This window comes from Microbacterium sp. HD4P20, assembly GCF_019449275.2.
GTDB lineage: Bacteria > Actinomycetota > Actinomycetes > Actinomycetales > Microbacteriaceae > Microbacterium.
On record NZ_JAHZQZ020000008.1, the window covers coordinates 1 to 57,671 of the forward strand.

The following is a 57,671-nucleotide window of genomic DNA, read 5'->3' on the forward strand; positions in this document are numbered from 1 at the left end:
CCGGCTGATGGGTCGAATGTCGATGAGGGTGGCACGATCGAGTACACCGTGACGGTGTCGCAGGTGGGTGAGGCCGAGTACGAGGGTGCGTCGCTGGTCGATGACCTGAGCGATGTGCTGGATGATGCCACCTGGGACGACGAGCTGACCGCGTCGGCTGGCACGGTCGGTTTCGATGCGGCCACGCAGGTGTTGTCGTGGTCGGGTGATCTGGCGGTGGACGAGGTCGTGACGATCACGTACTCCGTCACGGTCACGGGTGAGGGTGACACCCACCTGCACAATGTCGTAACCAGTGATGGCTGTGCGTCGGTGGAGGTGTGTGAGACCGAGCATTACACGGCCTCCTACACGACGGTGAAGACGTCGGATCCGGCGTCGGGTTCCGATGTGCAGGTTGGTGATGTGATCGAGTACACGGTGACGGTGACGCAGTCGGGTCAGGGTCGTGTGGTGGCGCAGTTCTTCAACGACGACCTCACCGGGGTGTTGGATGATGCGACGTTCAACGATGACATCGTCGCCTCGGACGGGACGTTCACGTATGTCGATGGGGTGATCTCGTGGACGGGTGATCTGGGTCCGGGTGATGTGGCGACGGTGACGTATTCGGTGACGGTGACCGCTGCTGGTGACACGTTGATCGGGAACACGGTGCAGTCTCCGGGTTGTGAGGCGGCTGCTGATTGTGAGACCGAGCATCAGACCGGTCGTTACGAGACGGTGAAGACCTCTGACCCCGCCTCGGGCAGCGATGTGCAGGTCGGGGAGGTCATCGAGTACACCGTGACGGTGTCGCAGATCGGTGCGGGGCCGGTGGAGGATGCGTCGTTCGCCGATGACCTGACGGCGGTGCTGGATGACGCGACCTGGAACGATGACCTGGCCGAAAGTGGCGGGTCGGCGGATTACGCGGAGCCGACGGTGTCGTGGTCGGGTGATCTGGCGGTGGATGCCGTGGTGACGGTGACGTATTCGGTCACGGTGACCGGTGCGGGTGATATGAGCCTGGCCAACGTGGTCACCAGCGACGGCTGCCTCGACGAGGCGGGTTGCACCACGACCCACCTGACCGGTGACTACACGGTGGCCAAGACCTCGGTCGCCGCACCCGGCAGCGATGTCGCGGTGGGTGAGACCATCACCTACACCGTGACGGTCGCGCAGCGTGGTCCGGGGGCGGTGACGGATGCGTCGTTCGATGATGATCTGTCGGCGGTGCTGGATGATGCGACCTGGGACGACACCCTGGTCGCCAGTGCGGGCGAGGCCTCGTTCGACGCGGATGCTGAGACCATCGAATGGTCCGGTGATCTTGCGGTGGGTGCGGCGGTGACGGTCACCTACACGGTGACGGTGACCGGTGAGGGTGACATGACACTGACCAACGTGGTGTTGCCGGGTGAGGACGGTGAGTGTGTGCCGGCGGCGGACGGGAACCCGGAGTGCACGACCACGCATGAGACGGGCCGGTTCACCTACGCGAAGATGGCCGACCCGATCCACAACAGTGACGTGCAGGCCGGTGACACCATCACCTACACGGTCACCGTCACGCAGGTCGGTCCCGCCGGGGTCGCGGCATCCGTGGTGGATGACCTGACGGACGTCCTGGATGACGCGTCCTACAACGGGGATGTCGCGGCCACTGCCGGTACGGCGACCGTCGAGGGACCGACGCTGTCGTGGGCCGGTGACCTGGCGCCGGGTGATGAGGTGACGATCACCTATTCGGTGACGGTGACCGGGGCTGGTAACACCACCCTCGCCAATGTCGTGACCACGCCGTCCGAAGCCGGCGATTGTGTGACGGCGGAGGATGGCACCGAGGAGTGCCGCACCATCCACAAGACCGGCGGGTATGTCTACGCCAAGACCGCGGACCCGGCATCCGGGGCCACCGTGCGTGCCGGTGACACGGTGACGTACACGGTCACCGTCACCCAGCGTGGTGAGGGTGCGGTCACCGACGCGGTGGTCACCGACGACCTGTCGGGGGTGCTGGATGATGCGACCTGGAACGGTGACGCGGCCGCCAGCAGCGGCACCGTGGCCCGGGCGGGGAACACCCTGACCTGGACGGGTGATCTCGCGGTGGGGCAGACTGCCACGATCACCTACTCGGTGGATGTGACCGCCGCCGGCCCGGCGCAGTTGCGCAACGTGGTGACCAGTCCCGACGAACGGGCGATCTGTGACCCCGAGGGCGTGTGCACCACCCAGCACGACGTGCCCGCACCGCCACCACCCCTGGCCGTCACCGGCGGCACCCTGTCCGCGTCGATCGTGCTCAGCAGCATCTTCCTCCTGCTCGCGGGTGGAGCGGCGCTCGTGATCAGCCGTCGACGTCGGTCGATCACGGTGGCGGGGGAGAACCGGGACCACACGATGTAACCAGGAGACCAGCTCCGCCCCCGACACCCAGGAGTCTCTCCTCGGACACACTCGCAGCGCCCCGCCGGAATCCAGCCGGCGGGGCGCTGCGGGGTCGGCGCCCGCCCGTTGGCGGACGACGCTCGCCGCGGTGTGCGCAGAGGAATGAACGGTGTGCCCCGGTGGTTCCATGAGCCGGAGGCACACATGGATTACGGACACCCACTCGAGTTCGGTGCGTTCATCACGCCGGCCGCCGCCGACCCGCAGACTCCGGTCGAGCTGGCGCAGCTGGCCGAGGCATCCGGTCTCGATCTCGTCACCTTCCAGGACCATCCCTACCAGCCGGCGTTCCTCGACACGTGGACGCTCATGTCGTTCGTCGCGGCCCGGACCGATCGCATCCGCATCGCGCCGAACGTGCTCAACGTGCCGCTGCGCCCGCCGGCCGTCGTGGCGCGAGCCGCAGCCAGCCTCGACCTTCTCTCGGGCGGTCGCTTCGATCTCGGCCTCGGCGCTGGCGGCTTCTGGGACGCGATCGAGGCGATGGGCGGCACGCGCCTGACCCCGGGTCAGGCGGTGAACGCGCTCGAGGAGGCCATCGACCTCATCCGCGAGTTGTGGCGCACCGACCAGCGCGGCGGCGTCTTCACCGACGGCCGCTACCACCGGGTGCACGGCGCCAAGCGCGGACCGCGCCCGGCCCACGACATCCCGCTCCTGATCGGTGCCTACAAACCGCGCATGCTCGCCCTGACGGGGCGCAAGGGCGACGGTTGGCTGCCGTCGCTCGGCTACCTGCAGCCCGGTGATCTGCAGAAGGGCAATGCCGCGATCGACGAGGCCGCGGCGTCCGTCGGGCGCGACCCGCGTGAGATCCGCCGGCTGCTCAACATCGGTCAGCTTTCCGCCGATCCGGCGGAGTTCGCCGAGCACCTCGCACGACTGGCCAGCGAGGACGGCATCGGCACGTTCATCATCGCCGCCGATGACCCGCGGCTGCTGCGGTTCTTCGGCGAGGAGGTGGCCCCCGCCACGCGCGAGCTCGTCGCGAAGGAGCGCGGCGCTCGCGGCACGCAGCAGGCACCACAGCGTTCGTCGGCGGCGCTGTCGGCACGACGCGCGGGCATCGCGTACGACGACGTGCCCGCGGGCCTCCGCGCGATCGAGCCCGGCGACTTCGAGTACGGCGACGTGCGCGCGACCTACATGCGCGGTGGAGCGCCGGGCGTCGTGCTGCAGCCCGAGACGACCGCGCAGGTGGCCGAAGCGGTCGCGTTCGCGCGCCGGCATCCCGACATTCCGCTCTCGGTGCGCAGCGGCGGGCACGGGATCAGCGGCCGCAGCACGAACGACGGCGGCATCGTGATCGACCTGCGGCGGCTCAACGCGATCGAGGTGCTCGACGAGGAGCGACGGCTGGTGCGCATCGGCCCCGGCGCGCGGTGGGCCGAAGTCGCCGCGGTGCTCGGCGAACGCGGCTGGGCGCTCACGTCGGGCGACTACGGCGGGGTCGGCGTCGGCGGGCTCGCGACGGCCGGGGGCATCGGGTTCCTCGCGCGCGAGCACGGCCTGACGATCGACCACCTGCGGGCGGCCGAGGTCGTACTCGCCGACGGCTCGATCGTGAGGACGGATGCCTCGACCCGCGCCGATCTGTTCTGGGCGATCCGCGGCGCCGGCGCCAACGTCGGCATCGTGACGTCGTTCGAGTTCGAGGTGGACGAGGTCGGTCAGGTCGGGTGGGCGCAGCTCGCGTTCCAGGTCGACGACATGGCGGCCTTCCTCGAGGGGTACGGCAGGGTCGTCGAGTCCGCGCCGCGCGATCTCACGGTGTTCCTCCTCGCGGGCGGTCCGCGGCCGGGGCAGCCGCAGGTCGTCCAGCTGTACGGCCTCGTCGACTCCGATGATCCCGACACGATCATCTCGCGCCTGCAGCCCTTCGCCGAGCTCGCGCCGCTCGTCCAGCAGTCCGTGCAGCTCACCGCGTACGCGCAGGTCATGGCGAACGCCGATCTCGGTCCGCAGCACGGCTCGGGCGAGCCGCATTCCCGGTCGGGCCTGATCGAGCACGTCACGCCCGCCTTCGCTGCGGCGGCGGCCGGGATGCTGGCATCCGGCGCCATCCCCTTCTTCCAGCTGCGCGCCGTCGGCGGCGCGGTGTCGGATGTCGCCGAGGATGCCACCGCCTACGCTCATCGGTCGGCGAACTTCTCCGTCGTCGCGCTCGGCTCGGATGCCGAACGTCTGGACGCGCAGTGGCGGGCCCTGGCCGAGCACACGGCGGGCATGTACCTGAGCTTCGACTCGTCGCTGCGGCCCGAGCGCATCGCCGAGGCGTTCCCACCGGCGACGCTGCAGCGGCTGCGCGCGATCAAGGCGGCGTACGATCCGACCTGCGTCTTCCGAGACAACTTCGCGATCGAGCCGGCCGAGGCCGCCGACGCCGCCTGAGCCGAGGGGGCATCGAGCAGAATTCAGGAAGCGGGATGTCCGCATCACGCGGCAGACTGATGCGCATGCCTGAGCCTCACATCGCCGACACCCACTCCGTCATCCGGGTGGTCGGAGCACGCGAGAACAACCTGAAGAACGTCTCGGTCGAGATCCCCAAGCGTCGCCTGAGCGTCTTCACCGGCGTCAGTGGCTCGGGCAAGTCGTCGCTCGTCTTCGCCACGATCGCCAACGAGTCGCAGCGGCTCATCAACGAGACGTACCCGACGTTCGTGCAGCAGTTCATGGGGCAGCTCAACCGCCCCGAGGTCGACGGCCTCGAGAATGTCAGCCCGGCGATCATCGTCGACCAGGAGCGCATGGGCTCCAACTCGCGTTCGACGGTCGGCACGGCGACCGATGCGCACGCGATGCTGCGGATGCTGTTCAGCCGCATCGGCGTGCCGCATGTCGGCTCGCCCCAGGCGTTCTCGTTCAACATCCCGTCGGTCAAGGGCAGCGGCGCGATCACGGTGGAGCGCGGCGCCGAGAAGGGCAAGCCCGAGCACCGCACGTTCGAGATCACCGGCGGCATGTGCCCGCACTGCGAGGGCCTCGGCGAGGTCAGCGACATCGACCTGGACGAGCTCTACGACAAGACCAAGTCGCTGGCGGATGGCGCGCTGACGATCCCGGGCTACAACGTCGACGGCTGGATGGTGAAGGGATTCACCGAGTCGGGCTTCGTCGACCCGCACAAGCCCATCCAGGACTACACCGAGCAGGAGCGCGCGGACTTCCTCTACAAGGAGCCGACCAAGGTCAAGATGGCCGGCATCAACATGACCTACGAAGGTCTCGTGCCCAAGATCACGAAGGGGATGCTGCAGAAGGACCGCGACTCGCTGCAGCCCCACATCCGGGCGTTCGTCGAGCGGGCCGTCAAGTTCATGCCGTGCCCAGACTGTGGCGGCACACGCCTGAACGAGGGCGCGCGGTCGTCCAAGATCGACGGCGTGAGCATCGCGGATGCCGCGGCCATGCAGATCACCGATCTCGCGGAGTGGCTCGCCACGGTCGACGACCCCGCGGTGGCGCCGCTGATGGCGGGCCTGCGCAAGACGATCGGATCATTCATCGACATCGGGCTCGGCTACCTTTCGCTGGACCGCGCCGCCGGCACCCTCTCGGGCGGCGAGGCGCAGCGCACCAAGATGATCCGGCACCTGGGGTCGGCGCTCACCGACGTCACCTACGTGTTCGACGAACCGACGGCGGGCCTGCACCCGCACGACATCCAGCGCATGAACGACCTGCTGCAGCAGCTGCGCGACAAGGGCAACACGGTGCTCGTCGTCGAGCACAAGCCCGAGGTCATCGAGATCGCCGACTACATCGTCGACCTGGGGCCGGGCGCGGGACGCGCCGGAGGTGAGATCCAGTACACCGGTGACGTGGCGGGCCTGCGGACCTCGGGCACGATCACGGGGCGGCACCTCGACGACCGCGCACGGATCAAGCCCTCGACGCGCTCGCCCAAGGGGGCGCTCGAGATCCGCGGTGCGACGCAGCACAACCTGCGCGACGTCGACGTCGACATCCCCCTCGGCATCCTCACGGTCGTCACGGGCGTCGCCGGCTCGGGCAAGTCCTCGCTCATCCACGGCAACGTGCCCGCCTTCGACGATGTGGTCGTGGTCGACCAGGCGCCGATCAAGGGCTCGCGACGGTCGAGTCCGGCGACCTACACCGGCCTGCTCGACACGATCCGCTCGGCGTTCGCGAAGGCCAACGGCGTCAAGCCGGGCCTGTTCAGCGCCAACTCCGACGGGGCGTGCATCGCCTGCAAGGGACTCGGCGTCATCATCACGAACCTCGGCTTCACGCAGAGCGTCGAGACGCTGTGCGAGGTGTGCGACGGCACCGGCTTCAGTGACGAGGTGCTCGAATACCGGCTCGAGGGCAAGAACATCGCCGAGGTGCTGGCGATGTCGGCGGACGAGGCATCCGTCTTCTTCACGAAGGGTCCCGCGCACACGACGCTCGCGCGCATGATCGACGTCGGCATCGGCTACATCACGCTCGGCCAGGCGCTCAACACCCTCTCGGGCGGCGAGCGGCAGCGGCTCAAGCTCGCGATCTCGATGGCGAAGAAGGGTGCGATCTACGTGCTCGACGAGCCGACGACCGGCCTGCATCTCGCCGACGTCGAGAACATGCTCGGGATGCTGGACCGCCTGGTGGAGGCGGGCAACAGCGTCATCGTGATCGAGCATCATCAGGCGGTCATGGCGCACGCCGACTGGATCATCGACCTCGGGCCCGGCGCCGGGCACGACGGCGGCGAGATCGTCTTCCAGGGGACGCCGGCCGACCTCATCGCGGACGGAGAGACCCTGACCGCGCACCACCTGCGGGAGTACGTCGCGGGCTGAGCCGCGGCGCCGATCGGCGGAGTCGCCCGATGCCCATGGGGGAATGTCCCCATGGGCATCGCGCCTGCTGAGCGCATACCATCTCCCTGGCGGTCCTCCTCGCCTGGCGCGCGCAGTCGGTCGGGTTAGGCTGGAGCGCTCCCCTTCTCTTGTGCGTGCCTGAGGCCTCAGGCGCCGCCGCCCTGACGACGAACGACGACGCCCCAGGAGGTCGAGGTCCATGAGGTCTTTCGCGTGGCTTCGTGCTCGGCCACGCACCCTCGCGTCCGCCGGTGCGGTGACGGCGGCGGCCGTGACGATCACGACGCTGGCGTTCGTCTATCAGGGCCTCCCCACGACCGAAGTCGACCTGCACGACGGCGGCGTGTGGGTGACGAAGAAGTCGGCCCTCCTGGTGGGCCACTTCAACCACGAGTCGCAGGTGCTCGACGGCGGGCTCCGCGCCGCGAGTGACGAGTACGACATCCTCCAATCGGGTGAGAACGTGCTGGTCGTCGATGAGGCGGGCTCGAGCGTCGCGGTCGTCGACCCCGCGATGGTGTCGCTGGCCGAAGCCGCGAACGTCCCCGGCGGCGCGAAGGTCGAGCTGGGAGGCTCGACGGTGGCCATCCTCGACCAGGACTCCGGCGACCTGTGGGTCGTTGAGGCTGCCGGCGTCGGATCCTTCCAGATCGAGGGCACCGATCCCGCCGCGAATGTCGGCGAAGGATCGGATGTCGCGGTCGGCCTCGACGGCGTGGTTCACGCGGTGTCGGCCGAGACGAGCGAGGTCGTCACCGTGCGGCTGCAGGAGGACGGCGCCCCGGGTGAACCGGTGCGAACAGGGCTCGGAGATCTTCCCGGCGACGCGGAGCTGTCGATCACCGCCGTCGGCGATCGCCCCGTCGTGCTCGACGCGTCCACCGGAACGGCCTACGCGGACGGCCGGTCGTTCACCGTCGACGGCGCGCGCAGCGGTGTCCTTCAGCAGCCGTCGGCCGCGGCGGAGGGCTTCACCATTGCGACCGACGGGGCGCTCGTTCGGGTGCCCTTCGACGGCGCCGACCCCAAGGTCATCGACGCGGGATCCGAAGGCTCGCCGGCCGCGCCGGTGTGGCTGGAGGGGTGCGCCTACGGTGCCTGGAGCGGATCGGCGCGCTTCGTGCGCGATTGCCTGGGCGACGACGATGACCTGACGAGCGACATCGACGGCGTGGACGCTACTTCGGTGCTGAAGTTCCGCGTCAACCGTGACGTCATCGTGCTCAACGACATCGTCGGCGGTGCGACCTGGCTGGCCTCGGAGAGCCTGCAGCGCGTGGACAACTGGGAGGAGATCACTCCGCCCGAAGAAGCCACAGAAGAGAACGAGGAGACCACCGAGGAGACGGTCGAGACGACCACCCCCGAACGCTCCGAGATCAACACCCCTCCCATCGCCACCGACGACGACCTGGGAGTGCGTCCAGGGCGGACCACGATCCTGCCGCTCCTCGACAACGACAGCGACCCCGACGGCGATGTGCTCACGGCGCAGGTCGTGAACGAGGGCCCCTCGATCGGCGACGTGCAGTCGATCGACAACGGCCGTGCGCTGCAGATCGCCATCCCGGAGGATGCCTCGGGCGCGACATCCTTCACCTACGAGATCTCGGACGGCCGCGGCGGCACCGATACGGCGACCGCGTCACTGACCGTCCGTGGCTGGGACGCGAACGCGCCGCCGACGCAGAAGCGCGTCACGACGGTCACCGTCGAATCGGGCGGCACGGTCACCTACAACGTGCTGCCCGACTGGATCGACCCCGACGGCGACGACGTATTCCTGAGCGGGGTCGTGCCTGCCGAGGGCGACGAGGCCGACTTCACGTCGGACGGACGCATCACCTACCGTGCGGTGGGCGGCGTGCAGGGGCGCAAAGACGTCGAGATCGTCGTGTCGGACGGCATGGAAGCGTCCACGGGGACCGTACGCTTCGACGTGCGGCCGGTGGGTTCGACCGTTCCCATCACGAACGCCGACTACGTGGCGGTGCGCGTCGGCCAGACCGCAACGGTCTCGCCCCTCGCCAACGACACCAGCTCGGGCCGCGAGCCGCTGCGCCTGACCCGCGTCGACCCGGTGCCGGGCGCGGAACTGGCCCCGGACTACGCCAACAAGACGTTCACGTTCACGTCGCCGACGCCGGGCACCTACTACGTCCAGTACCTGGTTGCGGCCGGCGCCAACGCCGTCCCCGGGATCGTGCGGGTGGACGTGCTCGCCGAGGGCGAGACGAACATCCCGCCGGTGGCGGTGCGCGACGTCGCGCTCCTGCCGAGCGGCGGCGAAGTGCTCGTCAATGCCTTGACGAACGACTCCGACCCCTCGGGCGGCATCCTCGTCATCCAGTCAGTGACCGTCGAGCCCAACTCCGGCATCGCTGTGGCCGTCCTCAATCACGAGACGCTGCGCATCAGCGACCAGGCGGCACTGTCGGAGCAGGTGCGCATCTCGTACCGCATCTCGAACGGCTCGCACTCGGCCGAGGGCGACGTGATCGTCATCCCCATCCCCGCGCCGTCGCAGCTTCGCCCACCGGTGGCCAACGACGATCAGGTCGTGGTGCGCGCGGGCGACGTCGTGAACATCCCGGTGCTCGACAACGACTACCACCCGAACAACGATGCGATCCATGTCGCTCCCGAGCTCGTGGATCCGCTGCCCGAGCTCGAGAAGGGCGAGATCTTCGTATCGCAGGACACGGTGCGCTTCCGCGCGTCGGAGGAACCGGGGACCGTGTACGCGACATACGAGGTCGTCGACAGCACGGGTCAGAAGGACGCCGGCTACATCACGATCCAGGTGCTCCCGGTCAACGCCGAGACGAACGCGGCGCCGCGCCCTCGTGACCTCACCTCGCGCGTCCTCGGTGGCAGCCGGGTACGCATCACCGTGCCGTTGGACGGAATCGACGCCGACGGCGACTCGGTGCGGCTCGTGGGCATCGCCTCGTCGCCCGAGAAGGGCCGGATCGTCGAGACCGGCTCGGACTACATGATCTACGAGGCATTCGACGACACCGCCGGAGTGGATGCTTTCACCTATCGCGTGCGCGATCGTCTGGGCGCCGAGGCGACAGCGTCCATCCGCGTGGGCATCGCGCCCGCCGAAGGCATCAACCAGGCGCCGTACGCCGTCAAGGACGCCGTCGTGATGCGACCCGATCGCCGCGTCGCAGTCCCGGTGCTCGAGAACGATTCCGATCCCGACGGCGACGAGTACTGGGTGCTCAAGAACGGCCTCATCCTGCCCGACGTCGAGGGGCTGTCGGCGAAGGTCGACGGCAACCGGGTCACCGTGACCTCGCCGTCCGAGCCGACCGAGACGTCGCTGCAGTACACGATCCGCGATGCCCGAGGCGCCCAGGCGAAAGCGGTCGTGCAGATCACCGTGTCGGAGGATGTGCCGTTGCTGGCACCGATCGCACGCGATGACTACGTGCGCGCGCAGGATGTCGAGGAAGACACCGTCGAGCTCGAGGTCCTCGCCAACGACGAGGATCCGGACGGCACGCTCGAGGACCTCGACGTGACGGTCTCCGACGCGGGTGCGCGCGTGCGCGCCGACGGCACGGTCAGCATCACCCTGGGTGACGCGGACCGGCTGATCACGTACACGATCACCGATCAGGACGGGAACGCGGCATCCGCGTTCATCCACGTCCCGGCGCTGTCGTCGCTGCCGCCCAGCCTCGTCTCCACCGACCCGGTCGAGGTCGCCAGCGGCGAGACCGTCGAGATCGCGCTGGCCGACCACGTCCGCGCCGTCGGCGACGCCAAGGTCGTCGTCACCGAGGCCGCGAAGGTGACCGCAGCGCACAGCGACGGCGCATCGCTCGTGAAGGACCAGACCACGCTGGTCTACACGTCGGCGCAGGGATACTTCGGCCCCGACGCCATCACGTTCGAGGTCACCGACGGCACGGGGCCCGATGATCCCGAGGGCCGCAAGGCGACGCTCACGCTGCCTATCACCGTGCTGCCGCCCGAGAACCAGCAGCCCACGTTCACCGGCGGGCAGATGGACGTCGCTCCGGGCGAGGACCCCGCTGTCCTCGATCTGCTCGGCCTCACGACCGATCCCGATCCCGAAGACCTGGAAGACATGCGTTACGAGATCGTCGGCGGCTCGCCGGACGGCATGTCGGCCTCGGTCGACGGCCAGGAGCTGCGTGTGAGCGCGGACGCCGGTACGCCGAAGGGATCGGCGGCCACCATCCGGCTGCGCATCGACGACGGCACGACCGAACCGGTCGAGGGCGTCGTGAACGTGCGCGTGACGGCGTCGACGCGCGAGCTGCCGACGGCGAACGACGACATCGTCGAAGAGGCTCCGCAGGGCAGGACGGTGACCGTGCCGGTGCTCGCCAACGACGTCAACCCGTTCCCCGAGACACCGCTCGAGATCACGACGGCCCTCGTCGAGACCGGGCAGGGCGACGTGGACGTGGCGGGCAGTGAGGTGCGGGTCACGCCGAGCGAGACGTTCTTCGGGACCATGGTCGTGCGCTATCGCGTGCAGGATGCCACGAACGACCCCGATCGCGAGGTCGAGGGCCGCATCCGCCTGACCGTGCAGGGCAAGCCCGATGCTCCCGGAACCCCGACCGTGTCGAGCGTGCAGGACCGCACCGTCGTGCTGTCGTGGAGCCCGCCGGCGAACAACGGCGCCGAGATCGAGCGCTACCTCGTGACCTCGACGGCGGGCGGCTACGAGAAGGTCTGTCTCGCGACGACGTGCACGCTCGACGGCCTGACGAACAACGTCGAGTACAACTTCACGGTCGTCGCCGAGAACCGGGTCGGTCCGTCCGAGCCGTCGGCACCGTCCGAGACGGCGCGTCCGGACGCGCGTCCTGACACACCGCAGCCGCCGACACTCGTCTTCGGCGACCGCAGCCTGCAGGTCGCGTGGGTGACTCCGACGACCCCCGGCTCGCCCGTCGAGACGTTCACTCTCGAGATCTCGCCGGCCCCGCCGTCCGGCATCGCGCAGAAGACCGCGATCACAGGCAACGCGCTCGTGTGGGACGGGCTCGAGAACGGCACCGCCTACCAGGTCCGCGTGCAGGCCCACAACCGCGCGCCCGAGCCGTCGAGCTGGAGCGGCTGGTCGGCGAGCGAGATTCCGGCACGCGCACCGGATGCCGCGGCCGCACCGTCCGTCGAAAGGCTCGACCCGGTCGGATCGCAGGCGCAGATGCGCGTGTCGTGGGGCGCTCCGGCGAACAACGGCGATGCGATCGCCGAGTACCGCCTCAACGTGATCCGCGGCGGATCCGTCTTGGACACGATCACCGGGATCCCCGGCGGTCAGACCTCGCAGGCGCTCGCGATCGACGCGTCGACCACCGACTACACGTTCACCGTCGCCGCGCGCAACAAGGCCGGCTGGGGCGCCGACAGCGCGCCGTCGTCGCCCCGCCGCGCCTTCGTCGCGCCGGGCGCGCCGACGAACGTGCAGGCTTCTACCCCGAGCGGAAACAGCGCGATCGTGGTCAGCTACAACGCCGCGCCCGGCAACGGGGCGAACGCCGAGGAGCTGCGCTACGAGTTCTCGCTCAACGGCGCCCAGTGGCAGGCGCTCCCGGGCAACAACACCATCGGCGGGCTCAACAACGGACAGACCTACACGGTGCGGCTGCGGGCTTACACCGCCATGGACGGCGTGCGGTACAACGGCGCCGAGTCGGCGCCCTCGAACCAGGCGATCCCGTACGGGCCGGTGCGCACCCCCGGCGCCAATGCGCGCGCGAGCGGCACGTCGATCGTGTACTCGTGGTCTGCGCCGGCGGACAACGGCCGCGGCATCCAGGTCATGCAGATCAACATCAACGGCAACGGCTGGCAGAACGTCGGGCGTGAGGGCAGCCGCACCATCGACCACGGGTACAACTTCACGGGAACGATCCAGGTGCGTGCGTACGACACCGAGGACCAGGTTTCCGAGGTCGCGAGAGCTTCCGACCGCACGGCCGCGCCGCCCCAACCCAGAGTCTGGGTCAGTCGAGGACAGTCTGCCCAGGGCCAGCCGAACTGCACGTCGGCGGCGTGCGCGTACTTCGTGGTGAACACGCAGAACTTCCCGGCGGGCGACTACCGCGTCCACTGCAACGCGACCGGCCCATACGGTGGCACGCCATTCGCGGGCGGGTCGGTGCGTTCGCTCAAGGCCAACGGTCAGACGCAGATCGGCTGCTACTTCGGTGACCCCGGCGCCGAGGTCTGGGTCACGATCGACGGCTGGGGCACGTCCGAGCGACGCACCTGGTAACGACGACAACCACATCGAGAGAACGAGAACGAGAACGACATGACGATGACCCCTGAACAGGCCGCCTGGTTCCAGGGCACCTTCACGCGATTGGTCGACAACGTCGATCACGCTCTGATGGGCAAGCGAGAGGTCGTCGCCCTCGTGCTGTCGGCGATGCTGGCCGAAGGGCACGTGCTCCTCGAGGACGCACCGGGGACGGGCAAGACCAGCCTCGCGAAGGCGCTCGCGGCCACCGTGCAGGGCACGAGCAGCCGCATCCAGTTCACGCCCGACCTGCTGCCCTCGGACGTCACGGGCGTCACGATCTACGACCAGGTCTCGCACAAGTTCGAGTTTCACCGCGGACCGGTTTTCGCCTCGATCGTGCTCGCCGACGAGATCAACCGCGCGTCGCCCAAGACCCAGTCGGCGCTCCTGGAGGTCATGGAGGAGTCGCGCGTGACGGTCGACGGCGTGCCCCACGAGGTGGGCCGGCCGTTCCTCGTGATCGCCACCCAGAACCCGATCGAGCAGGCCGGGACCTACAAGCTGCCCGAGGCGCAGCTGGACCGCTTCCTCATCAAGTCGTCGATCGGCTATCCCGACCTCGCGGTGGCCGAGCGCATCCTGGCCGGTGCCGCCGACCGCAATCCTTCGGCGCACCTCACCGCCATCATCACGACCGGCGCCGTGGCCGACATGGCCGACCTCGCAGGCACGGTGCACGTGGACCCGGCCGTCCTGCGCTACACGGCGCAGCTGTCCGAGGCGACCCGTCAGGATGCGGCGACCCGCGTGGGCGTCTCGGTGCGCGGCTCGCTCGCGATGATTCGCATCGCGAAGGTCTTCGCGGCGGCGCAGGGTCGTCACTTCGTGCTCCCCGACGACATCAAGACGCTCGCGGGTCCGGTGTGGACGCACCGCCTCGTGCTCGATCCCGAAGCCGAGTTCGCCGGCACCAGCGCCGAGACCGTCATCGCACGCGTGCTCGAGGCGGTGGCCGCACCGCAGGCGAGGTCCGCAGCCTGATGACCTCGCACGCACTCGGGACGACGGACGCCGCGCAGCAGCGCGGCGTCGCCGTCGGCGCGGCGGCGCATCTCGCGTCGATCGCGCTGCGCTGGCTGCGCGGCGTCGTCGCCGTCGTGCGGCCGGTGGCCTGGGTGCTCATCGCCGCCGCCCTCGTGCTGTGGGTCTTCGGCCAGGTGCTCGGGTGGTGGGAACTCACGGTCGCAGCCGTCGTCGTCACCAGTGTCCTGGCGCTGTGCCTGCTCTTCCTCATCGGCCGCACCGCCTACGAGGTGTCTCTCGATCTCAACCGCACGCGAGTCGTCGTGGGCGAGCGAGCCGTCGGCGCGCTGACACTCGCCAACGCGGGCAGCCGCGCGATCCTGCCCTCGCGGGTGCTGCTGCCGGTGGGCTCCGGGCGCGGCGTCTTCGAAGTCGGCCGCCTCGCCCCGGGCCATACCGCCGAGGAGCTGTTCGCGATTCCGACCACGCGTCGTGCGGTGGTCAAGGTCGGTCCGGTGAGTGTCGTCCGGGGCGATCCTCTGGGTCTGTTCGAGCGCGTGCACCGTCGGGACGAGCCGGTCGACCTGTTCGTCCACCCGCGCACGGTGCTGTTCGACGGGCAGTCGCTCGGCTTCCTCCGCGACCTGGAGGGGCTTCCGGCGACCGATCTGTCGCGCGATGACGTGTCGTTCCATGCGCTGCGTGAGTACCAGCCCGGCGATGACCTCCGCCACGTGCACTGGAAGTCGACCGCGCGCACCGGCGACCTCATGGTGCGTCAGTACGAAGAGACGCGCCGGTCCCACTTCGTGATCGGGCTGTCGACGAGTCCTGCCGACTACCGGGACGACGAGGAGTTCGAGCTGGCGATCTCGGCGGCCGGTTCGCTCGGGCTTCGCGCGCTGCGCGACTCCCAGCGCGTCGAGGTCCGCGTGCAGGAGCGGGGTCTTCCCGCCGGCACGGGCAAGCAATTCCTCGACGCCCTGTCGGGCCTGACCCACTCCAAGCCGCGGGCGGGAAGCATCGTCGAGCTCTCCGGCTCGGTCGCGGCGACTCTGGCCCTCGCCAGCGTCGTGGTGCTGGTGTGCGGCAGCACGGTCGATGCCAACGACCTGCGCACCGCGTGCAGTCGCCTGCCCTTCGGTGCGCGCGTGCTCGCCGTCGTCGCGCACTCGGGCGCGACACCGTCGCTGCGCCGCATCGGCGAGGCCGACGTCGTGACGATCGGCGCGCTCGAGCAGCTCTCCGGAGCCCTGCGGAAGGTGCTGGCATGACGGCCCCCACTGTGCCCGCGACCTCGCTGCCGGTCCGCCGATGGCTGCTCGATCTCGGGGCCATCCTGGCCCTCCTCACGATTCCGGTCGTCGGCTTCTGGTCGACCTTCGACGGCCCGCGCTACCTTGTCGCCGCTCTCGGCGGCCTTCTGCTCGGCATGAGCCTCGGGGTCCTGGGCGCCGTCCTGCGCTGGGGCATCCTGCTGCTGTCGGGGGCCACGGTCGCGGCGTACTTCCTTTTCGGCGGCGCGCTGGCCCTGCCTCACACGACCGTCGCTGGTGTGATCCCGACCCTCGAGACGCTCCGCCTGCTCGCGGAGGGGACCGTCACGTCGTGGAAGCAGCTGCTGACGACCGTCGCACCGGTCGCCGCCGGCGACGGGCACCTCGTCGTTCCGTTCCTGCTCGCGCTCGTCGCGGCGGTGCTGACCACGTCTCTGGCAGTGCGCGCGCCCGCTGCGGCGTGGGCGCTGATCCCCGCGGCGGCGTATCTCGCCGTCGAGATCGCGCTCGGCACCTCACAGCCCGTCGTGCCAGTGGTCCAGGGCATGGTGTTCGGCCTGGTCGCCGTGGTGTGGCTGGCGATCCGTCAGGCCTGGCAGCCGCAGGCCGCAGCGGTCTCGGTCGGCGAGGGCTCTTCCGGTGCGCGCGGCGCCGCTCTGCGCCGCGCCGTGATGGGCGTGGGCGTCATTGCGCTGGCGGCGGTCATCGGCGTCACCACGAGCGCGTTCGCGGCGCCCGCCTCGCCGCGCTATGTGCTGCGTGACGTCGTGATCCCGCCGTTCGACATCCGAGAATTTCCGAGCCCGCTGCAGTCCTTCCGGGCGTACGTCCGCGACTTCCCCGATGAGACGCTGTTCACGGTCAGTGGCCTGCCCGAAGACGCGCGGGTGCGTCTGGCGACCATGGACGCCTACAACGGCACCGTCTACAACGTCTCGGATGAGGGTGCCGGCTCCTCCAGCGCCTTCTCGCCGGTCCGCACCAACATGTCGGCCGATGCCGAGGGCACGCCGGCTAAGGTGCACGTCGAGATCGCTGCCCTCGAGGGCGTGTGGATGCCGGACGCCGGCGCCGTGCGGAGCATCACGTTCGACGGCGAACGGGCCGAAGACCTGCGCCGTACCGCCCACTACAACGAGTCGACGTCCACGGGCGTCGTGACCGCCCGCTTGCAGCAGGGCGACGCGTACACGATCGACAGCGTCATCCCCGAGATCCCGAGCGACGAGGCTCTGGCCGATACGCCCTTCGCGCCCGTGTCACTTCCCGAGCAGGAGGGCGTGCCGCAGGATCTGGCGGATGTCGCCTCCAACGCCGTGGCCGACGCGGTGACGCCGATCGAGCAGGCGCGCGCGCTCGAGAGCCTGCTCTCGGAGGGCGGCTTCTTCAGTCACGGGCTGGCCGGAGAGGTGATCTCGCGCGCCGGTCACGGGGCCGAGCGCATCACGACGCTGCTGGGTGCCGAGCAGATGGTCGGCGACGACGAGCAGTACGCCACGGCGATGGCGCTCCTGGCGCGCGAGGTCGGGATCCCAGCCCGCGTAGTGATGGGCTTCTACCCCGACGAGGACCAGGCAGGACAGGCCGTCTTCGAAGCGACCGGCGACTCGCTGCACGCGTGGGTCGAGATCGCGTTCGAGGGCGCCGGCTGGGTGCCGTTCGACCCCACGCCGCCCGAGGACCAGGTCCCCAACGACCAGACCACCAAACCCAAGGCCGATCCCAAGCCGCAGGTGCTGCAGCCGCCGCCTCCGCCGCAGGAGCCGGTGGACCTGCCGCCGACGGTCACCGACGACGGCGGTTCGGAGGACGAGAACGCGCTCGATCTGACCCTGCTGTGGACCATCGTGGGCATCGGCGCAGGCACCCTCGGCATCCTCTTCGTGCTGCTTGCGCCCTTCGTGGTCATCGGGGTCCTCAAAGCCACGCGTCGCCGACGGCGCCGCGAAGCCGAGCGCCCCGCGGATCGCATCAGCGGGGGCTGGGACGAGCTGGTCGACCGCGCGTCGGACCACGGCGCACCGGTGCGCACCGGCGGCACGCGTCTCGAAGAGGCCGGTGTGCTCAGCACCGCCTTCGCCGAGCCGCGCGTGGCCACGCTCGCCTCGCGCGCCGACCTCGAGGTGTTCGGACCCTCTGAGCCGAGCCCTCACGACGTCGAGGTGTTCTGGACCCAGGTCGACGAGATCGTCGGGGGCATGGCGAGCAGCCGATCGTGGTGGCAGCGCATGAAGGCGCGGCTCAGCATCCGTTCCCTCCTCGCGGGCACCCGTTTCGCCCTGCCCGCGCGGGCGATCGCCATTCCGACCGACCCGCGAGTCCGTCCCGAGCGCGCGAAGAAGCGTGCCAAGGCGGGCGCCGCATCCGAGAGCGCGCCCGAGCGCTCCGGATCAGATCCGCAGGAGAACGCATGACCGCACGTCAGCCCTTCGTCGCGAGCCCCGCGTCCCTCGGACGCCGAGCCGGTGCTTTCGCGGTCGATCTCGCAATCTCGTCTGGGCTCGCGTTCGTCCTCTTCGTCCTCCTGGCCATCGTCGTGATGGGCAGCAGTGCGAGGCGCGATTACGGCCTCGTCGCGGTCGTCGCCATCACTTCGTACGCGGTGCTGGCCGCGTGCCTGGTGGCGTGGCTGCTGGTGTACTCGGCCATGCAGGGCGGGCGCGGCTCCATCGGCCAGCGCGCATTCGGCGTGCGTCTGCAGGACGAGGTGACGGGCGCGCCCATCGGGTTCTGGCGCGCGATCCTGCGCAACCTCGTGTGGGGCCTCGCCGGCTCGATCGTGGTCGGCTACTTCACCCCCCTGTTCGACTCGAGCCCGCGGCGCCAGGGCTGGCACGACATGGCCGCGAAGGCCGTCGTGGTCGACAAGCGGGGGACGGATGCCGCGACGACGGCCGCCGCGTACGCCGGGCCGGCCGCGAACCCGTACCTCGCTCAGCCGCACGCCGCCGAGGCTCCCGCGTATGCGGGCGCGCCCGCGTACGCGTCTGCCGCGCCCGCATACGCGGCGGCGCCGGTCTACGCCCCGGCGGCGCCAGGGTACGCCCCGGCCGCGCCCGCGTACGCGGCTGCGGGCCCGGCGTACGCGCCTGCGACCGTCCCGGCCTCCGCCGCGGCCGCCACGCATGCCCCGGACCCGCAAGACCCGTTCGGCGAGGCGACCGCCGTGGTGCGCCGACGCGTCGCTGCGCCGGTCGGCGTCATCGCGGGCGTGCCCGGCACGGCCCCTGCCGCGCTCGGTGACTTCCCCGGGCTGACCATGCCCTTCCCGGCGGCGACCACGACGGAGCCCCTGGCCGCCACGGCCACGGCCACGGCCGATGCCGACCTCGACGACACTCGCCTGAGTGGGGTGGGCGTGGGGGCCGTGCCGCCGCCGGCCCAGCGGGCCGCGCTGTACGAGGACGCCCCGGTCCTCACCGTCCTCACGTGGGACGACGGCACCCGCATGGCCGTCTACGGGCGCACGCTGTACGGGCGCAACCCCGCGATGGAGACCGGCGCCGTGGCCATCGCCGTCCGCGACGAGACGCTGTCGCTGTCGAAGACCCACTTCGAGATCGGCGGTGACGCGAGCGGCCCCTGGATCGTCGATCGTCATTCCACCAACGGCACCGTGCTGGTTCGCGACGGCGGCCGGATCCCGCTCGCGCCAGGACTGCAGACGAGCCTGCGCGCGGGGGACCGCCTCGAGTTCGGCGACCGCACGGCCGCTGTCGGCGGCGCGTGATGGCACGAGAATCGGCGCCCATCACCGTCGTCTTCGGCGCCGCGACCGACCCGGGGCTGCGGCGGCGGGTGAACGAGGACGCGTACATCGCCCAGACTCCGATGTTCCTGGTGGCCGACGGGATGGGCGGGCATCAGGCGGGTGAGATCGCCAGCGCGGCGGTAGTGGACGAGTTCGCACGTCTGGCCGGTCGCGACAGCCTCACGATCGACGACGTCCACACCACCGTCGCGGCCGCCCGACGCCGAGTGGGTGCCCTTCCCGCCGGACGCGGCGCCGGTGCCGGTACCACCCTCGCGGGCGTGGTGATCGCCGATGTCGACGGCGAGGGCTACTGGCTCACGGTCAATCTCGGCGACTCGCGTACGTATCGTCTGAGTGCCGGTGTGTTCGAGCAGGTCAGCGTCGACCACTCGGTCGTGCAGGAGCTCGTCGACAGCGGTCAGCTCGCGGCCGAAGCCGCCCAGCGCGACACACGGCGCAATGTGATCACTCGCGCGATCGGCGCGGGCAGCGACGGCGAGCCCGACTACTGGCTCATCCCCGCCGAGAGCGGAGATCGCATCCTGGTGTGCTCGGACGGACTGTCGAGCGAGCTCGATCAGGACGCGATCCACGGCATCCTCCTGGCCGAGACCGACCCCCAGGCGGCCGCGACGCGCCTCGTCCACGAGGCGATGGTGCGGGGCGGACGCGACAACATCACCGCGCTCGTCATCGACGCCACGATGGTGCGCACGCGGCGCGACGGATCGTGCGAGAGTGATACGGTTCCCGCGGGCGCGCCCGTCGATGACATCGACGGCGACACGCTTCCCCGCGCGATCGCCTCAGGAGGATTCTGATGCCGACGCTGTACGCACCCGGGTCGACCCCGGTCGCCGTCACGCCGCACGGGTTCGTCGTCCTCGGGCCCGAGACGCCGCACACGCTCGCGGCGCGGATCCGCTCACTCGTGGCCGAGGGTCGCGGGCTGGGCGGGGTGATCGAGGCCCTCACCGGCGCGTACGGCACGTCGCTGACGGCGATCCCGCCGTTCGGCGTCGCCCTGGCCGAGGGTGCCGCGGTGCGGATCGCCGTCCGTGGAGACATCGCCTTCGACGTCGAAGCCACGCAATCCGAGCGCGTGTCGGGTGCCGGCGTCACGACCTGGACCGAGCGGCTCGTCTCGGGTGTGATCAGGGTCGTGTTCTCGCCGGACGGCTCCCTCCCGGCCGAGCTTCCGGTCAACGACGCCGTCGTCCTGGCGTCGGTCGTGACGTGGGATGCACCGGCACCGGCACCGACCCAGGCACCAGCACCGGCGTCGGCCGCGGTCGGCGCTACGTCCGTGTCGGGCGCTCAACCCGCTCCCGAGCCCGATCCTGCCGCCCGGCCCGAGGCAGTCGCAGCCGCCGCGAAGGCGGAGCCCGGGGCGGAGCCGGAGCCCGGGCTGGAACCCGATCCCGAGCCCGAGCCCGATCCCGAGTCGGCCGCGCCTGCCGCCTCACCGGAGCCGGTCTCGCCGGGCCTTTCGTCGAACCCGCTCGCCGTGCCCGCGCCCATGCCGCCGTCGTCGGGCCCGCCCGCGAAACCTCAGCCTGCGCGACCTGAGACCGGCGAGCAGCCGGTGGCTCCCGCATCCGCTCCGGTGCCCTCGGGGCTCATCGACTCACGCGCCGTGCTGTCGCTCACCGAGACGCTGATCCCCGCCGACTCGACGGTGCACACCGACCGCGGTCCCCAACGCGACGAATCGGGCGATGCGCCGGCCGACGCGCAGCCGGTGAAGGCCGATGAGGAGGCCTTCGCGGCGACGGTCGTCCGTCACCCCGGGGATGCCGCTCCGCTGCCTGACGCACTGCCCGGCGACCACGACGGCGAGACGATCTCGCTCGCACAGGCCCGGGCGCTGAAGGCGGCGGCGGGCGAGTCGCCGTCGGCGGCAGTGCCGGTGTCTCCGTTCACATCGCCGCTCGCCCCGCCGCGCCCGCCGGCTCCGGGGCAGGTGCGGCTTTCGACGGGCCAGGTGGTGATGCTCGATCGCACGGTCGTGATCGGACGCCGTCCGCGCTCGACGCGTGTGAGCGGAACCGACCTGCCGCACCTGGTCGCGGTGGACAGTCCCCAGCAGGACATCTCGCGCAGTCACGTCGAGCTTCGTGTCGAAGGCGAGAGCATCGTGGCGACCGACCTGCGCACCACGAACGGCACGACACTGCTGCGTGCGGGGAGCGAGCCGATGCGTCTGCACCCCGGAGAAGGCTCGGTGGTGGTTCCCGGTGACGTCCTCGATCTCGGAGACGGCATCACCGTCGCCATCGAGGCGGTGTCGTGAGCGCGAAGCGCGCGCCCATGGCGCCGCCCGACCTTCCGGGCTTCACCTACGTCGACCTGCTCGGATCGGGCGGTTTCGCCGACGTCTACCTGTACGAGCAGCAGCTGCCCAAGCGCCGCGTCGCGGTGAAGGTGCTGCTCACGGACCGCATGTCGAGCGGATCCGTCGAGGAGTTCACTGCCGAGGCCAACGTCATGGCCATGCTCTCGACGCATCCGGCCATCGTCACGATCTACCAGGCAGGCGTCGCGCGCGACGGTCGCCCGTATCTGGTGATGGAGTACTGCCCCAAGCCGAATCTGCAGGTGCGTTACCGGCGCGAGCCGTTCTCGATCGCCGAATCGCTGCGGGTCGGTGTGCAGGTGGCCGCCGCGGTGGAGACCGCCCATCGCGCGGGCGTGCTGCACCGTGACATCAAACCGGCCAACATCCTGGTCACCGAGTACAACCGGCCCGCGCTCACCGACTTCGGCATCGCCTCGACCACGGGCGCCGCCGCCGAGTCGGCGGGCCTGTCGATCCCCTGGTCGCCGCCCGAGTCGTTCGCCGATGTGCCGCGCAGCGACCCGCGCTCCGACGTGTACGCCCTCGGCGCCACGGTGTACACGCTCCTCGCCGGCCATTCGCCGTTCGAGGTGGCCGGTCAGCGCAACAACGCCGCCGAGCTCATCCACCGCATCGAGACGATGCCGCTGCCTCCCCTCGGCCGTGCCGATGTACCGGCCACGCTGCAGCGGGCGCTGGATCGGGCCATGGCCAAGCCTTCCGCCGACCGCTACGAGAGCGCCCTCGCGTTCGCCCGCGCGCTGCAGACGGTGCAGATCGAGCTGTCGCACTCGGTCACGGCGATCGACATCCTCGACGACCACGTCCCCGAGGACGTCGAGCAGGACGAGGACGACGGCCTCACGCGCGTGCGGGGCGTCGTCAGCATCAACCCCGAGACCAATCCGGCCGCGGGGCTGACACGCCCCTCGGCGCAGACGGCTCCGAGCGGGCGCGCCGGGGCCTTCGCGCCCACCGCGCCGCCGGCGACGGGAACCGTGCCGTCGGGGTTCGTGCCTGCCGGCTCCGACCCCGCCGAGTTCGAGACCGTGCTTCGCGGCGCGCCCGCCCCGCACACGACGGACCCCTGGGCGATGGCAGCGACGGATGCCGTGGATCAGACCGTGATCCGTGCTCCCGGTTTCGTCGCCGAAGCACCCCCGGCCCCCGTCGAGGCGGGCGACAGCGGTGCGGCGCCCCGCCGCCGGACCGGCCTGTGGATCGGGATCGGCGTGGCCGCATTCGTCGTGGTCGCGGTCATCGTCGGGGTGTCGCTGCCCGGCATGCTCGCGGGGACGCCCGAGCGCACCCCCGTGACCGAGGAGTCGTCGCGGCCGCAGGACCCGGTCGCGGCCGTGGTGCCCGAGCCTGAGAACGTCGTCGGCACCCCTGCCGAGGGCGGAGTGCGGTTCACCTGGACCAACCCCGACCCGCAGGAGGGCGACCGTTACCTGTACGGCGTGGTGACCCTCGCCGAACCCGAGCCGAGCCTCGAGCCGATCACCGACACCGAGATCGTGGTGCCGGCGAATCCCGGCGGTCAGACGTGCATCGATGTGGTGCTCGTCCGCGACGCCGGGCGATCGTCCGACGCCGTCCGGGGGTGCACGCCGTGACGACATCGCGCGCTGCCGACGAGCTGATGGTCGAGTTCGCCGGAGAGGAGTTCCCGGTCGCACCCGGCACCGTGTTCTCCGTCGGGCGCGAGGGCGATCTCGCCATCGACGACAACCTCTTCCTGCACCGCAACTTCCTCACGATCCAGCACGTCGAGGGGTTGTGGCTGCTGTCGAACGTCGGCAGCCGCCTCTCGGCGACGGTGACCGACTCGGGTGGCCGCGTGCAGGCGTGGCTGGCACCGGGTGCACGGCTGCCGCTCGTGTTCGCCTCGACATCCGTCATCTTCAGCGCCGGTCCGACCACGTACGAGCTGACGATCCACGCCGCCGAACCGGCGTTCCGCGAGACGCCGCCCGAAGAAGACGACGACGGGGCCGACGGGCTGAGCACGATCGGCGACGTGCCGCTGACGCACAGTCAGCGCCTGATGATCCTCGCGCTCGCCGAACCGGTCCTCAAGCGCGAGGGCACCGGCATGAGCGACCTGCCGACGTCGGCGCAGGCCGCTGAGCGCCTGGGCTGGACGCTGACGCGGTTCAACCGCAAGCTCGACAACGTGTGCGACAAGCTCGACCGGATCGGCGTGCCCGGCTTGCGGGGCGGGGTGCGCTCCTATGCCACGAACCGCCGCGTGCGCCTGGTCGAGCACGCCATCGCGGCGCGGCTGGTGACTCGCAACGACCTCCCGCTCCTCGACGTGGAGCACGACGTGCCGGCAGACGACGAAGCCTGATCGGCCCGCATCATCCCTCTGCCGCGGTCAGCGGCCGGCGTCGTACAGGTGGCGGCCGCCGTGGCTGACGACCTTCACGACGACACCGCGGCGGTGAAGCTCGGCGACGGTGCGGGTCTCTTCGTCGATGTCGCGTCCGAGCGCGTGCACGTTCGCGACGACGAGCACGTCGCCGCCCACCAGCGTGCCGAACAGGCGGACGAGGCGCTCCTCCCACGACTCGAGCGTCTCGGGCGCCGGGTGGCGGAAGCCCTCGATCGGCACGCCGAACCGCGTCAGATCGTTGCGCTGCTCGACCACCGAGGGCATGTCGTCGCGCGAGATGACAAGGCCGACCAGCCGGGATCCGGCGGGCCGGGCGCGCCACCAGTTGCGGTCCTGCTGCATCTCGGTGAAGCACTTCGGGCATTCGGCGGCCGGGTGCGGCACGTGCAGCGGGGCCGTGTCGGCGGATGCCTCTTCTGCGACGGCCCGCGCGACGTCGATCGGTCCGTCGGGCGTCGTGCTCCCGGCATCCGTCATCGTCGCCTGTGCGCCTTCGATGAACTCGCCCTCGATGGCCTCGCCCTCGATGACTTCGCCCATGTCAGCCGCCCCTTCGCCCGCACTGTCGGTCTCCCCGCCGCTCCATTCTCTCCCGAGAACGCCCGCTCGTGTTTCGCGGCGCGGACGGCCGTCCGCCGCGGCGCATCATTCGTCGTCGAGGCGCAGCTCGAGACTGAGCTGGTCGGCGTCGAGCTCGGCGAGCGCATGTCGCAACGCTGGAGTGCTGTAACCACCGCCCGACGACAGTTCGTTCAGCCGTGTGCGCATCGCCTCGATCATCGCCAAGCGCAGCTCGAGCAGGTCGCGGGCCGACGCGGTGGCGTCGTCGTCGGGCGGATCGGTCAGCCTCGTGCCGACGCGTTCGAGCAGCTCGCCCGAGAACGGCGACCCGTCGCGGCGACGCAGGGACGGCGCCGACAGCGCCTCGACCGCAGCCCCGCGCAGTTCGTCGTCGAGCGCGGACTGCTCAGCACGGTCGAGATGGTCGTCGTCCGTGCGCTGCAGCCGGAGCGCCCGCACCAGCCACGGCAGGGTGAAGCCCTGCAGCATGAGGCTCCCGGCGGCCACCGCGAAGGCGATGAACACCAGCAGCGCGCGGTCGGGCGTGGCTTCGCGCGGCAGCGTCTGGGCGGCAGCGAGCGTCACGACGCCGCGCATTCCGGCCCACACGATGATGGTGCCGTGCTTCCAGCCCAGCGGCGAGGCCTGGTAGTAGTTGAGGTCGCCGAGGGCACGACCCACGCGGTCGCGCATCGACGCGAGTCGTCGCTGCGTACGTGGATCGCTCGGATCCTTTGTCACCCGCGCCCGGCGCTCGAGCCGGCGCTGCCGTCGCGCCAGACGGCGCCCGCGATGACCGGCGGGACGAGCGGATGCCACTGCCTCCGCACTCCGGAACGGTGGAGGCTCTTCCCCCGCCGCGATCGCGTCGATACGCGCGCTGATCGCCTCGAGCCGCTCGCGCTGCCTTCCGCGTGCCCGGCGGCTCTGCACCCACACCAGCACCGACACGTAGGCGGCGCGCACGGCGAGGACGAGGGCGAGGGCGCCCGCGGCGATGCCGATGCCGGTGCCGATGCCGTTGTGCTGCTCGATGTTCTCGGCCACGATCGCGTTGAGCTCGAGGCCCATCACCAGGAACACCGCGCCTTCGAGCACGAGTTCGACGGTGCGCCAGTTGTGCTCGTCCGACATGCGCTGCTCCGGGGTGAACCATCGGGCCGCGCCCTGCCCTGTCACGATCCCGGCCACGACCGCCGCGACCAGGCCCGAGCCGCCGAGTTCCTCCGTCGGCAGGTAGGCCACGAACGGCACCACGAAGCCGACCGCCGTGTTCGCCGCCGAGTGCCCGATGAGGGCGCGCAGCCGCAGGTTCAGGTATCCGACGACCGCCCCCACCACGACCGCGATGAGCACGCCCCAGACGAAGGCGGGAAGGAACCCGAGCCCGATCCTCTCGTCGGCGGCGAGCCCCGCCGTGCCGACAACGGCCGCGGCGATCATCGTGCGCAGCAGCACGAGGGCGGTCGCGTCGTTGAGCAGGCTCTCGCCCTCGAGCATCGTGACGACACGGCGCGAGACGCCCAGGCGCTTCACGATCGAGGTCGCCACGGCATCCGTCGGGCTGAGGATCGCGCCCAGCGCGACCGCTATCGCCGGGTGGATCCCGGGGATCACGGCGAGGAAGAACAGGGCCAGCGCGACCGAGCTGAGGATCACCAGCAGGAACGACAGGCCGGCGATCGGACCGAAGTCCCGGCGGAACTCGATCGCGGGAAGCGCGACGGCCGCCGAGTACAGCAGCGGCGGCAACACCCCCACCAGGATCCACTCCGGGTCGATCTCGGGCACCTGAACGAACGGCAGCAGACTCACTGCCGCGCCGATCAGCAGCAGCACGAGGGCCCCGGCGATCCCGAGCTTCGGGGCGATCGCCGTCGCGAGCGCGATCACGACGATCGCGACGATGATCACGACGAGCGCTTCCATCCGGTTACAGCACTCCGAGCTCGCGGACGGCGTCGCGCTCGGCGACGAGTTCGGCGACGGATGCCTCGAACCGGCCTCGCGCACGCGCATCGAGCTCCAGCCCCTCGATCACGCGGTAGCCCTCGCCATCACCGCGCGAGACCACCGGCAGGGAGCACACCAGACCTTCGGGCACGCCGTACTCGCCGCGCGAGACCACGGCGGCCGACGTCCATCCCCGGTGCGTGCCGAGCTGTTCGTCGCGCACATGCTCGATCGCGGCGTTCGCGGCGGATGCCACCGACGACGAGCCGCGCACCTCGATGATCTCGGCGCCGCGCTTCGCGACCCGGGGGATGAACGAGTCGTCGAGCCACGCTCTCGCCGCATCGGGCCCGCCCAGCCGTTCGGCGAGGGCGTCGAGCACCGATCGTCCATCGGCAAGGGTGGCGTGTGCCACGTCGGGGAACTGCGTCGCGGAGTGATTCCCCCAGATGATGACATCGGCGATGTCGCCCGGCCGCACCTCGAGCACGTCGGCGAGCTGGCCCACAGCGCGGTTGAGGTCCAGGCGGGTGAGCGCCGTGAAGCGATCGGCGGGGATGTCGGGAGCGGCGGATGCTGCGGCGATCAGCGCGTTCGTGTTCGCCGGGTTGCCCACCACGACAGCGCGCACGTCGTCGGCGGCGACGGCGCCGATCGCGGCTCCCTGCGGTCCGAAGATGCCGGCATTGGCGACCAGCAGGTCGCTGCGCTCCATGCTCGGACCGCGGGGACGTGCGCCCACCAGTAGGGCGATGTTCGTGCCGCTGAATGCCGTGAGCAGGTCGTCGGTGACCTCGACGTCGTGGAGCAGCGGAAAGGCGCAGTCCTGCAGCTCCAGCGCGGCGCCTTCGGCCGCACGGATGCCCTGCGGGATCTCGAGCAGTCTCAGCCGCACCGGCCGGTCTCTGCCCAGCATGTCTCCCGCAGCGATGCGGAACAGCAGCGCGTAGCCGATCTGCCCGCCGGCCCCCGTGATCGTCACCGTCGTGGGTTCGCTGCCCATGCCCCAGAGCCTATTCCCCCCGCATCCTCTCTCCTGTTCCTCGCCCTCCCTCTCCGTCCTCCCTCCTCCCTCCTCCGCCCTCCCTCCTGCGCCGACCATGTCGGTTCTGCGCCGACCATGTGGGTTCTGCGCCGACCATGTGGGTTCTGCGCCGAGCATGTGGGTTCTGCGCCGAGCATGTGGGTTCTGCGCCGAGCATGTGGGTTCTGCGCCGAGCATGTGGGTTCTGCGCCGAGCATGTGGGTTCTGCGCCGACCATGTGGGTTCTGCGCCGAGCATGTGGGTTCTGCGCCGAGCATGTGGGTTCTGCGCCGACCATGCCGGTTCTGCGCCGAGCATGTGGGTTCTGCGCCGACCATGCCGGTTCTGCGCCGACCATGTCGACATGCTCGTTCTGAAACCCACATGCTCGGCGAGAAAGGGGCATTGTCGGCGACGAGGGGGCACGGGGTGCCGGGAGGGGGAGCGACGGGAAGGGGATGCCGGGAGGGATGCGGGAGGGGGAGCGACGGGAAACAGCTCGGAAATTCCAGGCAACAGTGGGGGAAAGGCGGGCTGATCGCGTCGAAACGTGACCGGGCGCGGCGCCGGGGGTACCGTGAAGGCCATGACGTTCAACCAGAACGCCAGTGTCGGGGGGAGTTCGGCACGGCGTCGCGGCGCGGGGGCGGCGGTTGCCGGTGGTGGCATCGCCGGCCTCGGCGCGATCGCGGTGCTGCTGTTCCAGCTGTTCACCGGCACCGACATCTCGTCGATCGTGCCTGCGCTGCCGCAGGCCGGTGGTGGAGGCGAGACCGTGATCGCGAACTGCGAGACCGGCGCGGACGCCAACGCCCGTGACGACTGCCGCCTGGTCGCGGGCGCCGAAGTCCTCGACCGTTACTGGGGGACCGAGCTGCAAGGTAGCTATCGCCCGCCGCAGCTGATCATCGTCGACGGCTCGACCCAGACCCAGTGCGGGGTGGCCTCGAACCAGACCGGTCCTTTCTACTGCCCGCCCGAAGAAGCGGTGTACATCGATCCGACGTTCTTCGCGCTCATGCGCGAGCGCTTCGATGCGACCGCCGGCCCCCTCGCGCAGCTATATGTGCTCGCACACGAGTACGGGCACCACGTGCAGAACATCGGCGGCATCATGCAGCAGTACCCGAACAACGGCTCGGGACCAGAAAGCAACGGCGTGCGCATGGAGCTGCAGGCCGACTGCTTCGCCGGCGCATGGGTGGGCGCGATGACCGAGCAGGTCGACGACAACGGCGTGCGCTACCTCGAGCCCCCGACGCAGCAGGAGATCGCCGACGCCATCAACGCCGCGCAGACGGTCGGAGACGACCACATCCAGGAACAGTCTGGAACCTTCATCAATCCCGAGACCTGGACGCACGGGTCCAGCGAGCAGCGGCAGCGCTGGTTCGAGACCGGCTATCGCAGCGGCTGGTCGGCGTGCGACACCTTCGGCATACCGGGGAGAAGCCTATGAACGAGCAGCTCGACGACATCCTGTATCCGCCCATCGAGCCCTACGAGACCGGCGAACTCATCGTCGGCGAAGGCAACCGTGTGTACTGGGAGCAGAGCGGCAACCCCCACGGCAAGCCCGTGGTGTTCCTCCACGGTGGCCCGGGCGGCGGCACGGCCCCGTATCACCGGCGCTTCTTCGACCCCGAGCGGTACCGCATCGTGCTGTTCGACCAGCGCGGGTGCGGACGATCCACGCCCCACGCGAGCGAGCCCGAGGCGGATCTGCGCCACAACACGACGTGGCATCTCGTGGCCGACATCGAGCTGCTGCGCAAGAACCTCGGGATCGAGCGCTGGCAGGTCTTCGGTGGGTCGTGGGGCAGCGCCCTCGCGCTCGCATACGCGCAGGCCCACCCCGATGCGGTGACCGAGCTCGTGCTGCGCGGCATCTTCACGCTGCGGCGCCACGAACTCGAGTGGTTCTACGAGGGCGGGGCGTCGGCCATGCTCCCCGACTTGTGGGAGGACTTCATCGCCCCCATCCCCGTCCTCGAGCGGTCGCACCTCCTGCAGGCCTATCACCGGCGCCTGGCCGACCCCGATCCCGCGGTGCACGTGCCGGCGGCGGTGGCCTGGTCGCGATGGGAGGCATCGTGCCTGACGCTGCTCCCCGACCAGGAGCTCGTGGATGCCATGACCGAGCCCAGAGCTGCCGTCGCGTTCGCGCGCATCGAGAACCACTACTTCCTGCACGGCGGCTGGTTCGGCGAGGGGCAGCTCATCGCGGGCGTCGACGCGATCCGGCACATTCCCGCCGAGATCGTGCAGGGACGCTACGACACGTGCACCCCGCCCATGACCGCGTGGGATCTGCACCGGGCCTGGCCCGAGGCCGATTTCACGATGATTCCGGATGCCTCGCACGCGGCCTCCGAGCCGGGGATCGCACGTGCGCTCCGGGCCGCGACCGACCGCTTCGCGGCATCCGTCCCTCTCGCATCGATCGAGTCGGATGCTGAAGAGAAGTCGCCTTCAAACGGTGCCGGTGCAGACGCCGAGGCCACGCACGCTTCTGCCACCGAAGACTCGACTGCGAAAACACCAGTCGGTGACGAGACACGCCGCGCTCAGGCATCCGTCACCGGCGCGTCGTTGTGACGGACTGGTGTTTTCGCGCGATTCGGCGTGGGTGTCGGTGGGATGCGGACGAACGCCCAGGCAGCCACTGGTAGGGTAAGAGGACTTGCAGCGCTCTTTGCGCTTCTTGCGTCGTAGAACGCTTCCCCTCCCGCCGCCGCCTTCTCATCGAAGTGCGATGCCGGTGATGACTTTCGTACGGCGAGCCGTGGGCGAAATCCGCCCCGGACACCGACAGGGCATCAATGTGCCCGGAGAACACCCTTCATGACTGATGTCACTTTCGGCGCGCTCGGCGTGCCTCAGCCCCTCGTCGATGCGCTCGCTGCCGACGGCAAGACCACCGCGTTCCCGATTCAGATCGACACGCTCCCCGACACCCTCGCCGGCCGCGACGTCCTCGGACGCGGCAAGACCGGCTCGGGCAAGACCCTCGCCTTCTCGATCCCGATGGCCGCGCGCCTGGGCACCAAGCTGGCCGGCGGCAACCGCCGCAAGGGCCGCCCGCTCGGCCTCGTCCTCGCGCCGACCCGCGAACTCGCCACGCAGATCGACGCGGTGCTCGCACCGCTCGCCAAGGCTTACGGCATGACCACGACCACGATCTTCGGCGGCGTCAACCAGACCCGCCAGGTGCAGGCACTGAACGCCGGCGTCGATATCATCGTCGCCTGCCCCGGTCGCCTCGAAGACCTGATGAAGCAGGGCTACGTGCACCTGGACGCGGTCGAGATCACCGTCATCGACGAGGCCGACCACATGGCCGACCTCGGCTTCCTGCCTGGTGTCACCCGCATCCTGAACGCCACGCCCTCGGGCGGACAGCGCCTGCTGTTCAGCGCGACGCTCGACAACGGCGTGGACAAGCTCGTGAACCGCTTCCTGCAGAACGAGGTGCTCCACTCCGTCGACGAGGCCAACTCGCCCGTCGCCGCCATGACGCACCACGTCTTCACGATGGATGCCGAGACCAAGAAGGATGTCGTCAAGGCGCTCGCCTCGGGCAAGGGCCGCCGCATCCTGTTCATGCGCACCAAGCACCACGCCAAGAAGCTTGCCAAGCAGCTGACCTCGCAGGGCATTCCCGCGGTCGACCTGCACGGCAACCTCTCGCAGCCGCAGCGCGACCGCAACCTCGCGGCGTTCTCGGCCGGCACCGCTCGCGTGCTCGTGGCGACGGATGTCGCGGCGCGCGGTGTGCACGTCGACGATGTCGAGCTCGTCATCCACGTCGACCCGCCCACCGAGCACAAGGCGTACCTGCACCGCTCGGGCCGCACGGCCCGCGCGGGGGCGGAGGGTGCCGTCGTCACGCTCGTGACCCACGGTCAGGAGAAGGACGTCGCGCAGCTGCTGCGCAAGGCGGCGATCAAGGTGACACCCGTGGCCGTCACCGTCGACTCGCGCGAGGTCGCCGGCCTCGTCGGCGAGGTCGCCGCGTACGTCAAGCCCGAGCCGGTGCACACGCAGGTCCGCGGCGGAGGTTCGAGCCAGGGCGCCAACGCCCAGCGCAAGCGTGCTGCTCGTGGCGGTCAGGGCCAGGGTGCCGGACGCGGCGAGGGCCGTGGAGCGGGCCAGGGCCAGGGCCGCGGTCGCGGTCAGGGCGCCGATCGCACGCAGAGCACCGACCGCGTGCAGGGCGGGCACCAGCGCTCCGACCAGAGCGCGGGTCACACCCGTTCCGCGCAGCCGGCCACCGGCAACCCGCGCACCCCGGGGCGTCGCGCCGCCGGTGGTGGCACCGGCAAGCTGATGGTCGGGTCGGTCGTCCGCCCCAACGGTGGCAACCGCCGCACCGGTCGCTGACCCCAGGGTCTCCTTCTGCCGCTCGCCCGTCGCGACCGCAGCTTCTCGCTGCTGTTCGCGACGGGCGAGCGGCATTTTCCGGTGCTCCGCCCGGCGGAGCGTTGGGCGATGGGCGGCGGATTCGGGCTGATTCCGCCGCCCGGGGCGCAGATCCCCGCCGGGCGGAGCCGCGGGTTCGCGCCGGGCGGAGCCGCAGGTGCCCGCCCGCCCTCGAGGCTCGGGGTTCAGGGGGCGCGACACACGGCATCCGTTTCGCGATTCCGCGTGTTGTGACACCTGAGGTGGGGTGTCGGGGTCGACGGCGCCTTCGGGTCGGCCGGGCCTCCGGCTCTGGGCTCCGGCTCGGGCTCCACGGCTCGGGGCTCCGGCTCGGGGTTCAGGCTCGGCGGATGAGGTCGGCGGCGACCTCGCCGATCACGATCGCGGGTGCATTGGTGTGACCGCGGATCAGGGTGGGCATGACGGATGCGTCGGCCACACGCAGCCCCGTAACCCCGTGCACTCGCAGCGCAGCGTCGACCACGGCATCCGGCTCCGCGCCCATCCGGGCCGTCCCCACGGGGTGGTAGAGCGTATGCGAGTAGCGGCGCAGCGACAGCTCGGCTCGCTCCTCAGGGGTCATGCGCTCGCCGCCCTCGGGCTGGATCCAGCCGCCGGTCGTCACCGCCCCGAGCGCGTCGCTCGCGATCAGGCGCTCGCACTCCGCGAGGCCGGCCGTCATCGTGGCGGCGTCGATGCCGTCGGGATCCGAGAGGTACGCCGGATCGATCAGCGGCTTCGCGTAGGGGTCGGCCGACGCCAGACGGATCGTACCCCGGCTGCGGGGCCGCAGCAGGATTGCTCCCACCGTGAGGCCCTCGCCCGGCAGCGGCACAAGCCCTTCGCCGACGTACGGCGCGGGCGCGAAGATGATCTCGACGTCGGGCAGACCCGCGGGCATTCCCGCGCGATCGGCCACAGCGGTGCGCACGAACCCGTACGCTTCGGCGACGTTCGAGGTCAGCATCCCGCGCCGTCCGCCCAGATAGCGGGCGAGCTGCCCGCGGCTCTCGGCCGTGAACAAGGTGCCGCCGCGCGCGGCCGGCGCGAGTCCGGCGACGAGGTGATCCTGCAGGTTCGACCCGACGCCGGGCGCGTCGACGATGACCGGGATGCCGTGCTCGGCCAGGTGTCCCGCCGGTCCGATGCCGCTGAGCATGAGCAGCTGCGGTGTGTTGATGGCGCCGCCGCACAGGATCACCTCGCGCCGCGCGGTCGCATGCCGCGTCACGCCCGCGATGTCGACGTGGACCCCGGTCGCGCGCCGCGGGGCGCCCACCGAGGCGCGATCAGCCGTGAACGTCACCCGGCGCACGTGGGCGCCGGTGACGATGCGCAAGTTGCGGCGCCGCCGCGCGGGACGCAGGTACGCATCGGCCGTCGACGCGCGGGCGCCGCGCAACTGCGACACCATCGTCTGCGAGAAGCCCTGGGCCTCGGGCAGATTCGCCACGGTGACCGGATGCCCCAGCTCGGCCGCCGCCGCGAGGAAGGCCGCCGTCTGGGGCCGAGGATCCCGCTGATGCTGCACCGCCTGCGCGCCGTCGATACCATGGGTCGGCTCCGCCGAGCCGTCCGCCGCGGCCCCGCCCTTCGCGGGCTCGGTACGCTCCACCCGGCGGAAGTAGGGGACCAGTGACCGCCACGACCAGGCGGGGTCCACGGCATCCGCCCACTCGTCGTAGTCGGCGGCGAAGCCGCGTACCCACATCATGGCGTTCAGCGACGACGACCCGCCCAGCGTCTTGCCGCGCGGCCAGTAGACCGTGCGTCCCTCCAGCGCCGGCTGCGGGACGGTGTCGTAGTTCCAGTCGTAGGCGCTGCGGAAGAGCTTCTTGAACGCCGCCGGCACGTGCAACTCGAGGGCGGTGTCGGGCGGGCCCGCCTCGAGCAGCAGCACCGAGACCGCCGGATCCTCGCTCAGCCGCGCGGCCAGGGCTGCACCCGACGACCCGGCGCCGACGACGATGTAGTCCGCCTCCAGCGCGGCCGGCCCGCCCCGCCGGCGGAGCGGCCTCACGCGCGGAAGGCCTTCAGCAGCACGGGCGCGAACGCGGCGTAGTTCCCGTCGATGCGCAAGCGCGTGAACCCGGCACTCACCTCGGTGCCAGTGCGTGAGGTCACGAACCACGGCGGCTTGGGCAGCATCGAGAACGCGCGCCCGCCCGAGGCCCTGAGCGCGCGCGGCGCGAGCGAGCGCGGGAAGGGGCGGAACGGCCCGCGCGTGACCGACCGTTCGACGTGATCGAGAAGCAGGGCGTTGTGCACGATGCCGATCCCGCTCTGCACGTCCTGCGTCGTCGCACCGGGAAAGCCGCCCCACGCGAGCGCCGGGGTGAGGAAGCCGAACGCCGTCCACGAGTTGATCGAGATCGTGCCGTACCGCAACCGCTCCATGGCCCGCTCGAAGGCGTCGCCGAGCGCGCCCTGCGTCTCGGGGTCGATCAGCACGTTCGCCCCCAGCGTGCCCGCGAGCGCGTCGTTCGCGTGCTCGACCGCACGGTCGAGGAACTCCTGACCGCTGCCGGGCAGCGACACCACACCCAGCACCGGCGCGAAGTACTCGGTGCTCTCGATCGCGCCCGCGTCGTCGGGGCCGGTCTCGACGAGCAGGCGCGTTCCGTCGGCGCATCGTGCGGCATCCGGATAATCGGATGCCGCGACCGCCAGCTTCTCGTCGCCCCGGGGGTACCAGACCGAACGCCGGGGCGCGGCCTCGTACGCCCGTCGCACTTCGGCCAGGAACGCGTCGCGCTGCGGCCAGTCCGAGCTGAGGATCACGACCTGGCCCGCGATGCAGTTGTGGCCGGAGTTGTACAGCCGCATCGTGACGACGTGCTCGGCCTGGTAGCGCAGGTCGGCATCGCTCCATCGGCCCGGCACGACGATGATCGGCGAGACGCCGCCGAGCTCGGCCGTGATCGGTTTCTTCAAGACGGGGCGGTTCTCGCGCTTGCGCCGGGTCGCCTGGGCGCCGGTGCCCCACACGATCGCGTCGAACGTGGGAGCGGCGCCCGTGATGTGCACGTGGGCGATGCGGGGGTGATTCGCCAAGTGGGCACCGACCTCGCCGCCGCCGCGCACGATGCGCAGGTACCCCGGCTCGATGAGCGGCGCGAGGGCCCGCTCGAACACCGGCACGAGGGCGTCCTGCGTCGGGTTCACCTTGAGCAGCACGACACGGTTGTGCGCGAGCAGTTCGTAGAGCACGTCGAGCACGGGGATCGATGTGACGTTGCCGGCGCCGAGCACCAGTCCGATGCCGCCCGACTCGGTGGGGGTGAGCTGACCCAATCCGGCACCGCGACGGATCTCGTCGAGCGAGACACCCGGCCGGAACCACATCTCGCCGGTGTATCCCGACAGGATGACGCCGTCGACGGGGCTCGCCGGGAACACGTGGGCGCGGACGCGATCGCCGGGCGCGGCATCCGTCTTCACCCCGTCGAGGGGATTGCCGCCGCGCGCGAGCGTGCGCAGCGTCGCGCGGTAGGCGTCGAGGGCGACGATGGCGGCGTAGGGCCCTGACAGCCATTCCTCGCCACGAAGCGGGTGTCCCTGCTCGAGGTCCTTGCTCGTGGCGGCGACGTCGGCCCACTCCTCGGCCACGGCCGCCGTCGTCACGTGCAGTCGGTCGAACAGGCGTGCGCGTTGGTCGAGCGTGAGGTGCGGCCAGGATCGGGCGCCGGCCTCGAGCTGGACGAGCGCCTCGTCGAGCGCGGCTGTGGTCGCGTCGGGCAGCGTGGCGACGGGTTTCGGTGCGCGGGCGGGCTTCGCGCCGGACGTCGGGTCGGGCGTGGCGACGGCCTTGGGCACGGGCGCTCTCCTTCGGGCGGGAGCCTCAGTCTACGACGCGGAGCGGACGCGGTCCCAAGGATGCCGCGACCCGGTGTCAGGCCGGATCGGGCAGGCTCATCCGACCCGCACCACAGAATCGGATCCGCAGGTGCGGACCCGCACCTGCAGAATCGGATCCGCAGGTGCGGACCCACGACTCGACACGCCGGCACGAACGCACGGCTCCCGGCGTGTCGTCGGCCATGTCCGCTCCTGCGGATCCGATGTTGTGTCCGGTGGATTGATTCGGGATGCCGCCGGCCGGGGCAGCCGGGCGGCGACCCGATCTCACGCGGGTCCGGCGGCCGGCGGCGACCGGGTCGATCCGCGGCGGTCTCAACCCGGATCGACGTCGCGCCGGCGGAGCGGGTAGCGCACAAGCGTCAGGAGGCTCAGGGCGATGAGCAGGGCCGGAACGAGACTGAAGCTGAGGACGATGCCGGTGACTGCGGCATCCGGCTGCTCCACCACCTGACCCGCCACGGACGAGACGTACCCCGTGGCGGCGAGGATGATCGACAGTACCGTCGCGCCGAGCGCGAAGCCGACGGTTTCGCCCGCAGTCCAGACGCCGCTGAACGCGCCGGCGCCGCCCGGCCGGCCTCCGTCCGCCTCGGATGCGGTGCGCTCGTCGTGCGATATGACGTCGGGGAGCATGGCCATCGGCAGCGACTGCATGCCCGCGTAGGCGATGCCGGCCACGCCGACCGGAACGTAGATCCATGCGCCGGGTGCCCACAGCATGCCGAGGATCGACAGTGCGGCGAGGGCGAACACGACACTGGCTATCGCGAAGGCGCGCTCCTTGCCGATGCGGCGCGCGACCATGCCCCACGCGGGTGCCGCGACCAGGGCCGGCGCGATGAGCGCAACGAACAGCACCTCGACCGCGTCCTCGGAGCGCAGCACCCACGTCGCGACGTACTGCGCGCCGGCCAGCATGAGCCCCGTCGCCAGCGCCTGCAGCACGAACGTGGCGAGCAGCATCCGGAATGCACGGCTGCGCCGCAGCGCCCGGATGCCGGAGGCATAGTTCTCCCGGATGCTGCGGCGCGGAGCCGAGTTCGTAGGCCCCGGCTCAACGTGCGAACCGGCGACGGTGTGCCGGGCTCGCGTGCGCCGCGCGACCGTCGTGGCCACCAGCATCCCGATGCCGATCACGGCTCCGGCCACGATCCCCATCACGAGATACCCGGCGGCCGGGTCATCGGCGGCGCCGCGCAGGGCTGGTCCCCCGGCGCCGAACAGCAGGATCGCGAGCGTCAGCACGACCACCCGCCACGTGAGCAGGCGCGTGCGTTCGTCGTAGCGCGGAGTGAGCTCGGCGGGAAGCGCGATGTAGGGCACCTGGAAGAGGCTGAACGCGGTCGCGGTGAGCGTGAAGGCGATGAGCACCCAGACCGCGCCGACCACCGGTCCGAGCGCGGGCGGCACGGCGAACGTCAACGCGAAGAACAGCGGCAGTGCACATGCCCCGATCAGCATGAGTCGTCGACGGCTGCCGCGACGGGCGAGGTCGCGGTCGGTGAGCGCACCGATCACTGGGTCGATGACGACGTCCCACAGCTTCGCGAACGTGATCACCGCGCCGGCCGCGAGAGCTGCGACGCCGAGAGAATCGGTGAGGTAGTAGGTCAGCACGAGCCCAGGCAGCGTCGCGAACCCGCCGGTGCCGAGCGAGCCGGTCGCGTAGCGGGCGATCGTGCCACGCGTCAGGCGGCCGGGGGAAACGGATGCCGCGGCCTCGGGTGCCGCCGGAGCTTCATTGCTCATGCGCGTCAGTGTAGGTCAGCGCCGACTCGCGGCCTGGCTCCGTGCGTCCGCAGCCGCGGATCCGCAGGTGCGGACCTCAAGAGCGACACGCCGGGTGGTGGCATCCGGTGTCGGCGTGTTGCGCTCGGGATCCGCACCTGCGGATCCGATGTTGTGTGCCCGGGGCGGGCTGGGGCCCACGCCACAGGACGGGAGGGGCCCGGCCCCGTGCGTCCGTAGCCGCGGATCCGCAGGTGCGGACGGCCAGAGCGACACGCCGGGTGGCGGCATCCGATGTCGGCGTGTTGAGCTCGGGGTCCGCACCTGCGGATCCGATGTTGTGTGCCCGGGAGGGGCCGGGGGCCACGCCACGGGACGGGAGGGGCCGGGGGCCACGCCACGGAACGGGAGGGGCGCGGCGGTGCGGGCCGGCGCCGAGCGAACGCCGGTCAGGCCTCGGCGCGCACGGCGGCCTCGACGGCCAGCAGCCCGTCGAGCGTCTCGGCGAAAGAGGTCGACAGCGGCGAGAGGCCGATCCGCAGCCCGCCGGGGTCGCGGTAGTCCGGGATCACATCCTGCGCCCACAGTCGCGCCGTCACTCGGCGCATCGCGGCATGCGACAGCGTCACGTGCCCGCCCCGTGCCGCGGCATCCCGCGGCGACGCGATCGTCACGCCGTGGGGCGCGAGCAGATCGTCGGCCAAGCGCACGGCGAAGTCGGTGAGCGCGATCGACTTGGTGCGGATCGCCTCGATTCCGACCTCTTCGATCAGCGCCAGCGTGTCTTGCATCGCCAGCATGCCCACGATCGGGGGCGTGCCCGACAGGAAGCGGCGCATGCCGGCCGCGGGAGCGTACGACGGCCCCATCGCGAACACGTTGGCAGCGCCCATCCATCCTGGGATCGGCTGCACCAAGCGATCCTGAAGCCGCGACGCGACGTACGCGAACGCCGGCGAGCCGGGCCCGCCGTTGAGGTACTTGTACGTGCAGCCGACGGCCAGATCGAAGTCCCACGCGTCGGCCTCGACGGGCACCGAGCCGGCCGAGTGGCACAGGTCCCACACGATGAAGGCCCCGGCATCGTGCGCGATGCGGGTGAGCGTCGGAGCATCCGCCAGGAATCCCGACCGGTACGCGACGTGCGACAGCAGCACGACCGCCGTCTGCGGCCCCACCGCCTCGCGCAGCAGCTCGGCCGTCACGCCGGATGTCACGTCGACGTCGACCCACCGCACCCGCCCGCCGCGCTCGGCGGCGATGCCCTCGACGATGTACCGGTCGGTTGGGAAGTTGTCGCGGTCGACGACGATCTCGACCCGAGCAGCGTCGCCCGCGACGGCGGCGTCGAACGCGGCCCGCACGAGCTTGTACAACAGCACCGTCGTCGAATCGCCGACGACCGTCTGCCCGGCGGCGGCGCCGATCGCCGCGCGGCCGATGGCGTCGCCGATCTCGAAGGGCAGCTGCATCCAGGATTCGTCCTCCCCACGCCCCCTCCGCTCATCGCTGGTGCGCTGTGCGGAGCCTCCGGGCGCGGGGCCCCACCCGCGGATCAGCCGGCCGCCCCACTGGTCGCGCGCGAACGCGGTGAGGCGGTCGACGCTCGCTCGCAGCGGCCTGCCGAGCGAGTTGCCGTCGAAGTACACCAGGGCGGTCTCGGCGCCGACGAACGCGTCGCGGTGCCGGCGCAAGGGGTCGGCGTCATCGAGGGCGGATGCCTCGGCCTGCAGCCGCGTGATCACGGGGCCGTCCACGCCCCCGGCCGGTTCAGTTCTCGTCATGGATGAGTTCCTCGCTGGGAACGACAGTGGCCGCGGCGATCCACGCGGGCACGTCGTCGAGGCTCGCCGGCGGCGTGCCCGGCACGAAGGTCGAGACGCCCGAGATCTCCTCTGCCCCGGGCCACGGCGCGGCCATCGCCTCGATGAGCGCCGCGCCGCGCACGCCCGCGCCGTCGAGCGCTGCGACTTCGGCCGGATTCACGCCCACCGGCAGGTCGCCGTTGCCCAGGTCGGTGCCGTACAGCACCCGACCGCCCGCGGCCGCGAAGCCGGCGAGGTTGACCCGCGCCCGGGCGGATTCGTCGGCGTGGCCGTCATGGATGGCGAGCGTCGAGATCCACCGCTGCCCCGCGGCGACGGCCCGGGCCGTGAGCCGCCGTCCAACGTGCTCGGTGAACGGCGTGTGCGCGAGCACGTCGACGCCGGCGTCGAGGGCGAGCTGCAGCATCCCGTCGCCCTCCACATGCGCGACGACCGGCAGGCGCCGTTCCCGCGCGCTGGCGACCACGGCGTCGAGGGTCGCGCGGTCCAGCACCGGTCCTGCGGTCGCGTTCAACGAGACCTTGACGACGGATGCCCCGAACGAGGCCTGCTCGTCGACCGCGGTCGCCGCCCCGCCGTGCACGCCTGGGTGGGTCGACGGATCGCTGATCTCGCGGGCGATTGGCGGTGGCGCCCACGTGCGCCCGACGGGGTAACCCCCGACCGCCGTGAGGAACGCGCCGGCGTATGCCACCCGCGGAATGCCGTCGTGCTCGCGGCGCGCGAGTGCGATCGGATCGCCGCCGAGGTCGACGACGCCCGCGATCCCGCCCCGCGCGAGCAGGCCCGCGTCGATGAGGTGCAGGTGCACGTGATGGTCGATGAGCGGTGGCAGCGAGACGCCGTGCTCGCCGGTGATCGCCCGGCGGCACAGCGCCGCCCGCTCTCCGAGCAGCGCCTGCAGGGCGTGGGTGGAGGCGCGCTTGGCACTGCGCGACGGACGCGGGTCGCCCATCACAACTCCGTCCGCACCGCGTACAGCTCGGGGAAGAACGTCAGCTCGAGGGCTCGCTGCAGGAAGGAAGCACCGCTCGACCCGCCGGTCCCGGTCTTGTGCCCGATGATGCGCTCGACCGTCTTGAGGTGCCGGAAGCGCCACAGTTGGAAGTCGTCCTCGAGGTCGACCAGCTCTTCGCACGTCTCGTACGCGGCCCAGTGCGTCTGCGGATCGGCGTAGATCGCGACGAAGACGGGCACCAGCTCGGGGCGGTACGTCCAGGCCTGGGTGACATCGCGCTCGATCACCTCCGCCGGGATCGGATACCCCGAGCGCGCGAGCATGCGCAAGAACTCGTCGTAGAGGCTCGGCGCCTCCAGTGCCGCCCGGACGAGCTCGAGCGACGCGGGTTCCGACTCGAACACTCGCAGCATGGCGGCGTTCTTGTTGCCGAGGGTGAACTCGACGGCGCGGTACTGGGCGGACTGGAACCCGCTGGCGTGGCCGAGAACCCCGCGGAACTGGCCGTACTCGGCGGGCGTGAGCGTGGCCAGCACCGACCACTGCTCGGTCAGGGTCTTCTGGATGTGCTTGACCCGGGCAATGCACTTCAGCGCCGGCGCGAGCTGATCCTCACGCAGGAGCCGGCACGCGGCGGCCAGCTCGTGCAGCACGAGCTTGAGCCACAGCTCCGTGGTCTGGTGCTGCACGATGAACAACAGCTCGTCGTGGTGCTCGGGATCGCTCAGCGGACGCTGGGCCGAGAGCAGGGTGCCGAGGTCCAGGTATCCGCCGTAGGTCATGCGATCGGCGAAGTCGGTGACGACCGTGCCCTCGATCGCCCGGGTGTTGCGTTCGACGCCTTCGCTCACGGCCTCAGCCTAACGAGGACGGATGCCGAATCATCAGTGTCGTTCACGAGCTCGGGCCGTTTCGTGTCGCTCGTTCCTCGCTCGCTCAACGACGGGTCGTCGAGCGAGCGAAGCGAGACGAAACGCCCTGGCGTTCGGTGACTCAGATGAGCGAGAGCTCGCGGAGCTTGGACTCGACGTCCGCGTTCGAGGGTTCCACGTGGTGCGAGGCATCCGGGTACACCACGACGGGGATGTTGGTGCGCCCCGAGATGTCTCGCGCGACATCCGCCGCGGCGGGGTCGGCGACGAGATCCACATAGGTGTACGAGACTCCGAGGCCGTCGAGCTGGCGCTTGGTGCGGATGCAGTCGCGGCACCAGTCGGCGCCGAACATCGTGATCGTCGAGGGGGAAGTCATCCCTCCATCCTCACCCGAGAATCCTGGGCAGGCTCCGAGAGCGATGCGTCGCACCCGACGTCATGTCGCTGTCATGCGTACGTGGGAAGATGGGCGGCAGTGCAGCTGTCGATCATCGTCCCCACCTACAACGAGGCTCCCAACGTCGCGGAGCTCGTTCGGCGCATCGTTGCGGCCCTGGGAGAGGTGCGGCCGGCGATCGAGGCCGAGATCATCTTCGTGGACGACAGCACGGATGCCACGCCCGATGTGGTCCGCGAGGTCGCGGCATCCTCTTCCGTTCCCATCCGCCTCATCCACCGCACCGAGACGACGGGTGGCCTCGGCGGCGCAGTGCTCGAGGGATTCACCGCGGCCCGAGCGGACGCATGCCTCGTCATCGACGGCGACCTGCAGCATCCGCCCGAGAAGATCCCCGAGCTGTGGGAGCGGTTCTCGCGGGGCGACGTCGACGTCGTCGTCGGCTCGCGCTATGGCGGCGGCGGCACCTCGCACGGCCTGGCTGATCGTACGCGCGTGCTGGTGTCGAAGGTGTCGACGTCGGTGACGCGGGCGATGTTCCCGATCAGGCTCAAAGACGTCAGCGACCCGATGACCGGGTTCTTCCTGATCGACCGCCGCGCCGTCGACCAGGCGCTGCTGCGGCCCCGAGGGTTCAAGATCCTGCTCGAGATCCTCGCGCGCCGCGCGCTCCGCGTCGCCGAGGTGCCGTTCGACTTCGCCGATCGTCACGCCGGCGAGTCGAAGGCGTCGGTGCGGCAGGGCATGCACTTCCTCACGCAGCTGACGGCGCTGCGCTTCGGCAAGATGTCGCTGTTCGCCGTCATCGGCGGGCTCGGCGCGATCGCGAACGTCGCCATCGTGTGGGCGCTCACACAGCTCGGCGTCGGCTACATCGTCGCAGCGATCGTCGCGGCCGAGGCGACGATCATCGGCAACTTCCTGCTGCAGGAGCGGTTCGTCTTCCACGACATGCGCCACTCCGCCGCGAGCGGCTGGCTGCGCTTTGCGAAGTCGTTCGGCTTCAACAACGCCGAGGCGCTCGTGCGCATCCCGATCATCGCGCTCATGGTCGAGTCATGGCACTTCTCCGCCGTCGTCGCGACGGCGCTGACCCTGATCGTGGCGTTCTTCGTGCGCTTCGTGTTCCACTCACTCGTCGTGTACGCGCCCCGCAAGCCCGGCACCGAGCCCACGCCCGCCCGCCGGTTCATCGAGGAGCTCGACGCGCAGGCTACGGCCCCCGGCGAGCTGTAGATTCCGGATGCCGCGGCCCGCGGCATCCGCCCCCCTCCGCCCCCCTCCTCCTCCTTCTCCTCGTCCTCCCTCCTCCTCCCTCCTTCTCCTCGTCGAGAACGTACGGTCTCGCCGAATCGCTACGTGGTTGCCGTCGAGGGCGTGCGTTCTCGCCGAGAACGTGCGTACTCGACGGGGTGGGGCGACGGGGCGGACCCACGCGTGCGGCGAGGGTGGGGCGTCAGCCGATGAGGTTGATGAGTGCGTCCAGGCCCATGCCGTAGTTGATGCGGATCGTGGGCAGCGCGAGCTTGTCGGTGCCGATCGTGACGTAGCCGGGCTCGATCGTGCGGGCCATCTCCCAGCCGGCCTGGCGCAGACCCTCCTTCGCGGTCTCGTTGTGATGACCGAACGGATACGCCATCACCTCCTTGGCACCCAGCACGGCGGCCGACGCCTCCATGTCGGCGACGATCTCGGGCACCGACCAGTTGACGATCCGTCCGTCGCCGTTCGCGCCGGCCTGATGCATGTCGTGAGTGTGCGAGCGCTGCAGCACGTACGGCGACGGCGCCGGGTCCTGCCGGTAGGCCGTGATCACGAAGGATGTCGTCAGCACCTTGTGCTTGTCGACGACGGGGACCGCCATGTCGAGCCATGTCTGATGGGCGTCGTCGTCCGTGACGATGACGGAGTGGTTCGGCAGGAACAGCCGACCGTCGATGAACGCCGACAGCTCGTCCCACGTCGGCAGGTAGAAGCCGGTGGTCGCGATGTGATTCAGGTGGGCGTCGAAGTCGCCGATGTAGGCGTAATTGCCCTTGAGCCAGTGCTCCGGGTGGTCGGGCGCGAGACCCTCCGGCCTCTCGGTGAACTGGTGGTACATGAGGATCGGGATGCGGGCATCCTCGGCCGCGTTCTGCTCAGGGCTCATCCAGCTGCCGTGCAGCGTGACGCGCTGGTCGACGCACGCGACGGGCTCCGAGCCGTTGACCCTGCCCGGGATGGCGAACGCCGCGGCGTCCTCGGGGGTCGCGTACCAGCCGGCGAAGACGAGGCCTTCCCGCGCCGGGATCGGCAGGCCCGCGTACAGGGCACCCTGAGTCTGCAGCATGGGCGGATCGGCGACACCGTCGCCGACGAAGCTCACCGCGCACGCAGCCGGGTCGTCGGTCGCGGCGAGCAGCTGCTCCTCCGGCGTCAGCGGCGTGGGCGCCGGGGTCGGTGTGGTGACGGCCTCGGGCGTGCCGGCGCCGGCGGGCGTGGCATCCGTCCCCCGCGGCATCAGTGCGAGGGCCGTGAGCGTGCCGACGACGCCGAGCAGCACGATCGCAGCCGCGCCCGCGAAGATCCGCCGGCGTCGCAGCACGGCGCGCCGGGATGAAGACGAGCGCGATGCGGCCATGCATTTCCTACCGTCAGGACCGCGCACCCCAAGCGCTGGTCGTTGGAGGGATCATAGCGGGATGCCGCGGCTAGGCTCGGTAGCCGTGGCTCCTGCTGACTGGATCGAACGCCGCCGCGCCGACGGCGAGGTCGTCGGATGGATCGTGCCCGACGGCGAAGGATTCCGCGTGCGTGACCTGCTCGGACAGGAGCGCACGCCGCTCGGCGCCGACGGGCGGCGTGCGCCGATCGACTGGCTGGCCGCCGAAGAGCTGCTGGACGAGCTCGGCATCGGGTATCTCGCCGACCGCTGGACCCTGCGGCTCACCGACGGCTCGCAGCGCGTCGTTCGCATCGCCGAGGTCAGCCCGCGGGGCGTCACCGTCGTGGCCGACGACTTCGGTGCCGCTTCCGCGGTCGGCGGCGCGCTCGAGCGCTTCCGCCTGGCGTTCCCGGTGACCGACGAGCTCACTCCCCGCTGACCCGCCAGGCTCCGGCATCCGTTCGCCACACCTTCCCGGGTCAGAGACGGCGCTGCCCGGCGACCGAGGTCACCGGGCAGCGTCGCGCTGGAACCGTGGGTGTCAGCCGTGCGTCCCCGCGAGGGCCGTGAGGGCTGCCACGAGGTCGGAGTCGGCCGGCGCACCCGATTTGCGGATGGCGCTGTCGAGCTGGGCGACGACCGCGCGATCCGCGGCGCCGGTGCCCGCCAGGTGTTCGGCCTTGTCGATGTGCTTGCGTACCTGCTCCAGCGCCCTGCCGCTGAGCGTGCCCGCGCGCTCGGCCTGATCGACGTACGACCGCGCCACGGCGAAGCTCGGCGCGTGGTCGAGCCTCGTCTGCAGCTGGGCGTTGAACTCGTCGAGCCGGATCTCTCCCGCTGCGATGATCTCGTTGGCCGACATCATCGGGCTCTCGGTGAGGCCCAGGGTGTCGAAGCCGCGCGCGATCTCGCTGCCGAGGATGTGACCGTTGTACCAGTACGTCGACCAGTAACCGGCAAGGTTGAGGCCGGCCGGGTTCGGGAAGTCGACCGGGCCTCGGTCGAGGTACGCGATCTCGACCGGGTTCGCCGTGTCGGTGAAGTCGATCACCGAGACGCCGCCCTGGTACCAGGCCTGCACCATGATGTCGCGGCCGGGCACCGGCACGATCGACCCGTTGTGGGCGACGCAGTTCTCCTGCACCGTCTGCACGGCCGGCAGCTTGAAGTAGCTGGCGAACTGCAGCTTTCCGTCGACGATGTCGAAGAGCGCGTCGGCGCCCCACTCCGGTCGGTCGGTGTCGCGGCAGCGCGCCGACGTGCCGCCGCCCCACTCGTCCGTGAAGATCACCTTGGTGCCGTCATTGTTGAACGTCGCCGAGTGCCAGTACGAGAAGTTCGGGTCCGACACGGCATCGAGGCGCACCGGACTGGCCGGGTCGGAGATGTCGAGCAGGATGCCGTTGCCCTGGCATGCGCCGGCGGCGAGGCCGATCTCGGGGTAGGCCGTGATGTCGTGGCACGTGTTGGTGTTGGGCAGGGGACCGTAGTTCGTGCCCGACGGGTGCTGCGCGCCCGGCATCGTGTTCTGCAGGCCGTTGTATGCGCCGCTCGCCGGATCGCTGAAGATCCTCGGCTGACTCACGATCGCCGCCGTCTCGGGCGCCGCGAGCGGCACCTGGATGACGTCGATGCGCCACTGCGTCGGGTCGCCCGTGGTGACCGGATCGGCCGTGAGCGCGGCGTGCTCGCATCCGGCCAGTTCGGCACCGGAGCGCACATTCGACGTGCCCGAGTTGTAGATGTAGACGTTGCCTGGGTCATCCGGGTCGGTGACCAGCGTGTGCGTGTGCGAGCCGCGGCAGGTCTGCACGCCCGGCAGCTGCACGGGATTGTCGATGTCGCTGATATCGAAGATGCGCACGCCGCGGAACCGCTCGGGGTTCACCTGGCCGGGCGCGCCCTGCGTGCCGCAGTCGATCCGGCCGCGCGACTCTTCGACCGACATGAACAGCAGGTCGCCGTACACCGAGACGTCGCCCTGGCCACCGGGGCACACGAACGAGCTCCGCAGCGTCGGGGTCGCGGCATCCGTCACGTCGTACACCTGGAAGCCGTTGAAGTTGCCGACGATGGCGTGGTCGCCGGTGAAGGCGAGGTCGGAGTTGACGAACCCGAAGTTGCCGGGATTCGCGTCGAACGGCGCGACGCGCGGCGTGCTCGAGAGCAGCTCGATATTGTTCGCGGCGATCTCGGCGTCGAGGTATCCGGGGTCGAGGCCCTCGCGGGGGTCGTCGTCGGCGGCGGCCGCCGTGGCGGTCAGCAGCGACGCTCCGAGCAGGAATGCTGCTGCCCCGGCGAGTGTGCGTCTGCGCCAGCGGGGGGATGGACGGGTGATCTTCATCGAACGTGCCCCTTCTCACTGCGTGGATCCGAGCCTCCCGTGGGGCGACGGCGCACGACATCGTGCGGGGGCGCGGCCTCTTGCTGAACAAGAGGCGGGAGGCCGATGGTGGTGAATCTATCGGGTCGGAGGGGTCCGTGGCTAGGATCAGACGAGGGCACATCAGTACCCGCCAACGGTGTCGGAGGGGCGTTCTGTGGTCGCAGCGGTTCGCCGGCTGAGCGTTGTGCACGCCGCCGCCGTGCTCGCGGCCGTCGCACTGACGCTCGCGGCCTGCGCGGCGACCGAGGAGCCGCCGCGCCCGACGTCCACGGCGCCGGTCGTGCAGCTGGGTGCGCCCGGCGAAGGCAACCGCACCATGTCGGCCGAGGAACAGCTCGCGGCCACCGCTTCGCCGCACACCGAGACCGACGTCGCCTTCGTGCGAGACATGCTGCACCATCACGCGCAAGCCCTCGTCATGACCGACTACGTCGGCGAGCGCGCCTCGAGCGACAGCATCCGGCTTCTCGCGGAACGCATGCAGGTCAGCCAGCAGGACGAGATGGGCCAGCTCGAGGCGTGGCTGCAGCAGCGCGGCGAGCCGGTGACGGATCCGGATGCCCCGCACGGCGCCCACACGCTGATGCCGGGCATGCTCACCGACGACGAACTGGCCGCACTCGAAGCCGCCGACGGTGTCGCGTTCGACGAGCTGTTCCTGCGGTCGATGATCCGCCATCACGAGGGCGCGCTCGTGATGATCGCCGAGCTGTACGGCAGCGAAGACGGCGCGGAACCCGAGCTCGCGCAGCTGGCGGGCCACTTCGACTCCGACCAGCGCATCGAGATCGCCCGCATGTCGAGCATGCTCGCCGAGCTCGAGGGCTGACCGGCGCCCCTCGCGTACGCTGTCTCGCATGACGACGCTCGTGCTCACTCTCGTCGGCGATGACCGCGCCGGGCTGGTCGCGGCCGTGGCCGACATCGTGGGCAATCACGGTGGCAACTGGGAGAACAGCCAGCTCGCCGAGCTTGCGGGTGCGTTCGCGGGGATCGTCGAGGTGTCGGTCTCTGCCGAGCGCGCCGACGAGTTGCGCGCAGCGCTGTCGGTGCTCGATGGCTTGCTCGACGTGACGATCCACCCGGGGGCGGCGTCCGCCGAAGAGCCGGGCAGGGATCCTGCGGCGTCTCGACCGCGACCGCTCACGCTGCAGGTGATCGGCAACGACCACCCGGGCATCGTCCGCGAGATCTCGGCGGTGCTCGGCGCCCACGGCGTCAGCATCGATCGCATGAACACGCAGACCCGGGATGCCGCGATGTACGGCGGCCGCCTGTTCGAGGCGACGGTGCGCGCCCGGGTGCCGGCATCCGTCGATCTCGCGGAGCTCACCGGCCAGCTCGAGCGCCTCGCGAGCGAGATCCAGGTCGACGTCACGCTCGAGGCCTGAAGCGCGGCGCCCGTGGCGCGTCCGGGGAACGGCGCGGTGCGCAGCTGCCGAGCGGCTACGCCAGGTCGCGCAGACGGGCGGCGAGGCCGGTGTCGTCACCGGTGCGACGTTCGTAGCCGACGGCGATGATGAGCAGCACCGCGCCGATGACCGACAGGGTGATCCACCACGGCATCGCCTCGATGCCCCGGCCGATCTGCACCGCGAAGGCCAGCACGTTCTCGACGGGCAGCACCACGATGCCCAGCACGAACGGTGCGGCCAGCCGCCGGTTCGCGCCGATGAGGATCGCCGCCAGGGCGATCACCATCACCAGGATCGCGCGCCACGTGCGGGGGTCGGTGTAGGTCGCCGCGACCGAGGCGCTCAGCATGACGATCAGCCCGGGGCCCAGGAGCGGCCACGATCCTCGCCACCGCGCCGGCCAGTCCGCCAGCGTGGGCGGCGCCTGGACCGGCGCCGTCTCGGCGGACGCTGTCTCGGTGCGTGACGAAGCGCGCATCGCGAGCGCGCCGGCCAGCAGCAGGAAGAATCCGAGCGGCAGCGAGAACCACTCCACGCGGAGGTCGCGCGGGCTCCACGCCACGACGGCCGTGATGAACGAGACCGCGAACAGGAACCACACCGGCGGGAGGGCGGTGGGATGCCGCAGCCCTCGCCCGGCGATGAACACCATGAAGCCGAGCAGGGCCACCAGCAGTCCCCACATCGTCCAGATCGTGAACCAGTCGCGGGCGATCGCGGGCCAAGACGCGACGGTGACGTAGAGGACCGCCGGTGCCCCGAGCCACCGGGTGCGAGCACGCCACGTGCCCGCCGACGCCTGCGTGTGCAGGCCCCGTGCCGCCACGGCCGCCGACGCCGCGCCGACCAGACCGAAGGCGACACAAGCCACGATGAGCGGCGCCTCGCCGGCCGGTGCCGGGTCGGCACCGACGCCCCAGCGCACCCCCTGCACGGCGCTCGCCGCGGCCGCGATGATCGCGATTCCGAGGGTGGACGCGCGCAGTGGGCGAAGTCGGCGCATCGTCGTCGAGGAGGCCCTGCCGATCACGGTCGCGCCGGCGACCAAGAGCCATGCCGCCGCGACCAGCGCATACGCTCGCACCGCAGCGGTCGGGAAGCCGGATCCGCTGCCGACGCGTGACCCCTCGATCCCGGCCGGGTCCGCGATCCCGACTTGCTCGCTGCCTGCGATCGCGAGCAGCACCAGCACGGGCACCACCGCGAGGGCCAGCCCGACCCCGTACAGCCCGGTCGCCGCGCGGCCACGGGCCGTGAGCACCGCGCCGATGAGCGCGGCTCCCAAGGCGGGGGGCAGCACGTACGGCTCGAGATCCGTCACCTCGGTGATGCCCCACACGCACCACAGCGCGCCCGTCATGGCCGCGCCGGCGAGCCACCAGCCGTACCGGCGCCGCGCGAAGAGCGCGCTCGCGCCGAAGCCGACCGCGAGTACCACCAGCACGATCACGGCGGTCGACAGCCCCGCGGCATCCCGCCAGAGCGACAGCGCGACCGCGATCACCGCGGTGAGCAGGGCGGATGCCTCGATGGCCAGCGACGCCGCACGGGCCTCGCGCGCGGCCACCCGCCGCTTCAGCGCCGCCCGGATGGGACCCCCCGCACCGAGCACGGTCGCGACGATCATCGCGATCACGGGAAGCACCACGGGCGATCCGCTCGTCGCGAGCAGCTGCGCGCCCAGGCACACCACCACGACCGAAAGCGCCGGCACCAGGATGCCGGCCGCGACGGTGCGCACGACGGTGCCGAGCCCGGTGCGCCGTGTGGTCGAGAGCGTGAGTGCGAGGAGGAAGGTCACCCCGGTCGACAGGGCGGTCCAGCCGCTTCGCTCGAAGAGGACCTGCACGACGCCGATCGCGAACGGCACCGCGGTCACCACGAGCATCGCATGCCACTCGCGGGCCGGGACGCGCCGCGCGAAGGTGGCGACGATGGCGGCGAGCCCGGCCGCGCACGTGGTGAGGCAGAGCACCGCCACGGGGTCGAGCACGGTGCGGGCCAGTGCGGTCGCCAGCACGATGAGGGCGTAGGCGAACCCGATCCCGACGTGCACGAACCGCGCGGCGCGGGGCATGGTGACCGCGAGCGCTGCGAGGCTCGCGACGATCGCGGCACCGGCCCAGATCGTCAGGTCGTCGTCGCGCCACGACAGCACGGTCGCCAGCGCGACGGCGGCGTGTGCACCGACGACGAGCGGCATGCGGGTCGCGGCCGAGGCCGCGGGCAGCCGAGCGGCCACGACGGCGGCGGCCACGAGCGCCGCCGACAGCGCGAGCGCGATTCGTGCCCACAGTTCGAGGCCCGGCAGGCACAGCACCGTGAGGAACGCCAGCACGCCGTACCACGCCCCGAGGTGGCCGAGCCACCGCGTGCCCAGCGGCTGGGTGGCGATCGGCTCCGGCGCATCGCCCGTGCCCGGCAGCGGTCCGGCGGGAGGCAGTGCGACGGATGCCGTCAGCTCGCGCCCGCCGGCGGCGTACTGCTCGTGCGGCCGGCGCCCCGCGGATGGCGGTTCGGCGGTGAGCGCCGCGAACCCGCCGAGTGAGATCGCCAGCACGGCGAGCCCCGTGGTGAGCGCCGCGGCAGACTCATCCGTCAGCAGCGCGAGGCCGTTCGCCCGGCCCGCCACGAGCGCCGCGAGCGACAGGAGGGCCGTGGCCGTCGGGATCACCGCCACGAATGCGACGACGGTGACGGCGCCTCCGAGGAGCATGCTGCGTCGTACGACACGATGCAGCGGTCGCAGCGCGCCGACCGCGAGCAGGCCGATGCCGGCAGCCGTCGGGAAGGCGGCGAACCAGCCGTCGTACGCCAGCGCGGGCGGCGCTGTCAGCGGCAGCACGGTGGCCGCGAGGACCGCCGCTCCACCCGCGACGAACGACCACAGCCCGCCGGCGGGATGATCGGCCGAGAACGTCGCGAGCACCGAGATCGTGAGCAGGGTCGCGATCGCCACGAACGCGGGATCTGCTGTTGCCACCTCACGTCCGGAGGTCGTCAGTGCCGCGGCGTTCGCCAGCGCGGCGCCGACGAAGACGAACTGGGCCACCGTGAGCGAGAGGCGCTCCGCGGTGAGTCGTCCGCCACCGGCCAGGCTCACACCTCCCACTGCGGAGACGAGGGCGCTGGCTGCCGCGGCCGAGGTGAGGCATCCCGCGATCGTCGCCACCGTGCTGCCCGCCCCGTGCGCCAGTGTCACGGGCACGAACGACAGCGCGAGGGTTCCGCTCCATACCCACGCGCGAATGCCGACGCGCAGTCCGAACGTGACGAGTGCGCCTCCCGCGGCGAGGGTCGCCAGCGCCGCGACCACCCAGCTGTTCCAGCCGGCCGGCATCAGCCCGAGGGCCGAGGTCACGGTGAGTGCGGCGAACACCACCCCCAGCGCTCCGACGGACTCGGCCGAGAAGGTCAGACGCCGCCGCGCGAGAACCGCCGCGCCGGCCGCGAACACCGCGGCGATTCCGCCGACGATGAGGGTGCGGGCGAGCGTGTCGGTGAGGTCGGGGTTGAAGAACGTGAAGACGACCGCGGCGATCGCGACGAGTCCGGCGCCCGCCACGGCGAGCACCGACTGGACGGTGGCCGAGGCCGCGGGCGCGTTCGCCGCGCGCGCGGGAGGGCGATGGGCGGATGCCGCGACCGCCGTCGCTGCGGCGGTCGCAGGAAGCTCGCCGGTCGAACGCGTCCCCGCCGGCGCGGTGGTCCAGACCACGGGCACGCGGTCGAGCACCGACTGGCGAGCGCGCAGTGCGTCGGCCGCGGCCTGGGACGCGTCCCAGAGCTCGGCGCCGATCTCACGGAAGTCGGCGCCGCAGGTGCGGCATCGCTGGCCGTCGACGACGCCGCGTTCGCACACCGGGCAGCGGACGGCGTCGGCCAGCCGAGCGAGCGCGTCGGCACTCCAGCGCGGGTTCGGGCGGACGAGGGCGTCGGTGCTCATGCGTCGTCCAACCTCGCGGCCACCGCCGCCGGATGGTCGTCGGGGACCCACTGCAGGATGTCGCCGGGCTGGCACTCCAGCACGCGACAGATCGCGTCCAGCGTCGTGAAGCGCACCGCCTTGGCGCGGCCGTTCTTGAGGACCGACACGTTCGCCGGGGTGATGTCGATCGCCGCGGCGAACTCCGAGACCGACATCTTCTTCTTCGCCAGCTCGACGTCGAGGTTGATGATGATCGGCATCACACCACCTCCGAGAGGTCGTGCTCGAGTTGCGAGGCCTTGCGCAGCAGCCCGCGCAGCACGACGATCAGCAGCGACAGGCCGGCCCCGACGACGACGCCGAGCAGAAGCAGCAGCGTGATCGACGGGGTCATGAACCCGGTGAGGCTCAGAGCGACGAGAGCGATGAGCACGAGGACCGTGGCGAACGCGACCGCGCCCAGGCTGACATCGACATCGGGGAACGCGCTCTCGCTGAAGATGCTGTCTTCTCGGACGAGCGAGAGCAGCCGCCAGACACAGACCAGCACCACCTGCACGCACAGCAGGAAGAGGATGCCGACCACGGTGCCGGGGATCTCGAAGTATGCGATCTCGGAGTAGCGCACGGCCGACTGGGCGGCGACCGCCGGCACCACGAAGATCTGGCAGGCGAGCAGCAGCGCGAGCAACATGCCGATGAGGGCCTTGAGAGCGACGATCGTGGTGCGGTGCATGTATCTGCCTATCGATAAACGGTAAGTAGTTATCGAGAAACAATAGTCACAAGCAGTGGTACCGGCGCAAGCCGAGATGCAATGTGCAATTCAAAGGTTGCAATACAGTGAACCCTATGCAACTCTGGAGTTGCATAGTTCTGTGGAAAGGAGCACCATCATGAGCATGACCACCAATTCCCCCTCGGTCGTGGATGACGACGCGTTCACAGTGACGCGCACGATCACGATCGCCGCGCCGCTCGACAAGGTGTGGTCCGCCGTCGCCGAGCCCGAGCACGTCTCGCGCTGGTTCGGACGCCTCGAGCTCGACGGCGCCGGACCCGGCGCGACCGGAACCCTCTCGTGGACCGACGGTCCCCGCATCCCGATCCGCATCGAGGCGGTCGACGAGCCGCATTCGATCTCGTACCGGTGGGGCAACGACGACGCCAGCGGCGCCGTGTCGGCAGAGCTCGACCTCGCCACCTCGACCGTCTTCACCTTCACGCTCGTCGCGACCGACGAGGGCACCGAGCTGACCGTGGTCGAGACCGGATTCGAGCGCACCTCCGACCCGGCCTTCAACCTCGCCGAGCACGGCAAGGGCTGGAACGGCGAACTCGACAAGCTCGTGGCCCTGCTCGAGGGCGAAGCGGGGTAACGGTGGCCGAGACCCTGGTTCCCGTGTTCGCCGCGCTCGGCGACGACACGCGGTGGAGCATCCTGCAGGCGCTCGGCGAGACGGATGCCTCGGCATCCGCTCTCGCCGGGCGTCTGCCGGTGTCTCGCCAGGCCATCGCCAAGCACCTCACCGTGCTGCAGGAGGTCGGGCTGGTCGAGCCGGTGCGCGTGGGCCGCGAGGTGCGCTACCGCGTGGTGGGTGCACAGCTGTCGTCGATCGCCCGCCGGCTCGAGGCCGTCGGCGCCGAATGGGACCGCCGCCTAGCCGCCATCAAAGACATCGCCGAGTCCCTCTGACGGCTGCGAGGATTCTCGCCGGGGCCGTATGGATATCGTGAGGACGCCACGGCGCGCGTCCGGCGGCGCACTACGGTTTCGGGGTGACTGGATTCGGAGTGCGCAGCAGGCGTCGACGGGCGAGCGCGTTCTCGCCTCGCGGCCACGGCGCGCGCCGGATGCGATTGCACCCCGCCCAGGCGGTCGTGACGGGATTCGCCGTGGCGATCGCCGTGGGCACGGCGCTGCTGATGCTGCCCTTCGCGAAGGCCGGGCCCGGCGGCGCGAGCTTCGTCGAGGCGCTGTTCACCGCGACCAGCGCCGTGTGCGTGACCGGACTCGTGGTCGTCGACACGCCGGTCTACTGGACGGGCTTCGGCCACGTCGTGATCCTCGTCATGATCCAGCTCGGCGGACTGGGCATCATGATCTTCGCCTCGATGATCGGGTTGATCCTGGCGCGCAAGATGTCGGTCAGGTCGCGCCTGAACGCGGCGGCCGAGGCGAAGGCGCTCGGCCTGGACGACGTCCGAAGTCTCGTGCGCGGGATCGTGGCGATTTCGCTGCTGGTCGAGGGTGTCGTCGCGGTGCTGCTGTTCCTGCGTTTCCTGCTCGGCTACGGGTACTCGCCGGGGGAGTCCGCCTGGCACGCTGTCTTCCACGCGGTCTCGTCGTTCAACAACGCCGGATTCGCCCTCTACAGCGACAGCCTCATGGGCTTCGTCTCGGACCCCTTCGTGTGCCTGCCGATCGCCGCGGCCATCATCCTGGGTGGCCTGGGCTTCCCCGTCATCATGCAGCTGCGCAAAGAGCTGCGGCATCCGCTTCACTGGTCGATGAACACCAAACTGGTGCTGTGGGGGAGCGCGGTTCTCCTCGTGGCGGGCGCGGTGTTCATCACCGTGATCGAGTGGAGCAATCCTGCGACGCTCGGCGGTCACGACCCGTGGGTCCGGGTGCTTGCCGGGTTCTTCCAATCCGTGCAGACGCGGACAGCCGGGTTCAACTCGGTCGACATCGCCGGCATGCACGACGAGACCTGGCTGGGCATGGACATCCTGATGTTCATCGGCGGCGGGCCCGCCGGCACGGCGGGTGGCATCAAGGTCACGACCTTCGCCGTGCTGTTCTTCATCCTGCTCACCGAACTGAGAGGCGAGGGTGCCGTCAACATCTTCGGCAAGCGGCTCTCGCGAGCGGTGCACCGACAGGCCATCACCGTGGTGCTGGTGGCAGTCGCGGCCGTCGTCGCCGGCACGGGCACGATCATGCTGCTCAGCGGCGAAGGGCTTGATCGGGCGCTGTTCGAAACCGTGTCGGCCTTCGGCACCGTCGGGATGTCGACCGGCATCACGGCGGATCTTCCCGAGAGCGCCCAGATCGTCCTGATCGTGATGATGTTCCTCGGGCGGCTCGGTCCTCTCACTCTCGGTTCGGCGATCGCACTGCGCGAGCGCCGCGCCCTCTACGAACTCCCGAAAGAGAGGCCCGCAATTGGCTAGATTCCCCCACTTCGGCGCACCCGATCGCGCTCGTCGCATCGCCGAGGCAGGCTCGGTCGCCGTCATCGGCCTGGGCAGGTTCGGGCGGGCCCTCGCGCTCGAGCTGATGGCAGGCGGCACCGAGGTCCTCGGCATCGACCGCGACGAAGACCTGGTGCAGTCCCTCAACGGCGAGCTGACGCAGGTGGTGCGCGCCGACTCGACCAAGCGCGAGGCCCTCGAGCAGCTCGCCGTCGACGAGTTCGACCGCGTGGTGGTCGCGATCGGCGATGACATCTCGGCGTCGATCCTGACCTGCTCCGTGCTGCTCAGCATGGGAATTCCCGCGCTGTGGGCCAAGGCTGTCGACGACCAGCACGGCCTCATCCTGGAACAGCTGGGCGTGCACAAGGTGATCTACCCCGAGAAAGACATGGGTCGTCGAGTCGCGCACCTCGTCCGCGGTGCCGCGCTGGATTTCATCGAGATCGCGCCCGGATACGCCATGGTCAAGGCGCCCGCCCCGTCGTCAGTGCAGGACCGCGCCCTGGGCGAGACCGGGCTGCGCCGCGCTCACGGCGTCACGGTCGCGGCCTTCCAGCACGGCGAGAACGCGTGGGACAACGCCGACGCCACCACCGTCCTGCGGGCCGGCGACACGATCCTGGTGGTCGGCAAGACGCGGGATGCCGAGGCCTTCGCTCAGCTGCTCTGACCGAGGTCGCCTCATCGATGCGACGATCGATGTGTGACCATTCCCGCTCTGACCCAGACCATGACCTGGAACGGCCGCACCGTGGCGTGGGATCGGCTGGGCGACGGCCCGCCATTGGTGCTGCTGCACGGAACGCCCTGGTCCTCCGCGCTCTGGCGACCGATCGCCGATGCGCTCGCCTCGCGGTTCACCGTCTACCTGTGGGACATGCCCGGGTACGGGGCATCCTCGAAGCAGCCGGACCACGATGTCGATCTGGGGACGCAGAGCCTGCTGTTCGCCAATCTGCTCGAGCACTGGGGCCTGGAACGGCCGCACGTCATCGCCCACGACTTCGGTGGGGCGGTGGCTCTCCGCGCACGGCTACTTCACGGCGCTCGCTACAGGTCGCTGTGCCTGGTCGACGTCGTCGCCCTCGCTCCATGGGGATCGCCGTTCTTCACTCTGGTGAAGCAGCACGCCGACGTGTTCGCGCAACTGCCCGCCGCGGTGCATCGGGGAGCCGTCGAGGCCTATGTGCGCGGAGCGAGTCACCGCGGTCTGCGCGACGACGACCTCGACATGCTGGTCCGGCCGTGGACGAGTGATGAGGGGAGGGCGGCCTTCTACCGCCAGATCGCGCAGGCGGACGAGCGATTCACGAGCGAGGTGGAGCCGGACTACGGCCGGATCGATGAGCCGGTCCACATCGTGTGGGGCGCCGACGACACCTGGATCCCGGTCGATCGTGCCCACCGGCTGCAGGCGGCGATCCCGCACGCGTCGCTCGCGGTGATCGAAGGTGCCGGTCATCTGATCCAGCTCGATGCGCCCGCCGCTCTGGCGGCTGAGCTCACCCGATGGGCCGAAGGGATGCTGCGCGCCACGCCCGCGGGGCGGCCGGCGCACGCCCGGCCTGCGGACCTCCGGCCCTGAAGGCGGTGAACGTGCCGCCTCGTGGGCGGGTCAGTCGGTGTCGCGTTCCTTCGAGCGCGTCACGATTGTGCGCAGGTGGTGGCGCAGTTGCGGCAGGGCGTCGTCGCCCAGTTCGTCGGACCAGCGCGCCGCCAGCTCGGAGCTGATGCGCGCGGCGTCTTCGCACAGGCGCGCGCCGCGTTCGGTGAGCGACACCAGGATCGCGCGACGGTCGGTGTCGGAGGGCGCCGTCACGACGTACCCGTGGGATTCCAGATCCCGCACAGTCATGCTCATCGCCTGACGGCTCACGCCGCTTCGTTCTGCCAGCGTCGAGATCGCCGTGCCGGCTGGATCGATGTGCATGAAGACCGGAACGTGCGTGACGCGGATGGCGGGATGCCCCTGTGCTGCCAGCTCGGAGAGCGCGGTGGTGGTGACGATCGAGGCTGCGCTCATGAGCAGCATCCCGAGATCGTCCCGGGCACTCTTCGCGAACGACGCGATCTCTCGCTCGAAGATTGCGCAACTCCCTTGACAGTTTAGGCAACATGGTTGACGATCTGTGTATCTCATCCGAAAACAGAGAGCGAGTCGTCGTGAACACCACCCTAGAGACAGGCCTGGCGTTT

Annotated in this window: 39 protein-coding genes and 2 pseudogenes (1 of these 41 running past the window's edge); 25 read left to right on the plus strand and 16 right to left on the minus strand. The window is 70.6% G+C overall.

Features of this window, described 5'->3' with window-relative positions; genetic code table 11:
• The 12 genes and pseudogenes from K0817_RS01845 to K0817_RS01900 form a co-directional block, all read left to right on the plus strand.
• Positions 1–2,394: pseudogene (locus K0817_RS01845) on the plus strand (DUF11 domain-containing protein); the annotation flags it as partial.
• Between the two features lie 186 nt (positions 2,395–2,580).
• Positions 2,581–4,827 (plus strand): LLM class flavin-dependent oxidoreductase, encoded by a 2,247-nt coding sequence (locus K0817_RS01850; protein ID WP_219979668.1) that lies wholly within the window; start codon positions 2,581–2,583, stop codon positions 4,825–4,827.
• A gap of 65 nt (positions 4,828–4,892) precedes the next feature.
• Complete coding sequence (locus tag K0817_RS01855) at positions 4,893–7,241, plus strand: excinuclease ABC subunit UvrA (protein WP_219979669.1); 2,349 nt, start codon at positions 4,893–4,895, stop codon at positions 7,239–7,241.
• Between the two features lie 220 nt (positions 7,242–7,461).
• Complete coding sequence (locus K0817_RS01860) at positions 7,462–13,536, plus strand: Ig-like domain-containing protein (protein ID WP_219979670.1); 6,075 nt, start codon at positions 7,462–7,464, stop codon at positions 13,534–13,536.
• A gap of 39 nt (positions 13,537–13,575) precedes the next feature.
• Positions 13,576–14,547, plus strand: coding sequence for a MoxR family ATPase (locus tag K0817_RS01865; RefSeq protein ID WP_219979671.1), 972 nt, complete (start codon positions 13,576–13,578; stop codon positions 14,545–14,547).
• Positions 14,547–15,803, plus strand: coding sequence for a DUF58 domain-containing protein (locus tag K0817_RS01870; protein WP_219979672.1), 1,257 nt, complete (start codon positions 14,547–14,549; stop codon positions 15,801–15,803). The genes K0817_RS01865 and K0817_RS01870 overlap by 1 nt, the downstream gene beginning before the upstream one ends.
• The gene (locus K0817_RS01875; protein WP_219979673.1) at positions 15,800–18,220 is read left to right on the plus strand and encodes a transglutaminase family protein; all 2,421 of its coding nucleotides are present in this window, start codon (positions 15,800–15,802) and stop codon (positions 18,218–18,220) included. The genes K0817_RS01870 and K0817_RS01875 overlap by 4 nt, the downstream gene beginning before the upstream one ends.
• A complete protein-coding gene (locus K0817_RS01880) occupies positions 18,217–19,536 on the plus strand; it encodes an RDD family protein (protein WP_219979674.1) in 1,320 nt (439 codons plus the stop codon). Before K0817_RS01875 ends, K0817_RS01880 begins: the two co-directional genes overlap by 4 nt.
• Positions 19,536–20,381 carry a PP2C family serine/threonine-protein phosphatase gene (locus tag K0817_RS01885; RefSeq protein ID WP_219979675.1) on the plus strand — a complete coding sequence of 282 codons (846 nt, stop codon included), beginning with the start codon at positions 19,536–19,538 and terminating at the stop codon, positions 20,379–20,381. The genes K0817_RS01880 and K0817_RS01885 overlap by 1 nt, the downstream gene beginning before the upstream one ends.
• Positions 20,381–21,853, plus strand: coding sequence for an FHA domain-containing protein (locus tag K0817_RS01890; protein ID WP_219979676.1), 1,473 nt, complete (start codon positions 20,381–20,383; stop codon positions 21,851–21,853). Before K0817_RS01885 ends, K0817_RS01890 begins: the two co-directional genes overlap by 1 nt.
• Positions 21,850–23,514, plus strand: coding sequence for a serine/threonine-protein kinase (locus K0817_RS01895; protein WP_219979677.1), 1,665 nt, complete (start codon positions 21,850–21,852; stop codon positions 23,512–23,514). Before K0817_RS01890 ends, K0817_RS01895 begins: the two co-directional genes overlap by 4 nt.
• A gap of 26 nt (positions 23,515–23,540) precedes the next feature.
• The gene (locus K0817_RS01900) at positions 23,541–24,251 is read left to right on the plus strand and encodes a hypothetical protein (RefSeq protein ID WP_253735123.1); all 711 of its coding nucleotides are present in this window, start codon (positions 23,541–23,543) and stop codon (positions 24,249–24,251) included.
• A gap of 27 nt (positions 24,252–24,278) precedes the next feature.
• Here the strand turns inward: K0817_RS01900 and K0817_RS01905 are convergent, their stop codons facing one another.
• The 3 genes from K0817_RS01905 to K0817_RS01915 all read right to left on the minus strand — a co-directional run bounded on the left by K0817_RS01905 (position 24,279) and on the right by K0817_RS01915 (position 27,813).
• Complete coding sequence (locus tag K0817_RS01905) at positions 24,279–24,773, minus strand: dehydrogenase (RefSeq protein ID WP_374209514.1); 495 nt, start codon at positions 24,771–24,773, stop codon at positions 24,279–24,281.
• Positions 24,774–24,941: 168 nt separating this feature from the next.
• Complete coding sequence (locus K0817_RS01910) at positions 24,942–26,786, minus strand: sodium:proton antiporter (protein ID WP_219979679.1); 1,845 nt, start codon at positions 26,784–26,786, stop codon at positions 24,942–24,944.
• Between the two features lie 4 nt (positions 26,787–26,790).
• Complete coding sequence (locus K0817_RS01915) at positions 26,791–27,813, minus strand: malate dehydrogenase (protein WP_219979680.1); 1,023 nt, start codon at positions 27,811–27,813, stop codon at positions 26,791–26,793.
• Positions 27,814–28,420: 607 nt separating this feature from the next.
• Between K0817_RS01915 and K0817_RS01920 the strand changes: the two genes are divergently transcribed.
• From K0817_RS01920 to K0817_RS01930, 3 genes and pseudogenes are all read left to right on the plus strand, one after another.
• The gene (locus tag K0817_RS01920; RefSeq protein ID WP_219979681.1) at positions 28,421–29,293 is read left to right on the plus strand and encodes a neutral zinc metallopeptidase; all 873 of its coding nucleotides are present in this window, start codon (positions 28,421–28,423) and stop codon (positions 29,291–29,293) included.
• Positions 29,290–30,255: pseudogene (gene pip, locus K0817_RS01925) on the plus strand (prolyl aminopeptidase); the annotation flags it as partial. The gene K0817_RS01920 and the pseudogene pip, both read left to right, overlap by 4 nt.
• Positions 30,256–30,678: 423 nt before the next feature.
• Entirely contained in the window at positions 30,679–32,217 is a 1,539-nt protein-coding gene (locus K0817_RS01930) for a DEAD/DEAH box helicase (RefSeq protein WP_219979683.1), read from the plus strand.
• 376 nt (positions 32,218–32,593) lie between these two features.
• Here the strand turns inward: K0817_RS01930 and K0817_RS01935 are convergent, their stop codons facing one another.
• From K0817_RS01935 to K0817_RS01965, 7 genes are all read right to left on the minus strand, one after another.
• Entirely contained in the window at positions 32,594–34,276 is a 1,683-nt protein-coding gene (locus K0817_RS01935; protein WP_219979684.1) for a GMC family oxidoreductase N-terminal domain-containing protein, read from the minus strand.
• Positions 34,273–36,072 carry an aldehyde dehydrogenase family protein gene (locus tag K0817_RS01940; RefSeq protein WP_219979685.1) on the minus strand — a complete coding sequence of 600 codons (1,800 nt, stop codon included), beginning with the start codon at positions 36,070–36,072 and terminating at the stop codon, positions 34,273–34,275. Before K0817_RS01940 ends, K0817_RS01935 begins: the two co-directional genes overlap by 4 nt.
• Before the next feature lie 357 nt (positions 36,073–36,429).
• Positions 36,430–37,866: an MFS transporter gene (locus tag K0817_RS01945; RefSeq protein ID WP_219979686.1), complete on the minus strand. Its 1,437-nt coding sequence runs from the start codon at positions 37,864–37,866 to the stop codon at positions 36,430–36,432.
• Between the two features lie 428 nt (positions 37,867–38,294).
• Complete coding sequence (locus K0817_RS01950) at positions 38,295–39,629, minus strand: kynureninase (RefSeq protein ID WP_219979687.1); 1,335 nt, start codon at positions 39,627–39,629, stop codon at positions 38,295–38,297.
• Entirely contained in the window at positions 39,616–40,626 is a 1,011-nt protein-coding gene (locus tag K0817_RS01955; protein WP_219979688.1) for a hypothetical protein, read from the minus strand. The genes K0817_RS01950 and K0817_RS01955 overlap by 14 nt, the downstream gene beginning before the upstream one ends.
• Positions 40,626–41,480, minus strand: coding sequence for a tryptophan 2,3-dioxygenase (gene kynA, locus K0817_RS01960; protein WP_219979689.1), 855 nt, complete (start codon positions 41,478–41,480; stop codon positions 40,626–40,628). Before kynA ends, K0817_RS01955 begins: the two co-directional genes overlap by 1 nt.
• A 142-nt stretch (positions 41,481–41,622) precedes the next feature.
• Positions 41,623–41,880, minus strand: a complete 258-nt coding sequence (locus K0817_RS01965) for a glutaredoxin family protein (RefSeq protein WP_219979690.1) — start codon at positions 41,878–41,880, stop codon at positions 41,623–41,625.
• A gap of 99 nt (positions 41,881–41,979) precedes the next feature.
• On the opposite strand from K0817_RS01965, the gene K0817_RS01970 reads away from it, so the two are divergent.
• Positions 41,980–43,137, plus strand: coding sequence for a glycosyltransferase family 2 protein (locus K0817_RS01970; RefSeq protein WP_219979691.1), 1,158 nt, complete (start codon positions 41,980–41,982; stop codon positions 43,135–43,137).
• A 220-nt stretch (positions 43,138–43,357) separates the two neighbouring features.
• On the opposite strand, the gene K0817_RS01975 is transcribed toward K0817_RS01970, so the two are convergent.
• Complete coding sequence (locus K0817_RS01975; RefSeq protein WP_253735120.1) at positions 43,358–44,521, minus strand: xylanase; 1,164 nt, start codon at positions 44,519–44,521, stop codon at positions 43,358–43,360.
• A gap of 85 nt (positions 44,522–44,606) precedes the next feature.
• On the opposite strand from K0817_RS01975, the gene K0817_RS01980 reads away from it, so the two are divergent.
• Positions 44,607–44,984, plus strand: coding sequence for a hypothetical protein (locus K0817_RS01980; RefSeq protein ID WP_219979692.1), 378 nt, complete (start codon positions 44,607–44,609; stop codon positions 44,982–44,984).
• A 102-nt stretch (positions 44,985–45,086) separates the two neighbouring features.
• On the opposite strand, the gene K0817_RS01985 is transcribed toward K0817_RS01980, so the two are convergent.
• Positions 45,087–46,889, minus strand: coding sequence for an LVIVD repeat-containing protein (locus K0817_RS01985; protein WP_219979693.1), 1,803 nt, complete (start codon positions 46,887–46,889; stop codon positions 45,087–45,089).
• 196 nt (positions 46,890–47,085) lie between these two features.
• On the opposite strand from K0817_RS01985, the gene K0817_RS01990 reads away from it, so the two are divergent.
• On the plus strand, positions 47,086–47,760 hold the full coding sequence (locus K0817_RS01990; protein ID WP_219979694.1) for a DUF305 domain-containing protein: 675 nt from the start codon (positions 47,086–47,088) through the stop codon (positions 47,758–47,760).
• Between the two features lie 28 nt (positions 47,761–47,788).
• Positions 47,789–48,322: a glycine cleavage system protein R gene (locus K0817_RS01995; protein WP_219979695.1), complete on the plus strand. Its 534-nt coding sequence runs from the start codon at positions 47,789–47,791 to the stop codon at positions 48,320–48,322.
• Positions 48,323–48,377: 55 nt separating this feature from the next.
• Here K0817_RS01995 and K0817_RS02000 read toward each other — a convergent pair whose 3' ends face one another.
• The 3 genes from K0817_RS02000 to K0817_RS02010 are packed head-to-tail and all read right to left on the minus strand — an operon-like array spanning position 48,378 to position 53,010.
• Entirely contained in the window at positions 48,378–52,292 is a 3,915-nt protein-coding gene (locus tag K0817_RS02000; protein ID WP_219979696.1) for an SCO7613 C-terminal domain-containing membrane protein, read from the minus strand.
• Entirely contained in the window at positions 52,289–52,534 is a 246-nt protein-coding gene (locus K0817_RS02005; protein ID WP_219979697.1) for a helix-turn-helix transcriptional regulator, read from the minus strand. Before K0817_RS02005 ends, K0817_RS02000 begins: the two co-directional genes overlap by 4 nt.
• Complete coding sequence (locus tag K0817_RS02010) at positions 52,534–53,010, minus strand: DUF2975 domain-containing protein (protein ID WP_219979698.1); 477 nt, start codon at positions 53,008–53,010, stop codon at positions 52,534–52,536. Before K0817_RS02010 ends, K0817_RS02005 begins: the two co-directional genes overlap by 1 nt.
• A 160-nt stretch (positions 53,011–53,170) precedes the next feature.
• On the opposite strand from K0817_RS02010, the gene K0817_RS02015 reads away from it, so the two are divergent.
• The 5 genes from K0817_RS02015 to K0817_RS02035 all read left to right on the plus strand — a co-directional run bounded on the left by K0817_RS02015 (position 53,171) and on the right by K0817_RS02035 (position 57,060).
• A complete protein-coding gene (locus K0817_RS02015; RefSeq protein ID WP_219979699.1) occupies positions 53,171–53,653 on the plus strand; it encodes an SRPBCC domain-containing protein in 483 nt (160 codons plus the stop codon).
• Positions 53,654–53,655: 2 nt separating this feature from the next.
• Positions 53,656–53,970, plus strand: a complete 315-nt coding sequence (locus K0817_RS02020) for a metalloregulator ArsR/SmtB family transcription factor (protein ID WP_253735121.1) — start codon at positions 53,656–53,658, stop codon at positions 53,968–53,970.
• A 158-nt stretch (positions 53,971–54,128) separates the two neighbouring features.
• Entirely contained in the window at positions 54,129–55,451 is a 1,323-nt protein-coding gene (locus tag K0817_RS02025) for a TrkH family potassium uptake protein (RefSeq protein ID WP_219979900.1), read from the plus strand.
• Positions 55,444–56,145, plus strand: coding sequence for a TrkA family potassium uptake protein (locus K0817_RS02030; RefSeq protein ID WP_219979700.1), 702 nt, complete (start codon positions 55,444–55,446; stop codon positions 56,143–56,145). The genes K0817_RS02025 and K0817_RS02030 overlap by 8 nt, the downstream gene beginning before the upstream one ends.
• Positions 56,146–56,178: 33 nt before the next feature.
• A complete protein-coding gene (locus K0817_RS02035; protein ID WP_219979701.1) occupies positions 56,179–57,060 on the plus strand; it encodes an alpha/beta fold hydrolase in 882 nt (293 codons plus the stop codon).
• A gap of 30 nt (positions 57,061–57,090) precedes the next feature.
• Here K0817_RS02035 and K0817_RS02040 read toward each other — a convergent pair whose 3' ends face one another.
• On the minus strand, positions 57,091–57,507 hold the full coding sequence (locus tag K0817_RS02040) for a MarR family winged helix-turn-helix transcriptional regulator (protein WP_219979702.1): 417 nt from the start codon (positions 57,505–57,507) through the stop codon (positions 57,091–57,093).
• A gap of 131 nt (positions 57,508–57,638) precedes the next feature.
• Here K0817_RS02040 and K0817_RS02045 point away from each other — a divergent pair, with 131 nt between their 5' ends.
• Positions 57,639–57,671: the 5' end (the start) of a redoxin domain-containing protein gene (locus tag K0817_RS02045; RefSeq protein ID WP_219979703.1), read on the plus strand. Its footprint extends 474 nt past the window's final position; 33 of the gene's 507 nt are visible here — the first part of the coding sequence; its start codon is at positions 57,639–57,641; its stop codon lies off the right edge, out of view.

Excerpts from the sequence above, each read along its gene's own strand:
- K0817_RS01850 (WP_219979668.1), top strand. The coding sequence starts at position 2,581 with ATGGATTACGGACACCCACTCGAGTTCGGTGCGTTCATCACGCCGGCC.
- K0817_RS01855 (WP_219979669.1), top strand. The coding sequence starts at position 4,893 with ATGCCTGAGCCTCACATCGCCGACACCCACTCCGTCATCCGGGTGGTC.
- K0817_RS01860 (WP_219979670.1), top strand. The coding sequence starts at position 7,462 with ATGAGGTCTTTCGCGTGGCTTCGTGCTCGGCCACGCACCCTCGCGTCC.
- K0817_RS01865 (WP_219979671.1), top strand. The coding sequence starts at position 13,576 with ATGACGATGACCCCTGAACAGGCCGCCTGGTTCCAGGGCACCTTCACG.
- K0817_RS01870 (WP_219979672.1), top strand. The coding sequence starts at position 14,547 with ATGACCTCGCACGCACTCGGGACGACGGACGCCGCGCAGCAGCGCGGC.
- K0817_RS01875 (WP_219979673.1), top strand. The coding sequence starts at position 15,800 with ATGACGGCCCCCACTGTGCCCGCGACCTCGCTGCCGGTCCGCCGATGG.
- K0817_RS01880 (WP_219979674.1), top strand. The coding sequence starts at position 18,217 with ATGACCGCACGTCAGCCCTTCGTCGCGAGCCCCGCGTCCCTCGGACGC.
- K0817_RS01885 (WP_219979675.1), top strand. The coding sequence starts at position 19,536 with ATGGCACGAGAATCGGCGCCCATCACCGTCGTCTTCGGCGCCGCGACC.
- K0817_RS01890 (WP_219979676.1), top strand. The coding sequence starts at position 20,381 with ATGCCGACGCTGTACGCACCCGGGTCGACCCCGGTCGCCGTCACGCCG.
- K0817_RS01900 (WP_253735123.1), top strand. The coding sequence starts at position 23,541 with ATGGTCGAGTTCGCCGGAGAGGAGTTCCCGGTCGCACCCGGCACCGTG.
- K0817_RS01905 (WP_374209514.1), bottom strand. The coding sequence starts at position 24,773 with ATGACGGATGCCGGGAGCACGACGCCCGACGGACCGATCGACGTCGCG.
- K0817_RS01910 (WP_219979679.1), bottom strand. The coding sequence starts at position 26,786 with ATGGAAGCGCTCGTCGTGATCATCGTCGCGATCGTCGTGATCGCGCTC.
- K0817_RS01915 (WP_219979680.1), bottom strand. The coding sequence starts at position 27,813 with ATGGGCAGCGAACCCACGACGGTGACGATCACGGGGGCCGGCGGGCAG.
- K0817_RS01920 (WP_219979681.1), top strand. The coding sequence starts at position 28,421 with ATGACGTTCAACCAGAACGCCAGTGTCGGGGGGAGTTCGGCACGGCGT.
- K0817_RS01930 (WP_219979683.1), top strand. The coding sequence starts at position 30,679 with ATGACTGATGTCACTTTCGGCGCGCTCGGCGTGCCTCAGCCCCTCGTC.
- K0817_RS01945 (WP_219979686.1), bottom strand. The coding sequence starts at position 37,866 with ATGAGCAATGAAGCTCCGGCGGCACCCGAGGCCGCGGCATCCGTTTCC.
- K0817_RS01950 (WP_219979687.1), bottom strand. The coding sequence starts at position 39,629 with ATGACGAGAACTGAACCGGCCGGGGGCGTGGACGGCCCCGTGATCACG.
- K0817_RS01955 (WP_219979688.1), bottom strand. The coding sequence starts at position 40,626 with ATGGGCGACCCGCGTCCGTCGCGCAGTGCCAAGCGCGCCTCCACCCAC.
- K0817_RS01965 (WP_219979690.1), bottom strand. The coding sequence starts at position 41,880 with ATGACTTCCCCCTCGACGATCACGATGTTCGGCGCCGACTGGTGCCGC.
- K0817_RS01975 (WP_253735120.1), bottom strand. The coding sequence starts at position 44,521 with ATGGCCGCATCGCGCTCGTCTTCATCCCGGCGCGCCGTGCTGCGACGC.
- K0817_RS01985 (WP_219979693.1), bottom strand. The coding sequence starts at position 46,889 with ATGAAGATCACCCGTCCATCCCCCCGCTGGCGCAGACGCACACTCGCC.
- K0817_RS01995 (WP_219979695.1), top strand. The coding sequence starts at position 47,789 with ATGACGACGCTCGTGCTCACTCTCGTCGGCGATGACCGCGCCGGGCTG.
- K0817_RS02000 (WP_219979696.1), bottom strand. The coding sequence starts at position 52,292 with ATGAGCACCGACGCCCTCGTCCGCCCGAACCCGCGCTGGAGTGCCGAC.
- K0817_RS02005 (WP_219979697.1), bottom strand. The coding sequence starts at position 52,534 with ATGCCGATCATCATCAACCTCGACGTCGAGCTGGCGAAGAAGAAGATG.
- K0817_RS02010 (WP_219979698.1), bottom strand. The coding sequence starts at position 53,010 with ATGCACCGCACCACGATCGTCGCTCTCAAGGCCCTCATCGGCATGTTG.
- K0817_RS02015 (WP_219979699.1), top strand. The coding sequence starts at position 53,171 with ATGAGCATGACCACCAATTCCCCCTCGGTCGTGGATGACGACGCGTTC.
- K0817_RS02025 (WP_219979900.1), top strand. The coding sequence starts at position 54,129 with ATGCGATTGCACCCCGCCCAGGCGGTCGTGACGGGATTCGCCGTGGCG.
- K0817_RS02040 (WP_219979702.1), bottom strand. The coding sequence starts at position 57,507 with ATGCTGCTCATGAGCGCAGCCTCGATCGTCACCACCACCGCGCTCTCC.